At 61.3% G+C, this 57671-nt stretch carries 50 protein-coding genes and 1 pseudogene (2 of these 51 cut by a window edge); 22 read left to right on the forward strand and 29 right to left on the reverse strand.

The window, feature by feature from the left end:
- From AX768_RS20710 to AX768_RS20725, 4 genes are all read left to right on the forward strand, one after another.
- Window positions 1–678: the 3' portion of a LysR substrate-binding domain-containing protein gene (locus tag AX768_RS20710; protein ID WP_062001902.1), read on the forward strand. Its footprint begins 228 nt before the window's first position; 678 of the gene's 906 nt are visible here — the last part of the coding sequence; its start codon lies off the left edge, out of view; its stop codon occupies window positions 676–678.
- Window positions 679–1093: 415 nt separating this feature from the next.
- A complete protein-coding gene (locus tag AX768_RS20715) occupies window positions 1094–3427 on the forward strand; it encodes a two-partner secretion domain-containing protein (protein WP_062002374.1) in 2334 nt (777 codons plus the stop codon).
- 131 nt (window positions 3428–3558) lie between these two features.
- Window positions 3559–4518, forward strand: a complete 960-nt coding sequence (locus AX768_RS20720; RefSeq protein WP_231941440.1) for a LysR family transcriptional regulator — start codon at window positions 3559–3561, stop codon at window positions 4516–4518.
- A 174-nt stretch (window positions 4519–4692) separates the two neighbouring features.
- Entirely contained in the window at window positions 4693–5445 is a 753-nt protein-coding gene (locus tag AX768_RS20725; protein WP_062001903.1) for an SDR family oxidoreductase, read from the forward strand.
- A 185-nt stretch (window positions 5446–5630) separates the two neighbouring features.
- Here the strand turns inward: AX768_RS20725 and AX768_RS20730 are convergent, their stop codons facing one another.
- A complete protein-coding gene (locus AX768_RS20730) occupies window positions 5631–6515 on the reverse strand; it encodes a LysR family transcriptional regulator (protein WP_062001904.1) in 885 nt (294 codons plus the stop codon).
- A 127-nt stretch (window positions 6516–6642) separates the two neighbouring features.
- Between AX768_RS20730 and argC the strand changes: the two genes are divergently transcribed.
- The 3 genes from argC to AX768_RS20745 all read left to right on the forward strand — a co-directional run bounded on the left by argC (window position 6643) and on the right by AX768_RS20745 (window position 10672).
- The gene (gene argC / locus AX768_RS20735) at window positions 6643–7572 is read left to right on the forward strand and encodes an N-acetyl-gamma-glutamyl-phosphate reductase (protein WP_062001905.1); all 930 of its coding nucleotides are present in this window, start codon (window positions 6643–6645) and stop codon (window positions 7570–7572) included.
- A gap of 312 nt (window positions 7573–7884) precedes the next feature.
- A complete protein-coding gene (locus tag AX768_RS20740) occupies window positions 7885–8925 on the forward strand; it encodes an ABC transporter substrate-binding protein (protein WP_060857907.1) in 1041 nt (346 codons plus the stop codon).
- A 73-nt stretch (window positions 8926–8998) separates the two neighbouring features.
- Window positions 8999–10672, forward strand: coding sequence for a GMC family oxidoreductase (locus AX768_RS20745; protein ID WP_062001906.1), 1674 nt, complete (start codon window positions 8999–9001; stop codon window positions 10670–10672).
- Window positions 10673–10682: 10 nt separating this feature from the next.
- Here AX768_RS20745 and AX768_RS20750 read toward each other — a convergent pair whose 3' ends face one another.
- The 6 genes and pseudogenes from AX768_RS20750 to AX768_RS20775 form a co-directional block, all read right to left on the reverse strand.
- On the reverse strand, window positions 10683–12110 hold the full coding sequence (locus AX768_RS20750; protein ID WP_062001907.1) for an aldehyde dehydrogenase family protein: 1428 nt from the start codon (window positions 12108–12110) through the stop codon (window positions 10683–10685).
- A gap of 25 nt (window positions 12111–12135) precedes the next feature.
- Window positions 12136–12927: an ABC transporter permease gene (locus AX768_RS20755; protein WP_062001908.1), complete on the reverse strand. Its 792-nt coding sequence runs from the start codon at window positions 12925–12927 to the stop codon at window positions 12136–12138.
- A complete protein-coding gene (locus tag AX768_RS20760; RefSeq protein ID WP_062001909.1) occupies window positions 12924–13832 on the reverse strand; it encodes an ABC transporter permease in 909 nt (302 codons plus the stop codon). The genes AX768_RS20755 and AX768_RS20760 overlap by 4 nt, the downstream gene beginning before the upstream one ends.
- A complete protein-coding gene (locus tag AX768_RS20765) occupies window positions 13829–15145 on the reverse strand; it encodes an NAD(P)/FAD-dependent oxidoreductase (protein ID WP_172811996.1) in 1317 nt (438 codons plus the stop codon). The genes AX768_RS20760 and AX768_RS20765 overlap by 4 nt, the downstream gene beginning before the upstream one ends.
- Window positions 15142–15852, reverse strand: coding sequence for an HAD-IA family hydrolase (locus AX768_RS20770; RefSeq protein ID WP_062001910.1), 711 nt, complete (start codon window positions 15850–15852; stop codon window positions 15142–15144). The genes AX768_RS20765 and AX768_RS20770 overlap by 4 nt, the downstream gene beginning before the upstream one ends.
- Window positions 15853–15917: 65 nt before the next feature.
- Window positions 15918–16993 (reverse strand): annotated as a pseudogene (locus AX768_RS20775) (ABC transporter ATP-binding protein).
- A 124-nt stretch (window positions 16994–17117) separates the two neighbouring features.
- On the opposite strand from AX768_RS20775, the gene AX768_RS20780 reads away from it, so the two are divergent.
- Window positions 17118–18089: a LysR family transcriptional regulator gene (locus AX768_RS20780; protein ID WP_062001911.1), complete on the forward strand. Its 972-nt coding sequence runs from the start codon at window positions 17118–17120 to the stop codon at window positions 18087–18089.
- Here the strand turns inward: AX768_RS20780 and AX768_RS20785 are convergent.
- The 11 genes from AX768_RS20785 to AX768_RS20835 form a co-directional block, all read right to left on the reverse strand.
- Entirely contained in the window at window positions 18061–18444 is a 384-nt protein-coding gene (locus AX768_RS20785) for a helix-turn-helix domain-containing protein (RefSeq protein ID WP_062001912.1), read from the reverse strand. The two genes, AX768_RS20780 and AX768_RS20785, sit on opposite strands and share 29 nt — an antisense overlap.
- Window positions 18441–19616 carry an NAD(P)/FAD-dependent oxidoreductase gene (locus tag AX768_RS20790; RefSeq protein WP_062001913.1) on the reverse strand — a complete coding sequence of 392 codons (1176 nt, stop codon included), beginning with the start codon at window positions 19614–19616 and terminating at the stop codon, window positions 18441–18443. Before AX768_RS20790 ends, AX768_RS20785 begins: the two co-directional genes overlap by 4 nt.
- Window positions 19613–20995: an FAD/NAD(P)-dependent oxidoreductase gene (locus AX768_RS20795; protein WP_062001914.1), complete on the reverse strand. Its 1383-nt coding sequence runs from the start codon at window positions 20993–20995 to the stop codon at window positions 19613–19615. Before AX768_RS20795 ends, AX768_RS20790 begins: the two co-directional genes overlap by 4 nt.
- Window positions 20980–21294, reverse strand: coding sequence for a (2Fe-2S)-binding protein (locus AX768_RS20800; RefSeq protein WP_062001915.1), 315 nt, complete (start codon window positions 21292–21294; stop codon window positions 20980–20982). Before AX768_RS20800 ends, AX768_RS20795 begins: the two co-directional genes overlap by 16 nt.
- The gene (locus AX768_RS20805) at window positions 21291–23120 is read right to left on the reverse strand and encodes an ABC transporter ATP-binding protein (RefSeq protein WP_062002377.1); all 1830 of its coding nucleotides are present in this window, start codon (window positions 23118–23120) and stop codon (window positions 21291–21293) included. Before AX768_RS20805 ends, AX768_RS20800 begins: the two co-directional genes overlap by 4 nt.
- 65 nt (window positions 23121–23185) lie before the next feature.
- Window positions 23186–24148 (reverse strand): ABC transporter permease, encoded by a 963-nt coding sequence (locus tag AX768_RS20810; protein ID WP_062001916.1) that lies wholly within the window; start codon window positions 24146–24148, stop codon window positions 23186–23188.
- Window positions 24145–25101 carry an ABC transporter permease gene (locus AX768_RS20815; protein ID WP_062001917.1) on the reverse strand — a complete coding sequence of 319 codons (957 nt, stop codon included), beginning with the start codon at window positions 25099–25101 and terminating at the stop codon, window positions 24145–24147. The genes AX768_RS20810 and AX768_RS20815 overlap by 4 nt, the downstream gene beginning before the upstream one ends.
- A gap of 103 nt (window positions 25102–25204) precedes the next feature.
- Entirely contained in the window at window positions 25205–26827 is a 1623-nt protein-coding gene (locus AX768_RS20820; RefSeq protein WP_062001918.1) for an ABC transporter substrate-binding protein, read from the reverse strand.
- Between the two features lie 67 nt (window positions 26828–26894).
- Window positions 26895–28172: an NAD(P)/FAD-dependent oxidoreductase gene (locus AX768_RS20825; RefSeq protein WP_062001919.1), complete on the reverse strand. Its 1278-nt coding sequence runs from the start codon at window positions 28170–28172 to the stop codon at window positions 26895–26897.
- Window positions 28173–28193: 21 nt separating this feature from the next.
- A complete protein-coding gene (locus AX768_RS20830; protein WP_062002378.1) occupies window positions 28194–28862 on the reverse strand; it encodes a haloacid dehalogenase type II in 669 nt (222 codons plus the stop codon).
- Window positions 28863–29117: 255 nt separating this feature from the next.
- Window positions 29118–30581 carry an aldehyde dehydrogenase family protein gene (locus tag AX768_RS20835; RefSeq protein ID WP_062001920.1) on the reverse strand — a complete coding sequence of 488 codons (1464 nt, stop codon included), beginning with the start codon at window positions 30579–30581 and terminating at the stop codon, window positions 29118–29120.
- 259 nt (window positions 30582–30840) lie between these two features.
- Here AX768_RS20835 and AX768_RS20840 point away from each other — a divergent pair, with 259 nt between their 5' ends.
- The 7 genes from AX768_RS20840 (at window position 30841) to AX768_RS20870 (ending at window position 37780) form a co-directional block, all read left to right on the forward strand.
- Window positions 30841–31707, forward strand: a complete 867-nt coding sequence (locus AX768_RS20840) for a GNAT family N-acetyltransferase (protein ID WP_062001921.1) — start codon at window positions 30841–30843, stop codon at window positions 31705–31707.
- A gap of 6 nt (window positions 31708–31713) precedes the next feature.
- Window positions 31714–32640 carry a 2-hydroxyacid dehydrogenase gene (locus AX768_RS20845; protein ID WP_062001922.1) on the forward strand — a complete coding sequence of 309 codons (927 nt, stop codon included), beginning with the start codon at window positions 31714–31716 and terminating at the stop codon, window positions 32638–32640.
- 212 nt (window positions 32641–32852) lie between these two features.
- Complete coding sequence (locus AX768_RS20850) at window positions 32853–34247, forward strand: aspartate aminotransferase family protein (protein ID WP_062001923.1); 1395 nt, start codon at window positions 32853–32855, stop codon at window positions 34245–34247.
- An 83-nt stretch (window positions 34248–34330) separates the two neighbouring features.
- Complete coding sequence (locus AX768_RS20855) at window positions 34331–34828, forward strand: Lrp/AsnC family transcriptional regulator (protein ID WP_062001924.1); 498 nt, start codon at window positions 34331–34333, stop codon at window positions 34826–34828.
- 111 nt (window positions 34829–34939) lie between these two features.
- Window positions 34940–36412, forward strand: coding sequence for an NAD-dependent succinate-semialdehyde dehydrogenase (locus AX768_RS20860; protein WP_062002379.1), 1473 nt, complete (start codon window positions 34940–34942; stop codon window positions 36410–36412).
- Entirely contained in the window at window positions 36409–37386 is a 978-nt protein-coding gene (locus tag AX768_RS20865) for a M14 family metallopeptidase (protein ID WP_062001925.1), read from the forward strand. Before AX768_RS20860 ends, AX768_RS20865 begins: the two co-directional genes overlap by 4 nt.
- 49 nt (window positions 37387–37435) lie before the next feature.
- Entirely contained in the window at window positions 37436–37780 is a 345-nt protein-coding gene (locus tag AX768_RS20870) for a cupin domain-containing protein (protein ID WP_062001926.1), read from the forward strand.
- A 109-nt stretch (window positions 37781–37889) separates the two neighbouring features.
- Here the strand turns inward: AX768_RS20870 and katG are convergent, their stop codons facing one another.
- Window positions 37890–40160 carry a catalase/peroxidase HPI gene (gene katG, locus AX768_RS20875; RefSeq protein WP_062001927.1) on the reverse strand — a complete coding sequence of 757 codons (2271 nt, stop codon included), beginning with the start codon at window positions 40158–40160 and terminating at the stop codon, window positions 37890–37892.
- 695 nt (window positions 40161–40855) lie between these two features.
- On the opposite strand from katG, the gene AX768_RS20880 reads away from it, so the two are divergent.
- The gene (locus tag AX768_RS20880) at window positions 40856–41134 is read left to right on the forward strand and encodes a hypothetical protein (protein WP_062001928.1); all 279 of its coding nucleotides are present in this window, start codon (window positions 40856–40858) and stop codon (window positions 41132–41134) included.
- Between the two features lie 194 nt (window positions 41135–41328).
- On the opposite strand, the gene AX768_RS20885 is transcribed toward AX768_RS20880, so the two are convergent.
- Window positions 41329–43008 (reverse strand): ABC-F family ATP-binding cassette domain-containing protein, encoded by a 1680-nt coding sequence (locus tag AX768_RS20885; protein ID WP_062001929.1) that lies wholly within the window; start codon window positions 43006–43008, stop codon window positions 41329–41331.
- Between the two features lie 424 nt (window positions 43009–43432).
- Window positions 43433–43780 carry a winged helix-turn-helix transcriptional regulator gene (locus tag AX768_RS20890; protein WP_231941549.1) on the reverse strand — a complete coding sequence of 116 codons (348 nt, stop codon included), beginning with the start codon at window positions 43778–43780 and terminating at the stop codon, window positions 43433–43435.
- Window positions 43781–44034: 254 nt separating this feature from the next.
- Here AX768_RS20890 and AX768_RS20895 point away from each other — a divergent pair, with 254 nt between their 5' ends.
- From AX768_RS20895 to AX768_RS20905, 3 genes are all read left to right on the forward strand, one after another.
- Complete coding sequence (locus AX768_RS20895) at window positions 44035–44604, forward strand: cysteine hydrolase family protein (RefSeq protein ID WP_062001931.1); 570 nt, start codon at window positions 44035–44037, stop codon at window positions 44602–44604.
- A gap of 378 nt (window positions 44605–44982) precedes the next feature.
- Entirely contained in the window at window positions 44983–45351 is a 369-nt protein-coding gene (locus AX768_RS32130) for a VOC family protein (RefSeq protein ID WP_082778971.1), read from the forward strand.
- Between the two features lie 137 nt (window positions 45352–45488).
- Window positions 45489–46964 (forward strand): esterase-like activity of phytase family protein, encoded by a 1476-nt coding sequence (locus AX768_RS20905; RefSeq protein ID WP_062001933.1) that lies wholly within the window; start codon window positions 45489–45491, stop codon window positions 46962–46964.
- Between the two features lie 182 nt (window positions 46965–47146).
- Here AX768_RS20905 and AX768_RS20910 read toward each other — a convergent pair whose 3' ends face one another.
- The 3 genes from AX768_RS20910 to AX768_RS20920 form a co-directional block, all read right to left on the reverse strand.
- Window positions 47147–48127: an aldo/keto reductase gene (locus AX768_RS20910; protein WP_062001934.1), complete on the reverse strand. Its 981-nt coding sequence runs from the start codon at window positions 48125–48127 to the stop codon at window positions 47147–47149.
- A gap of 244 nt (window positions 48128–48371) precedes the next feature.
- Entirely contained in the window at window positions 48372–49817 is a 1446-nt protein-coding gene (locus AX768_RS20915) for a DEAD/DEAH box helicase (protein WP_062001935.1), read from the reverse strand.
- 71 nt (window positions 49818–49888) lie between these two features.
- Window positions 49889–50716, reverse strand: a complete 828-nt coding sequence (locus AX768_RS20920; RefSeq protein WP_231941441.1) for an SDR family oxidoreductase — start codon at window positions 50714–50716, stop codon at window positions 49889–49891.
- Between AX768_RS20920 and AX768_RS20925 the strand changes: the two genes are divergently transcribed.
- Window positions 50702–51652 carry a LysR family transcriptional regulator gene (locus AX768_RS20925; protein WP_062001937.1) on the forward strand — a complete coding sequence of 317 codons (951 nt, stop codon included), beginning with the start codon at window positions 50702–50704 and terminating at the stop codon, window positions 51650–51652. The two genes, AX768_RS20920 and AX768_RS20925, sit on opposite strands and share 15 nt — an antisense overlap.
- A gap of 190 nt (window positions 51653–51842) precedes the next feature.
- Here AX768_RS20925 and AX768_RS20930 read toward each other — a convergent pair whose 3' ends face one another.
- The 4 genes from AX768_RS20930 to AX768_RS33525 form a co-directional block, all read right to left on the reverse strand.
- A complete protein-coding gene (locus AX768_RS20930; RefSeq protein ID WP_062002380.1) occupies window positions 51843–52739 on the reverse strand; it encodes a SphA family protein in 897 nt (298 codons plus the stop codon).
- Window positions 52740–53014: 275 nt separating this feature from the next.
- The gene (locus AX768_RS20935; RefSeq protein WP_062001938.1) at window positions 53015–53494 is read right to left on the reverse strand and encodes a DMT family transporter; all 480 of its coding nucleotides are present in this window, start codon (window positions 53492–53494) and stop codon (window positions 53015–53017) included.
- A gap of 22 nt (window positions 53495–53516) precedes the next feature.
- Window positions 53517–54104 carry an amidohydrolase family protein gene (locus AX768_RS33520; RefSeq protein ID WP_231941443.1) on the reverse strand — a complete coding sequence of 196 codons (588 nt, stop codon included), beginning with the start codon at window positions 54102–54104 and terminating at the stop codon, window positions 53517–53519.
- On the reverse strand, window positions 54101–54934 hold the full coding sequence (locus AX768_RS33525) for an amidohydrolase family protein (RefSeq protein ID WP_197672663.1): 834 nt from the start codon (window positions 54932–54934) through the stop codon (window positions 54101–54103). The genes AX768_RS33520 and AX768_RS33525 overlap by 4 nt, the downstream gene beginning before the upstream one ends.
- Before the next feature lie 193 nt (window positions 54935–55127).
- Between AX768_RS33525 and AX768_RS20945 the strand changes: the two genes are divergently transcribed.
- Both AX768_RS20945 and AX768_RS20950 read left to right on the forward strand, forming a co-directional pair.
- The gene (locus AX768_RS20945) at window positions 55128–56105 is read left to right on the forward strand and encodes a LysR family transcriptional regulator (protein WP_082778972.1); all 978 of its coding nucleotides are present in this window, start codon (window positions 55128–55130) and stop codon (window positions 56103–56105) included.
- A 498-nt stretch (window positions 56106–56603) separates the two neighbouring features.
- Complete coding sequence (locus AX768_RS20950; protein ID WP_062002381.1) at window positions 56604–57464, forward strand: pirin family protein; 861 nt, start codon at window positions 56604–56606, stop codon at window positions 57462–57464.
- An 11-nt stretch (window positions 57465–57475) separates the two neighbouring features.
- Here AX768_RS20950 and AX768_RS20955 read toward each other — a convergent pair whose 3' ends face one another.
- A protein-coding gene (locus AX768_RS20955; protein ID WP_062001939.1) for a sensor domain-containing diguanylate cyclase crosses the window boundary here: on the reverse strand, window positions 57476–57671 show its 3' end. It continues 1085 nt past the right edge of the window; 196 of the gene's 1281 nt are visible here — the last part of the coding sequence; the start codon falls outside the window, past its right edge; the stop codon is at window positions 57476–57478.

Here is a 57671-nt window from a genome sequence, read left to right on the forward strand (position 1 = left end):
TTCGACCACATAGCGGATGCTGCGGAGCGCTATGGAAAGAGCCGGCATCTGAAGGTCATCCGGGTGAGCGCATCGGCCACGGTCGCAATGCGCTGGCTGATACCCCAATTGCCGTCGTTCGCTGAGCGCTGCCCGGATGTAGACGTGCGCGTGTCGACCGTCATGTCCACGGAAGCGGCGCTAAGAGGCAGTTTCGATATGGCCATACGACGGGAAGTACCGAGCAGTGGCCAGTATCAGACGTGGCCACTTTTCCGGGAGTCGAATACAGTCATTGCGAGTCCCGCGCTGATTTTGCGATCAGGCGTCAAGACCGTTGAACAATTGAGCAATGAAACCTGGTTGACAAGCGAAACCCGTCCGGGCGACTGGGAAGCATGGGTCAAAGCCGCGGGATGCCCCACGCTTCGAGCCAATCGCACGTTAAGGTTCGATCATTTTTTTGTGACGCTGCAAGCCGTGTCCGACGCATTAGGTTTCGGCATCGGACCATTTCCAACGCTCGAGGCCGATTGTGCAAGCGGCCGGCTGCAGACGCCGTTTCCTGAACTGTGGTCGTTAGGGTCTACTTACTACGCGTTGATCTCGCATGACGCTGACAAACCGATTCATATGCGGGCGTTCATCGACTGGCTGCAATCAGTTAGTGCGGACATCGAAACATCGCCTGGTTCTTAAGGCGCGAACCGCTCGGGCGGTGAATTGGAATGTGAAATGTTGAGCGGGTGTTCTGAGCATGCGACCGGCGCACAGCCCGCTTGACAAGGCGCCGGCGAGCACCCATGCATGCACAAATACCGGTTTGCCTTCCGAACGCGCTGCTATGATTAGATGTACTGTGCGGTACAGCGGCTTTCACGCCTTCCCTGGTCGCAACAACCTGCGTTCCGCGCATCGGCTTTCCACGAAACACGTTTCGGGAGCGGTCATGTTGCGTCAATCATCCAGACTGGCAAGCGAGTCGCCATTGACATCACGCAAGAGGCTGCCCTTCACATTGGGGTTTGCCGGCGCACCGCTTGCCGCGTATCGGTCCCGGCATTTCACGCGGACGCTTGCACTACCGGTGCCGCTCGCGATCGCCATGTGGTGCATGCCGGTAGCCCACGCGGCCGGACCGCTGCCGCAGAATGGCAGCTTTGTCCAAGGCCAGGGCGCGATCAGCGGCGGCCCCGGTTCGCTCACGATCAACCAGTCCTCGTCCCGTGGCGTGATCGATTGGCACAGCTTCTCGATCGGCACAGGCAACACGGTCACCTTTGACAATGGCTCGGGCACGACACTCAATCGGGTGACCGGCGGCTCGCCTTCGGCAATTCTCGGGAATCTGAAGGCAACGGGCAGCGTGTATCTGGTCAACCCTCAAGGCATTCTGGTCGGTCGGACGGGCGTAATTAGCACGGGCGGTCGATTCGTGGCTTCAACACTCGATCTGTCCGATACCGCATTCATGAATGGCGGGACGCTCGTGCTCGCGGGGTCATCGAATGGGCAGGTGGTGAATCTTGGCAAGATCAGTTCCAGTGGCGGCGATATCTTTCTTATCGCGCACGATGCCGTAGTGAACGGAGGTTCGGTCAGCGCACCGAACGGCACAGCCGAATACGTCGTGGGAAAGCAAGTGGTGCTTTACGAGTCGTCGAGCAGCCGCCAGGTATTCGTGCAGATCAGCAGCAAAGGCACGGTAGTTGATCGCGGTATCACGCAGGCCGCGCAGATCAACCTCGAAGCAGCAGACGGCAATATCTATGCGCTTGCCGGGAGTGGCTCGCGCATCCGCGCGACTGGCACGGCGATGCGCGACGGCCACATCTGGCTGGTTGCCGACAATGGTCACGTCACGCAGCAGGGAACGATAGCGGCAACAAACGTCGATGGTAGCGGCGGCACCGTGGATACACTCGCCAACACGCTCGCGTTGCAAAGCGGCGCGGCAGTGCAAGCGGGACTTTGGAACGTATCGACGCCGAATTTCACCGTCGATAGCGCCACGGCCGGCGCTTTCATGCGCAGCCTGAACGCCGGAACGTCCGTCGATGCCATTGCGACCGGCACCAATGGCGCAAGCGGCGACCTGACCGTTGGTTCAAATCTGGAGTGGCAAGGGCCGGCGTCGTTATCGCTCGGGGCTTTTCGCAACGTGACGATTGCGCCGGCGACGACACTTAAAAACACCGGCAGCGGCAACCTGAGCTTGCGCGCGGACGCGGCGGGCATCGACAACGCCGGCAGCGTGGCCAACCAGGGCATGGTCGACTGGTCGAGCAGCACTGGTTTCGTAAGGTCGTTCTATGACATGAATGGCAGCTACAGCCCTGGCACCATCCTCGCCAACAGCGCGTGGAAAGCCGGTCCGTACAGCGGTTTGTTGACGCAGGTTACCGCCTACAAGCTTGTCAATTCACTTGGCGACCTGAGAAGTGTTGCCAGCGATCTGGCCGGCAACTACGCGTTGGGAAAGGATATCGACGCCAGTGCGACGAGCGACGGCTCCTACGTTCCGCTCGGCGACATCAACACGCCGTTTACCGGGCAATTCGATGGGCAAAGCAAGACGGTGAGTTCGCTGACCCTTGGGCGGCTGGTGGCTGGCGACCCGGCTAGCGACGGCCCGGGGGCAATGGGCATGTTCGGCGTCATTGGCGAGAAGGGGGTGGTGCGCGACCTGAGCGTGAACGGCAATGGCCATCTGGGTCCCTCCGTGAGGGCCTATGTCGGGCTGCTCGCGGGCGCCAACTACGGAACGGTCGTCCGCGACAGCGCATCGGGCAACCTCAATATTGGCGACGCGGGACCTGCGCAACCGACGAACGTCGATGAAACGACTGCCGGCGGACTCGTGGGCGGCAATTTCGGCACCATCCTGCGCTCGTCGAGCGCGGTCGTCGCTACCACAGGCGGTATGCTCGGCGGTCTCGTCGGCGAAAACGTGGGCGCAATCATTCAGTCGTACTCCACTGGTGCACTAACGTCGTTGGGCTATACGAACGAAGGCGCAGGTGGCCTTGTCGGCTACAACCTGGGATCGATCACGCAGTCGTATTCGACAAGCCCTACCCTGCTTCAGGGCTACTGCCGCGGGAGCGCCGGCACGCCATGTGGCGGCGCGGGACTTGTCGTCGTCAACGAAGGGGCCATCAGCCAGTCGTTTGCGACGGGCCTCGTCACGCAGCCGTTCTATCAGCCTATAGGGATTGCAAGGACGAATCTCGGCACGATCACAAACGACGTCTACTGGAACAAAGACACGACGGCAGCTACGGTTGGCACCGTGTATGGCACGCCCATACCGGCATCCAGCGGGCTCACGACCGCTCAGATGAGCATGCCTGCATCGTTTGTGTCTTATGACTTCGGTCCTGCAGGCGTATGGGCGATGCCTGGTGGAGCGACGCATCCGGTCCTGCGCTGGCAGACCGGCCAATGACGTTACCGCCCCGCGCCGTTGCGATGGCTCCGACGCGGGAGCGGCAGGCAAAACTTCACGACAATTTCTTTCTCGGACGTCATTGACATTCCGGTTTACGCTATGCCTTCCCGCTCAAGTTGCTGAGGCCCGTGTTGGACGAACTCCGCGCATTATCCATATTCATTCGAACAGCCGAATGCGGTAGTTTTAATAAGGCCGCACACGCGCATGGCGTGACGCCTCAAGCCGTCAGCAAAACCGTTCGGCAACTCGAACAACATCTTGGCGTGCGACTCTTTCATCGGACCACGCGCCGAAGCTCGCTTACCGAAGAAGGATCGCGATTGCTGGAATCCGTCCGCGAAAGCATGGATGGATTGCGCACCGCGATGGATCGCGTCAAGGACGCGGCGCACGAGAACGAAGGACTTATCCGCATCAGCGCGGGCGGTGCGGTAGGCCGCAGAGTCCTGATTCCCCTGCTTGCTGCATTCAGCAAGATCTACCCGGGCGTCACCTTCGATCTCGTACTTGAAGATCGCGCAACGGACGTGGTCGCCGACCGGATCGATCTTGGCTTCAAGGCCGGCAATGCGCCTACTGCGCAGGTTGTGTCGCGTCGCCTTTTCGCGGTTCAGTTGCTCGCTTGTGCTGCGCCTGCGTATCTCAAGGACCATCCGACGCCGACACGGATTGATGATCTGTCCGGTCATCGGTGTATCGGATACCGGCAGCCTGGCACGGGACACCCAATGCCATGGGAATTTGAGGTGCATTCGGAAACCATTTCGAAAGCGATGCCCTACGCCGTTTGCTGCAGCGACCCGGAAGCCGAGATGCAGGCCGTACTGGCAGGCATGGGTATTGGTCAGATCGACAGCATCAACGCGACGCCGTTTCTGGTTTCAGGCGAGCTTGTCCCCTTGCTGGTCCGCTACACGAGTGCGCGTATGGGCCTGTATCTCTACTACGCGCAGCGCGCCGATATGCCAGGCCGTGTACGTCGCTTCATCGACTTTACAGTCGAGCGGCTGCAAAGCAGTCAGACATTCAGCGTTCCTGTTCCCGAGTTACAAGCAATGGCAAAGCGCCGGAGAACAGGAAACTGAAGTTGCGAGCGGCACGCCTGCCGCGTGCGGTACGGCGGCGTCGCTGATTCGTATCGCACCCTTCACACCATCATCAACTTTTGGTTGTGAATCAAACACTTTCGCGCTCTCTACTGCAGACGAGCCGCACTGCTCACAATAGCCTCACATTCTCAAACGAACAGGGGCCCGACAATGAATACCGTATCTCTCGTGACCGGCGGCAGCCGTGGTCTTGGCCGGAGTGCCGCGCTGAATATTGCCCGCAAAGGTGGTGATGTCGTCCTCACGTATCTCGGCAATCGCGAAGCGGCTGACGCCACCGTTGCAGACATCGCCGCGCTCGGTCGCAAAGCAATCGCCCTCCAGCTCGACACAGGAAAAGTCGCAGACTTCACAGGTTTCGCAAATCGACTTCGCGAAACACTGCGGACCTGGCAACGCGATAGCTTCGATCATCTGGTGAACAACGCGGGACATGGCGAGGTCGCATCAATCGAAGAAACCACCGAGGCGCAGTTCGATAACCTCGTCGACGTGCATTTCAAGGGCGTCTTTTTTCTCACTCAAACGCTTCTCCCATTGCTCGCGGACGGCGGCCGTATAGTGAACCTCTCGACGGGACTGACGCGAGTTTCGGCGCCCGGCTGGTCCGCCTACGCGGCTGTAAAGGGCGCGGTTGAAATCCTGACTGTCTACATGGCAAGAGAACTGGGCTCGCGCAGAATTGCCGTCAACGTAGTCGCTCCCGGTGCGATTGAAACTGATTTCTTCGGCGGTGCCGTGCGCGATACACCGGAGTTCAATAAGTTTTTCGCGGGCATGACCGCGCTCGGCCGCGTGGGCGTGCCGGATGACGTGGGACCGATGATTGCAAGCTTGCTCGACAACGACAACCGCTGGGTGAATGCACAGCGAATCGAAGTCTCGGGTGGCCAAGGCATCTGAACGTCGCGTTGACCATCGGGTGGGCGCCCCCGGGTCTCGTGCGAGCCATCCGATGGCAAGGCTATTTTGTTCTGCCGGGTCGGCGCATCCAATTGCGGCGCGGCTATTTATGGACGCAAGGGTTGCTTGCTTACTGCCGTCCAGCTTGCTCGAGAACCAGTGCCGAGGCGGCAAATGGCGTTTTCCTACGCCAATCGGAGACTCCACAACACACCGAGTACGTGTTGCGTGGAACGTTCGACGTATCCCGCACGATGTGCAACGCCGAGGCGACGCCACAACGCAGGGCGCAGCGCATGCATGGCAATGCGCCGGTCGGGCAAAGGCGTAGTGGCTTCATGAGGCAATAGCGCTGCACCGTAACCCGCCGCGACCAGGCTCTTGATTGCGTCGTTGTAGTTGAGCTGGATGCGTGGCGCAGGGTGGTGACCGCCGGTCGCAAACCACTCCGCAGTCAGACGCGAGAGACGCGTGGTGGAGTCGTTGAGAATGAGCGGCTGAGCCGCGAGCCACTTGGGCGTGATGCGAGCCGGACATTGCCAATGTGCCGGCACGAAGGCCATGACGGGGTCGCGACGCCAAGGCTTTATTGTGAGCCCCGCAATCGGGGGTTGAGGCAGAGCAACCAGCCCGACATCCAGCGTTCCGTCCGCTAGTCGGGACAGCGTTTCATGCGATGTGAGCACTGCAACTTGAATGTCTATAGCCGGATGGTGCTGACGCAGCACCTCGAGCGCTTGCGGCAACAGGTGCGCGATTGCGCCGGTCGACGCACCGAGCCGCACGCGCCCTTCGAGCCCGTCTACCTGGCGGTGAACGTCGTCCAGCGCCTGTTCCGCGTCGGCCAGCAGTCGACGCGCGCGCGCGACCAACATCTCGCCTATTGCCGACGGTCGAACATGTCCGCGCTTGCGTGACAGGAGCGGAGCCCCGATGCGGTTTTCCAGTTCAGCGATGTGCAGGCTGACCGTTGGCGGCGCCAGGTGCAGCGCACGCGCCGCGTCCGCGAATGAGCCACGGTCGACAATGGCGACCAGAGTGCGCAAGCGGTCCAGGCTGATCTCTCGCATGTCAGGGTCCTGATTCAGAAAAACTGAATTTAAGCGTTGTGAAATTCAACTTTCACTATTCTAGCGGTGCGCAGAAGATAGGGGTTCGTTTTATTTGTCATGACCCAGTCACCGGAGTATTCCGCGCATGAGCTCACCCCTCGTTTTCGTCGACGGCGACCAAGGCACCACCGGATTGCAGATCCACGAACGGCTTCGCGATCGAAGCGACCTGAAGCTATTTACGCTTCCCGCTGCGCAACGCAAGGATTCGAAGCGTCGCGCCGAAGCCATCAACGCCTGCGACATCGCTATCCTCTGCCTGCCCGATGTCGCCGCGCGCGAGGCGGTGGACGCCATTGTCAATCCCGCCGTCAGAGTTATCGACGCAAGTTCCGCCCACCGCACACAACCGGGCTGGACATACGGATTTCCGGAGATGACTGCGGGACAGGCGGAACGCATTGCAAACGCACGCCGGGTCACCAACCCGGGTTGCTATCCGACCGGTGCGATTGGCCTGCTGCGTCCCCTGCTGCAGGCCGGGCTCATACCAGACAACTATCCGGTCTGCATTCACGCGGTGTCCGGCTACTCGGGACGTGGACGCGCCGGCGTGGAGGAGCACGAGGGGCCGGGCGCCGTCAACGCGCCTTCTTACCAGGTCTATGGTTTGGAACTCGCGCATAAGCACCCCCCGGAGATCCGGCAGCACGCCGGACTCGCGCAGCGTCCGATCTTCGTCCCTGCGTATGGTGCGTTCCGGCAGGGCATCGTGCTGACGGTGCCCCTGGATGTACGGCTGCTGGCACCCGACGTAGACGGCGCCACATTACACGCGTGCCTCACACGCCACTATTGCGGGGCGACGCACGTGCATGTCTTGCCGCTGCAGGAATCAAGCGCCTTGAACCACCTGGATCCGCAATTGCTGAACGGTACGGACGACATGCGCTTGAGCGTATTTTCCAACACGGCGCACGGGCATGTGTTGCTATCCGCGGTTTTCGATAATCTCGGCAAAGGTGCCTCCGGCGCTGCGGTTCAGAACCTGAACCTGATGCTCACGCAGCAATAGTGGCCGCTGGCTTACGCGGGTCCTGGCAGTCGAATGTCTCAAACTGGCCGCCGAGCGTCCGCTCACCGCTGTTGCGCTGACTGAGCGGCGACCAGCCTTGACCCTTCCCACGTCACAAACAAAGCCGCCTTCATAACCTCATGTAATAGCCCCTCAAACAATTCCGGCGTTGCCACGCCCATAACGGCGCCCTATATTTTTCCTCAGCGCGGGCAGGACCGGCCGACTAGAGTCCGGCCACCGTGTCACGCTTGATCATTACATCGAACACTCCGCGCAACTGCCCTTCCAATGACCCCAGGACCGACGTCGATGAAAAATCTGCCGCTACGCCCCGTCGCATTGTTTCTGTCGATATTTCTCGCCTCCAGCGTCCCGGCACTTGCCGCCGGTCAGATCACATTTGTCTCGCAGGGCGGCAGCTACCAGGAAGCGCAGACCAAGGCGATTCTCGACCCCGCCGCGAAGCTGCTCGGCATCACAGTGAACCAGGACAGCATCCCCGACGCATGGCCGGCGGTCAAAGCCCAGGGCGCAACCGGCAAGCCAATCTGGGACGTGATCGATACCCCCACCGCGAACTGTCTGCGCGGCGGCCGGGAAGGTCTTCTGGAGAAGCTCGACTTCTCGAAGATCCCGAACGCCGCTGCCATGCCCGAGCAATACCGCACGCCCTATTCTGTTGCCTACGAGTTTTATTCGACGGTGATCGGCTACAACAAGAAGTCACTGAAGAAGGTCCCGCAGAGCTGGGCGGATTTCTGGAATGTGAAGGCGTTCCCCGGCACGCGCGCATTGCGCAATGATCCGCAAACCGTTCTCGAGGCGGCACTGCTCGCCGACGGCGTCCCGCGCAACAAGCTCTATCCGCTCGACGTGGACCGCGCGTTCAAGAAGCTCGATCAGATCAAGCCGGACATAACGGTCTGGTGGACGTCCGGCGGCCAGTCGGCGCAGTTGCTGCACGACGGCGAAGTCGATATGGAAATGATCTGGAACGGTCGCGCAAGCGCCGTGCAAAAGGACAATCCCGACGTCGCCTTCACGTATAACGACGGCATCCTGCAGAACACGCAGTTGTGCATTCTCAAGAACGCGCCGAATTTGCCGACCGCGATCCAGTTTTTGAACACCGCCATGTCCCCGGACCTGCAGGCCAACCTGCCGTTGTATATCGACTATGGTCCGGGCAATCCGGCTGCGTTCAAGACCGGCAAGATCACCGCGAAGCGTGCGGCCGAGCTGCCCAGCTCGCCCGAGAACGCAGCGAAGCAGGCGCTGATGTCGGAAGACTGGTGGGCCTCGGAGCCGGGCATCCAGGCGAAGGCGCGCTGGCTGAAATTCATGCAATGACGTCCGTAGGTCCGGATTCTCTCGCGCCCGTGTTCCAGGGCGCGTTCGCCTTTCTCCACCCACCACATACCTCGTGATCGACACTCTGATACTTGGCGGCGGGTCGGCCGGCTGCGTGCTGGCCGCGCGTCTTTCCGAAGATGCCGGCAGACAGGTGATGCTCGTCGAAGCCGGTCGCGATATATCCGCGGCGACCATGCCCGCCGAAGTGCGAAGCCGCTACCCGGGGCGCGCCTATCTCGACACCGACAACCTTTGGAAGCGTCTTTCGGCGCGCATGAGCACGCCCGCTTCGCCTCGCCGATACGAACAGGCGCGACTCCTCGGCGGCGGTTCCGCGATCAACGCGTTGATGGCCAATCGCGGCGCACCTGCGGACTATGATGAATGGGAATCGCTCGGTGCCAGCGGATGGAACTGGGCGGCATGCCTGCCGGCTTTTCGCAAGCTCGAAACAGACACCGATTTCACGGGTGAACTACACGGTACAAATGGACCGGTTCGCATCAGGCGTACTGAGCGCGCTCGGATTTCGCCGTTCGTGCGCGCGGTGCTGAAGGTGCTCGACCGTTCGGGATACCCGAATCGCGACGATCAGAATGGCCCCTGGGAAGATGGCTCCTTCATCGGTTCGATTGCGGTCAGCGAGCAAGGCGAGCGCATTCCTACATCAGTTTGCTACCTGACCGATCAAGTTCGCCAACGCCCGAATCTTTCAATCAGGACAGACACAAGCGTTGATCGCATTCTCTTTGACGGCACGCGCGCAACCGGCGCGCTGCTGGGTTCCGGCGAAGTCATCCAGGCACGCAATGTAATCGTCTGCGCAGGTGCGATCCACAGCCCGGCGATGCTGCTGCGCAGCGGCATAGGCCCCGCGGACGACCTTCGGGCGCTGGGTATAAAAGTGATCGCGGACCGTCCGGGCGTCGGCGGCAACCTGATGGAACATCCGTCGATCGCCGTATCCGCGTTCCTCAAAAAGTCCGCGCGCACCCTGTTTCCGGAAGAACATCATGAACAGGCGATCGTACGGTTTTCCTCAGGATTACCCGACACGGTTCCCGGCGACATGCACGGCGCGATCCTTTCCCGCTCAGGCTGGCACTCGATCGGGTATCGACTGGGAACGCTTTTTTTCTGGGTCAACAAGTCGTACTCGCGCGGACGGGTGACACTGGTTTCATTGGATGCGCGGGATGAGCCCAAAGTCGAATTCAACATGCTGTCGGACGCGCGTGATCGTGACCGGCTCAAGCTCGCGATTCGCTTTGGCGCGACCGCACTGAGCGATCCGGCGATGATCAAGTGGGCCGGTGCGCTTTTTCCATCGAGTTATTCCCCCCGTGTGGCGAGGGTGGCAGTGCCCGGCGTATGGAACGCCTTGCAGCGCGGCGCATTGAGCGTGCTGCTGGATGTTGCGGGGCCCTGGCGCGCGAGGCTGATCAGGACGCTCGTCACGCAAGGCGTAACGCTTGAGACGCTGCTTGGAGACGACCGGGCAATGACAGAATTCGTCACGCGCTCGGTCGGTGGCACGTGGCATCCATCGGGTACGTGCCGGATGGGCGCGCCTGACGATCCGCATGCCGTCACCGGCTCAAGCGGCCTCGTCTATGGCGTCGAGAACCTGCGGGTCTGCGATGCATCGCTGATGCCGTCCATTCCCTGCGCAAATACCAACATTCCGACCATCATGATTGCCGAGCGCATCGCGGAAATGATCCGCTCGGAACCGGCTCGATGAAGCATCGTGATCACGCTGCGTATCCCACGATGCCCTTCACTTCAAGAAACGCCTCAAGTCCCCACTCGCCATACTCGCGGCCGTTGCCCGATTGCCTGAAACCGCCGAACGGTGCGCCCGCGTCCCAAGCCGGGTAGTTGATATGCACGCTCCCCGCGCGCAGACGGCGCGCGACACGTCGCGCATGCTCGCGGTCACCTGACTGCACATAAGCCGCGAGACCGAAGACGCTGTCGTTTGCCATCGCAATGGCATGCTCTTCGTCGTCGTAGGGGAGTATCGACAGAACGGGGCCGAAGATTTCATCGCGGGCAATGGTCATGTCGGGCCGCACGCCCGCGAAGACGGTGGGACGCACGTAATAGCCATGCGCCAATCCTTCGGGACGCCTGGTGCCGCCCGTGACAAGGTCCGCACCTTCGTCGATACCCTGCTGGATCAGCCGTTGAATGCGGTCGAATTGCACCGCGCTCACGACCGGACCAAGCGTCGTGCGTGCATCGTCAGCGGCGCCGACGACGTGCTTTTGCGCCGCCTCGCGCGCTATCGTCACCGCTTCGGCATGACGCGCGGCCGGCACGAACATGCGCGTGGGCGCGTTGCACGACTGTCCGCTGTTGCCAAAGCACGCGTTGACGCCGGATGTGACCGCGGCGGTAAGTTCGGCATCGTCGAGGATGATATTGGCGGACTTGCCGCCCAGTTCCTGGTGCACGCGCTTGACCGTAGGCGCAGCGAGCCGTGCAATCTCGATACCCGCGCGAGTCGAACCGGTGAACGACACCATGTCCACGTCGGGATGACTGCACAGCGCGGCGCCGGCGAGCGGACCGTCACCGTTGACGAGGTTGAACACCCCGGGAGGTACGCCTGCGGCGTCGAGCACCTCAGCAAACAGGAGCGCATTGAGCGGAGACACTTCGCTTGGTTTGAGCACCATCGTGCAACCGGCCGCAATCGCAGGCGCGACCTTGCAGACAATCTGGTTGATCGGCCAGTTCCATGGCGTGATCAACGCGGCCACGCCTATCGGCTCGTGCGTGATCAGCGTCGTGCCTTTCATGCGCTGCCAGACAAACGCCTCGCATGTGCGGATCAGTTCCTTCAGATGGCGCGTGCCGAGTCCCGCTTGCCAGCCATGCGCAAGCGCGCGCGGCGCGCCGATTTCGCGTGAAATGACGAGCGCCATTTCTTCGTAGCGGTCCGCATAGCCGGCCAAGATCTTGCGGATCAGCGCAAGCCGCTCGTCGGGCGATGTCGCCGCAAACGAGGCGAACGCATGACGGGCCGCGGCCACCGCGCGGTCGATATCGGCCGGTGTTGCCATGGCGATCTCAGCGAATGGCTCCTCCGTGCACGGATCGATCACGCCAAGCCGGGTCGACCCAAGCGGTTCCACCCACTCGCCGCCGATATAAAACTGCAACGCGTGATTCATCGAAATGACCTCTTGGTTAATGCGTTCAAACACGCGCGGCCGACTTCCGGCTCACCACCACGATCATCACGAGGCATAACGTGATCGCCGTCAGCATGGTGCTGATCGCGGCAATGGTCGGATCGATTTCGTCGCGCAGCGTGACGAACATGCGGCGCGTCAGCGTCTGGTTGGCGCCTCCTGAAACGAACAGCGCCACTACGGTTTCATCGAGCGCCTGAATGAAGACGAACACCGCACCCGAGATCACGCTCGAGCGGATCTGCGGCAGCGTGACCGTCATGAAGCTGCGAAACCGGTTCATGCCGAGACTGCGCGCCACCATTTCCTGCGTGGGATCGAAAGTGCGAAGATCGGCGCCGACCGCGATCAGGACATACGGCAGCCCGAGCATGGTATCGGCGAGGATCAGGCCGCCAAGTGTATTCACGTAACCGGCCTGCGAGTACACGAAGAAAACCCCGACCGCCACGATGATGATCGGCACCATCAACGGCAGCATCAGCAAGGTCCGCATGTACCGCATGAACCGGTGCGTCCCGTTCTGGATGGCGTAGGCGGCAGCCACGCCCAATGGCGTGGCCAGCAGCGACGCGCACACAGAAGCAATCAGCGTGGTGCGGGCCGCGTCTATCCACGCGGAATTGCCGAAGAACGTGTGATACCAGCGCAGGGAATATCCGGGCGGCGGGAAGGTCATGAAGCGGGTGTCGGAGAACGACAGCGGCACGACGATCAGGATGGGCACCATCAGGAAGACGAGGATCACGACCACTCCGGCTGCCAGCGCCACGCGTGCGAAAGAGAGCCGGTTCATTTTGCCCCCAATGTCTTTTCGAGCGGCACTACGCGGCTCGCTGCATAAAAGATGGCGAACACGCAGACCAGCAGGACCACGCTGACTGCACTCGCCGCGCCCCAGCTGTTATAGATCTCCACATTGCGGCTCACGACCATGGACACCATCACCGACTTGCCGCCGCCCATGAGTTCGGGCGTGATATAGAAGCCGAGGCACAGGATGAAAACGAGCGTCACGCCCGCGATCACGCCGCTCATGGACAACGGCAGGAACACCCGCAGGAAAACGTGCAGTGGCGATCCGCCGAGGCTCGCGCCGGCATGCGAGAGGTTTGCGGGGATCTTCTGCATCGCGGAATAGAGCGGCAGCACCATGAACGGCAGCAGGATGTGCACCATGGCGATTACTGTACCGATCTGGTTGTAGCCGAGTTGCAGCGGGTGGTCGGTCAGGCCGCTTGCCATCAGCAGCTTATTGACCACTCCGGTGCGCTGCAGCAAGACGAGCCACGCGTAGGTGCGCACGAGCACGCTGGTCCAGAACGGCAGGATCACCATGCCGAGGATCAGCGTGCTGAATCTGGGCGAGACGGACGCGGCGAGATAAGCAACCGGATAACCCAGCAACAATGTAATGACCGTCACGATGAAGCTGAGCTTGAACGTCAGCAGGAAGGTGTCGAGATACACGCCGGTGAACACCCGCTCGTAATTCGCGAGCGTGAAGCCGTGGTTCCAGATCGACTGCCACGACAGCCACACGAGCGGCACCACCAGCAGCAACACGATCACGACGAGCGCGGGCGTCATCAGCAGCCACATCGTCCGGTCTTCGCGACGCTGGTATTGCCGAAAGGGATCGGAGCGCGCGATGACGGTCGTGCCCTGCCCTGAAAGAATCCGGTTGGCGATTGACATCATGCCCCTACGGCGTCGAGGAACTGGTACCACGCAGCGACGAGGCGAACCCCCGGCGCGCGCAACGAATGAAACGGCACGGGATCGAGCCCGGCTGAAGCCAGCAGCGACAACTCCGGCCGCTCGCCCAGCGCGAGCGCCGCCGCATGCTGACCCAGCAGGCTCGCCATTGCAATGCCTGCTCCGTTATAGCCCAGACAAAAAGTCGTGACGTCGTCGCTGCGTCCTACATGCGGCAACGAATTGAAAGTCATGCCTACATATCCCGACCACTGATACTCCACCGGCACGTCCGCGAGTTCCGGAAACAGCCCGGCCATGGCGCGCTGCAGTGCGTCGAAACCCGTGGTCTGCCCTTCCTTGCCAAACGCGTCGCGGCCACCGAACAACATGCGGCCATCGACCTTGCGGAACCACTTCATCATGCGTCGGGTTTCCGTATAACTCCGGCAATTCGCCATCAAGCGGGCATCGAGTTCGGGAGACAGACGGGCTGTCGCTATCATCGCGCTGCGAAACGGCACGAGTTCGCGCTGATAGTCCGATGTCGCAGGCGTCAGGTTCGAGTATGCGTTCGTCCCGACAATCACCTGCTTTGCCCGCACGGTTGCATTCGGCGTACGCAGGATCGCGCCCGCACCGCCGTCCAGGCGATGCATGTCCAGCACAGGGGTATTCTCATGAATTGCGACGTTGCGTTGCGTCAGCCCGTCGGCCATGCCACGAACATAGTGAAGCGGAAGAATCGTGCCGGCGTCGGCACTCAGCACACTGCCGACAAACGCTTTGGAGCCGGTCTCGTGCTGCGTCTCGGCACGCGACAGCACGGACATGGAGGTGTCGCCAAGTTGCGTGCGCACCCAGTCGGCCTCCGCGCGGATGCCTTGCAATGCACGGTCGGTATGGGCGCACCGCAGGCTTCCGGTATGTTCGAAGCGCGCGTTTTCGAGCTTGAATTCATCGATTAACCTTTCCACCATGCGCACGCCGTCATGCGCGAGTCGGTGCATCGTGCGTGCGGCTTCGAGTCCGTGCATGCGCTCGATGGCCGGAAACGACAAGCGAAACTTCGACGACACTACGCCGCCATTACGCCCGCTTGCCCCCCAGCCGACCGGATTGGCGTCGAGCACGACCGCCCGCACGCCGCGTTCATGCAACGCATGCGCCGCCGACAAACCCGAATACCCCGCGCCGATAATTGCGACATCGGTGTCGATATCGCTTGCAAGCGGGGCGCGCGGCACGGGTTCCGGACCCGCCATGGCCCGCCATAACGATGGCGCAAGCGGCCGTGCCGGCGGCGTGTTCATCATGCTGCGCGCGCTTCTGCTTCGACCGCGTCCGCGAGCGCGCCAAGCGTCGCGAACGTGAAGGTCGGCGTTGTCACGGCATCGGGCGTGGGCGTTGCGCCGAATCCTTTTTGTCCCTGACGCCGCTCGATCCAGCATGTCGAATAACCAAGTTCGGTCGCGACGCCGATATCGTGATACTGGCTTTGCGCCGTATGCAGGATCTCGCCGAACTTGTAGCCGAACGCGGCTTGCCGGCCGCGGTTGTAGGCGAAGAATTGCGGATTCGGTTTTGCGACGCCCGTCTCGTCACAGCAGACCGTATCGTCGAACGGATCGCCGAGCGTGTGTGCGTACGACGACAGTGCGACGCGGTCCGCATTGGTCATCGCGACGAGCCGGAAGTGCTTGCGCAAGCGCTTCAATGCTGCGACCGAATCCTCGAATGCGGGCCAGTCGAGCACGTCGCGCTGGAACGCGGCAGCGGTCTGATCGTCCGAGGGCAGGCCGAGTTCATTCGCAAGCGACTGGTAGACCTTCGACATCGCCTTGCTCGAACGGCCTGGAAAAGCCGCACGGCCACGCATGTACGGCTCGAAGATCTGGTCGTCGGTGAGGTCGCGGGCCGCGTCGCCACCGAGACGCCTCACGGAAGCCAGCACGCCCCGCTCGAAGTCGATCAGCGTTCCCACCACATCAAACGTCAACACCTTGAAGTCCGTCAGTTTCATTTCGTAATCCTCTATAGTTCGTCAAATAACACGCGTTGAGCCTGCGCAATACGCGTTGGAAAGATTCAGCCAGGCACGACGATGGTGTCCTGCGGATCGAGCACGACCGTCATTTGCGCGCCCGCAGCCGGGATGCGCTGACGTGCGTCATGACTGCCGGGTTGACGCAGGCTGATGGCCGTGCCGTCGGCAAGCGTTGCGAACACGCGCAGGCTTTCGCCCTGATACAGCACTTCAGTGACGCGACAGACAAGCCGGTTCACGCCGGGGTGGTTCAGCGCGGTATCGATGACGAGTTTTTCCGTTTGCACCGCAAGCAGGAGCGTGTCGCCATGCGGCAGCGGATGTGCCGTGCGCAACAGCGTGTTGCCGAGCATCACGGCGTCTTCTCCTGCACGCGTGACGGGCAACATGGACGCCTCGCCGATGAAACTCGCGACGAAAGCGTCGCAAGGCCGGTCGTAGAGACGCTCGGGGTGTCGATCTGCACCAGTTTGCCGTTGCGCATCACGGCGACGCGGTCGCTCATGGTCAGCGCTTCACGCTGGTCGTGTGTTACGTAGACGATGGTCGCCTCGAGTTTCGTGTGCAGGCGCCGCAGTTCGATCTGCATGGTTTCGCGCAATTGCTTGTCGAGCGCCGAGAGTGGTTCGTCCATCAGGATCAGTTGCGGCTCGAACACCATGGCGCGCGCGAGCGCGACGCGCTGGCGCTGCCCGCCCGACAACTGGCTGATGCCGCGGCTCTCGTATCCGCCGAGTTCCACCATGGCAAGTGCGTCGGCCACCTTGCGGGCCCATCCGGCCTTTGGCTGACGTCGTGCGCGCAACGGAAACGCGACGTTCTCGCCGACGCTCATATGCGGAAACAGCGCGTAGTTCTGAAACACGATGCCGATGTCACGCTTGTGCGGCGGCGCGAATGTAATGTCGCGATCGCCGACCCAGACCGAGCCGGAACTCGGCTGGACGAAGCCGCCGAGAATGCCGAGCAAGGTGGTCTTGCCGGAACCCGACGGCCCGAGCAACGAGACGAATTCGCCGGGCGCGATATCGAGCGAAACGTCGTCGAGTGCGACAACCGGGCCGTAGCGCTTTGCAGCCGACCGGATCGATACTCCTGCTTTCGCCCTTGCATCCATGCTGGTTTCTCTCGTTGGTATTCATGCCGGAACATGGGTTTTCATGCATCGGTGAAATCAAATATACGGCGCGTTTTTATTGGCGGCAATTCCCGAATTGTTGGATCAGGCATAACATGAGGTCATGCCCAATCTACGCAAGAAACTGCCGAGCGCCAACGCGCTGTTTGTTTTCGAGGCCGCGGCGCGCTGTGGAAACTTCACGCGCGCCGCACAGGAACTGTATGTGAGCCAGCCGGCAGTCAGCCGGATGCTGGCGCGCATGGAGGACCATCTCGGCGTGCAGTTGTTCGAGCGGGCGCGCGGCGGTATCGAACTGACGGAAAACGGCCGCATTTTGTACGGGAAGATATCGGAGGGGTTCAACGGTATCGAGGGGGCGATTCGCGAGATCGAAGCGCGTTCGACCGGTGTGGAATCCGTGACGCTCTCGGTTTCCACGGCCTTTACCACGCACTGGCTGATGCCGCGAATGAACCGGCTCAACAAGGCGTTTCCGTCGGTGGACCTGCGATTCCAGTTGATTTCGGGGCGTATTGGCGGTCCGCTGATCGACGTGGACCTCGGCATGCGGTTCGTGACTCAGGACGAGATCGATGAAAACAGCGTCCTCGTCATGCCCGAACTCCTGCTGCCGGTGTGCAACCAGCGCTATCACGATCAACGGTTAATTAATTCAGCAGGCGAGCACGAAGACACGGTGATCGTCATGGACGACGAAGAGCGCGGCTGGCACGACCGCTTTGCAGCGTTCGCCGGACATCGGCGGCGCGCAGCGCATATGCTCAGTTTCAACGATTACGCCATCGTGGTTCAAGCCGCGCTGCTCGGTCAGGGCGTGGCGCTCGGCTGGCTGAACGTGGTGTCGCACTGGATTGCGCAAGGCGCGTTGATGCCGGCGGAGCAGGAACTGATTGCAACGCACCGCCGCTGCTGTCTGGTTTCGCCGCCCAACCGGCCACTGCGGCCGATCGTGAAATCGGTGCGCGACTGGATCATCGAAGAGACACGCTCGGACATGCGCACGGTCGAGATCGCATATCCCGGTCTTGGCGTGCGCAATGCGCTCAAAAGCGCGGGGCTGGTGCTGAATTGACGAGGGCGCTGTGCTCGTGCGTGGTGGCCTTGCCGCGCGCTCGCTTCAGGAACGCGGTCGGCGTCATGCCGCAAAACTGCTTGAAGTGTCGCGCAAGATGGCTTTGGTCGAAGAAACCGACTTCAGCCGCGACCATGGAGCCGGGCACGCCTGCCAGCAGCAGCATCTGCGCGCGCTCGATTCGCAAGCCGCACAGGTACCGGTAAGGCGACGACCCAAACTGTTGCCGGAATACCGTAACGAATCGCGGCACGCTCAACGCCGACAATTCGGCAAGCTGCGCGAGCGTCACGGGTTCATCGAAATGCGCTTCTATGAAAGCGCGCGCTTCACTGAGCGCTACGGTGGATTTCATGGCGGCGCCACTGCGGGTTGCATGATGGATTCGGCAGCGAACCGCCGCACGGAAAAGGGATCGAGCGCAATGGGTGTACTGCCTGTATCGATGAGTTCAGCCAGCGTCTCGCCGACGCCCGGGCCAATCTGGAAACCCGATCCGCAAAAACCGAACGCGTAGAAAAGACCGTCCACTTTCGAACTCGGACCGATCACCGGTTCGCCGTCGGGCAGATACCCCTCCACGCCGCTCCATACGCGAATCACGTTGAGTGCGCCCAGCGCCGGCACCATGCGGCGAAACTGCTTCATCTGGCGCACGGTGTTTTCGGGCAGCACGCTGGCGCGCCGCGTGGCGGCGTCGGCGCGACCGGGAGGACCGCCGCCCAGGATGATGTTGCCGCGCGGAATCTGCCTGAAATAAACGCTTTCTTCCTTGATCGATGTATAGACGCCCATCGACGCCTTGAAGACGTAAGGCACCGGCTCGGTCACCGCCATCTGCGGGCCGCTCGCCCGAATGGGCACGGGCTCTCCAAACTGCCCGCTGAGCTTGCTCGCCCACGCGCCCGCACAGATCACGACCTGCGCCGCACGGTACACGGTTCCGTTCGCGCTTTCCACGCGGAATGTATCGCCGTCCTTATCGACGCGAACGATCTCCGTATTCTCGACAATCAACGCGCCGAGACGCGCCGCCGCACGGCCGAACGTCGGTGCGGCAAGTCGTGGATTGGCATGACCGTCGAGTGGAGAAATGGACGCGGACAGCACCTCGCGGCCGAGAAACGGAAAGCGCCTGAACACGGCTTCGCCGTGCAACACTTCGAGATCGAGCCCGTATTCGCGCGCCTCCTGCGCGTAGCGGTCGAAATACTCGGCATCATGTGCGTGATAGCAGACCCGCGTATGGCTCGACGGCAGGAATTCGACGTCCTCGCCAAGCAGTTCACGCGCGTTCTGCCAGGTCCTGAGCGCACGGCTGGCCATGGCGAGTTGTGGCAGCGCGCGGCCTTGCCTTCGAATGCCGCCGAAATTTACGCCGCTCGCCTGCTGTCCCGTAAGACCGCGTTCGAGCAGGATCACCGAACGATTGCGACGCCGCAAGAAGAACGCTGTACTCGTGCCCATGATGCCGCCGCCGATCACGATCACATCGGCGCGGGTGGCAGATTGACTCAACGCGGTCATTCGCCGGGCTCCTCGACGAGCGCCATTGGCAGCGGCTTGACCGGCGCCTGGCCACGCAGCCGTCCGACTGACGACAACGGCACCGAAGCTGCTGCCGCAATCACTTCGGCGCCCGCATGCGCGCAGTATCGTCCCTGGCAACGCCCCATGCCGACACGCGAGAACGCTTTCGCCCTGTTGGCTTCCTTCGCGCCCGTCTCGCGCACCACGCGGCGCAACTCGCCGGCGGTGACCGCTTCGCATCGGCAGACAATGGTTTCGTCGGGCATCGATGCCACGAGACGCGACGGCCATGGAAACGCAACGCGCAGGCCATTGGCAAATCGACTGAAGCGGGCTAGCTCGGTCTTGTGCTTCGACATCGATTCGGCCATCCCTTCCGGCTGCATGCCGGCGGCTTTCAGCACGGCCAGCGCGGCAATGCGTCCGCTGCATTCGGCGGCATTCGCGCCGCGCACGCGGGCGCCGTCGCCTGCAATATAAATCCCATCGATACTGCTGCGACCTTCGTCATCGATCGCGACGAGCCATTGCTGCGCGGCTTCGTCGAAGCGCATTTCGCAACCGGCGAGATCCGCAAGCTGGGTTTCGGGCCGAAGGTGATAGCCGAGCGCCACGGCGTCGCACTTGATATCGACGGGCACGCCGCTTTGCGATGCAGCGCGCACACCCGAGACGCCGATTTCCGGCGTGCCGGTAATTTCCATCGGCCGCACGCCGCGATAGATCCTGACGCCCGCGCGCCGCAGCACCGAGATCAGCGCGATACCGTTTTTCAGCGCACCGGGAATGGCCAGGAGCTTCGGCAAGGCGCGAAGACGCTGGGCAAACGTGGACGTGTCCAGCACCGCCATGACGCCTGCGCCCGCTTTCACGTATTGCGCCGCGACCAAATACAACAGCGGGCCGGTACCCATGAACACGACGCGCGCACCGATTGCGCAGCCTTGCGATTTCAGTGCGACCTGCGCGCCGCCGAGACTGTAGGTGCCTGCGAGCTGCCAGCCTTTTACCGGCAGCAGGCGATCCGTTGCGCCGCTGCAGATGATGAGCGCATCGAACTCCATGGTCCGGTATTGCGCGTCACTCACGAGATGCACCGTGCCTGGTGTGATGTTCCAGACGAGCGTGTGGGGCAGATAGTCGATCTTGCCCTTGAGCGCATCGAAGTCCAGATGCAACGACTGCGCATGCGCGGCCTCCGTGCCATAGAGCGTTGCATATGAACGGGTGAAGCCGTCGGGCTGCCGCCTGTAGATCTGGCCGCCGTCCTTCGCGCCTTCGTCGATCACGGTGGGGCGAAGCCCGCCCGACACCAGTTCCTGCGCCGCACGCACGCCTGCGGGCCCCGTGCCGATCACGATCACACGCGCGGCCATACGCCCTCCTCGTGCGACCCGAGTCGGGTCACGATCGACATGCCCGGCTGCGCCACCGTACTGCATGCGCGCAGCCGCTCGCCGCCCGCCGTCCACACCCAGCAGTCCTGGCATGCTCCCATCAGGCAGAATCCCGCGCGCCGGCCATCGCCGAATTCGGAATCCCGCAGTGACTTCACGCTGGTCAGCAACGCGACCATCAGCGTGTCTCCGACCGCGGCCTGGCGTTCCACGCCGTCGACGGTGATCGTGAAAGTTTTGCGCCCGGTCTCGGCCAGCCGCACGAAACGTCCGCTCATGCTGCGACGGTCTCCGTGGTTTGCATGCGGTTGAGTTCGGCGAGCGAGTGATGACAGAGAATCTCAGCGCCCGACGGCAGCTTCTTCATGGAAGGCGGCGTGGCGTTGCACATTCCGTCGATACGAACCCCGCAGCGCCCGCGAAAACTGCACAGCTCTGCAATATCCTCGCTCGGACCCATTGCAGGCAGCACGGTCTCGCCGATCTCGCGGCGCGCATCGAGCCAGCCCGGCTGCAACGCGGGCACCGAGCCGACCAGCAATTCCGTGTACGGGTGGTACGGAGGCGCCGCGAGCACGTCGCGCTGGCCCGCTTCCACGCGATGACCCGCATACAGCACGATCACTTCGTCGCAGATGGAACGCACGGTCGAAATATCGTGGCTGATGAACATCAGCGACACACCAAGCTCACGGCGCAACTCCGCGAGCAAGTCCAGGATGGCCGCGCCGACCACGGTGTCGAGGGCAGAGGTGACTTCGTCGCAGAGAATCAACGACGGTTTCGCCGCGAGCGCGCGTGCGAGGTTGATCCGCTGCTTTTGTCCACCCGAGAGGGCCGCGGGCGTGCGCCCGGCAATCGACGCCGGCAGCTTCACCAGGTCGAGCAGTTCCAGCATGCGCTTGCGCGCGTCCGACCCGCGCAGCTTGTGATAGAAATTGAGCGGACGTCCGAGAATGTCGGCAATCGTATGGCTCGGGTTCAATGCGGTATCGGCGTTCTGGAACACGATTTGAATCTGCCGGTACTGCTCTGCCGTGCGTTGCGACAATTGAGCGGGCAGCGGCTTGCCGTCGAAGAACACTTCGCCGCGCGCCCGGCCGACAAGTCCCGCGACCACGCGCGCAAGCGTCGTCTTGCCGGAACCCGATTCGCCGATGACGCCAAGCGCGCTGCCGCGTCCAATGGACAGGCCGACGTCGTCCAGCACGCGCACCGCAGGCACGCCGAACCGGTCGACACGGCCATATCCCGCCGAAAGTGCGCGAATCTCGAGCAACGGACCCTTCAGCGACTCCGCACGAGTGCGCACGATTGCTTCGGGTTCGGGCCTGCGCGTGGCCGCGAGCAATTGCCGCGTGTAGGCATCGGCGGGAGCGTCGAGGACTTGCGCCACCAGCCCGTTCTCCTTCACGCAGCCGCCGTTGAGCACGACGATCCGGTCGGCCATCTGCGCGACGACCGCAAGATCGTGCGACACGTAGATTGCCGTCGTTCCGAGCTCACGGATCACTTTCTTGAAGGCCGCCAGCACTTCGATCTGCGTTGTCACGTCGAGCGCGGTGGTGGGTTCGTCGAACACCACTACTTGCGGGTCCGTGATCAGCGCCATTGCGGCCATCACGCGCTGCAACTGTCCGCCCGAGACCTGATGCGGATAGCGCTCGCCAATCGTATCCGGCTCCGGCAACGCGAGGGAGCGGAACAAGCCGACTGCTTTCGCACGCGCCGCATCGCGCGACATGAGCTTGTGCAGCAGCGCCGGTTCCGTGACCTGATCCATGATGGTGCGCGCCGGATTGAAACCCGCCGACGCGCTCTGCGCAACGTACGCTACCGTGCGGGCACGCAGCGCGCGCCGGCCTTTCACGTCGAGCGAGAGCACATCGAACTCGCCCACTCGCACGGAGCCGCTGCTGATCGAACATCCTGCGCGCGCATAGCCGAGGAGCGCCAGCGCGATTGTCGTCTTGCCCGACCCCGACTCGCCAATCAGCGCCAGCACTTCGCCGCGCCTGACCGTGAAGTCCACGCCCTTCACGATCTCGACCACCGGATCGGGCGCCGCGCCCGCAACCACGCGCAAGCCCCTGACCTCGATCATGCTGCTGCCCGTATCGGCTTCGGGGTTCGTATAAGTGGACGTATGAGTGGCCGTATAAGTTGACATCACGCACCTCCTTGCGCACGCGAGCCTCGGCGGCGCAGGTTGTCGATGAACAAATTCACGCCGATCGTGAGCGTCGCGATGGCAATGGCCGGCATCAGCACGGCGAGCGAGCCGTCCGCGAGGCCGCCGATGTTTTCGCGCACGAGCGACCCCCAGTCGGCATTGGGCGGCTGCACGCCAAGACCGAGGAAACTCAGTCCGCTCAAAAGCAGCACGATGAACACGAAGCGCAAGCCGAAGTCGGCGAGCATGGGATGAATCATGTTGGGCAACACTTCGCGGCGCGCAATATAGAAGAGGCCCTCGCCGCGCGCCCGGGCGACCTGCACGTATTCAAGCGTCATCAGGTTCACCGCGAGCGAGCGCGAGATCCGGAACGCGCCGGGAATGTAGGCGAGCGCGGCGACGCCGGTCAGCATCGGAATAGACGAACCGAACGCCGCGATCACGACCAGCGCGAGCACCTTGCTCGGAATCGAGATGAGCGCATCGAAGAGACGGCTCATGATTTCATCCGGCCATCGGCCTGACACCGCCGCGAGCAGGCCGAAGAACGTGCCGATCACGCTCGCGAGCAGCGCGGCCATCAACGCGAGGCCGACCGTATAGCGCGTGCCGTAGAGAATCCGGCTGAGCATGTCGCGGCCGAGGTAATCGGTGCCCAGCGGAAAGGCGCGGCTCGACGGCCCGAACACGTCGACCGAAGACAGCGCGCCGGCCTTGTAAGGCGCGATCAGCGGTCCAATGAATGCAATGATCATCCAGAACAGCACGATCACGAGGCCGATAAGACCCAGCACCGAGAAGCGCCGCAGGAGCCGCTTGAAGAGGCCTTGCCTCTTAGGGGCGATTTCCACGATGGGCGCGCCCGGCGTGACCGGTATGCCTGTCGCGTCGACCGCCGGATCGCTGTAAAGCTCGGTGCCGGCATGCGGCAGAGGGGGATGGGCAGGTCGGTTCATCGTTGACGCAGCCTCGGGTTGGAGACGATTTGAGCCAGATCGGCAATCAGCACGAGCGCCAGGTAAGCCGCGCAAAAAACCATTACGCAGCCCTGGACGAGCGGCATGTCGCGGTTGGTGACGGCATCGACCATCAGGCTCGCGAGGCCGGGATAATTAAAGATCGATTCCACGATCACCACGCCGCCGAAGAGATACGAGAGGCTCAGCGCCACGGCGTTGGCAATCGGACCAATGGTATTGGGCAACACGTGGCGAAGCACGACACGCATGGGCGACGCACCCTTGAGGATCGCCATCTCGACATACGAGCTATTGAGCTGGTCGAGCACGGCGGCGCGCGTCATCCGCGACATCTGCGCCACGATCACGCAGCACAGCGTCATCACGGGCATGGCATAGATGCGCAGCAAACCGCCGAACGACGACACTTCCGACAAGTAGGACAACGCCGGCAGCCAGCGCAGCTTCACCGCGAAGACCAGCACTGCGATGGTCGCAATCAGGAACTCCGGCACCGCGACGGTGGAAAGCGTCAGCACGTTGAGCACGCGGTCGAGCAGCGAGCCGCGGAACATCGCCGATGAAATCCCGATCAGCAAGGCTACCGGCACGGACACGATCGTCGTGAGTCCCGCCAGCACGAGCGAGTTAGGCAGGCGCGTGGCGATCATCTGGCTGACCGGCAAGCTGTTCGACATCGACGTACCGAAATTGCCCGAAACAATTTGATAGAGCCACTCGAAGTAGCGTTGCAGCGCAGGCTGGTCGAGACCAAGCTGATGCCGCAGCGCCGTCACGGCTTGCGGTGTCGCGGCCTGCCCGAGTGCCTGCTGCGCGGCGTCGCCGGGAAGCAGGCCCGTGATGGCAAACACGACCGCCGACACGAGCAGCAACGTGAGCAGCGCAATGCCGAGGCGCGCGGCGATGAGTCTTTGCGCGTGAGCTTGCATGGATTCGCCTCCTTCGTTGAGACCGCGCGCTCGCAGTACGCGGCGCGCGCAACACCTGATACCTGGCCGAACGGCCTGACAACGGCTAGCCGACGGCCCGCGCTCAGCTCGTGAGCCAGACATGCTCCGCGAACGCGAAACCCATCAGGCCTGCGAGCGGAATCGATCCGAGTCCCTGCAGCTTGCTCGTGTAGGCATCGAGCGAACTCTGGAACATCGGAATGCCGATGCCGCCTGTTTCATGCACCAGCACCTGCATGTCGCCGTAGATCTTCTTGCGCTTCGCGTCGTCGGGTTCACCGCGCGCCGCCACCAGCATCTGGTCGAATTTCGGGCTCTTCCAGTTGGCTTCGTTCCACGGCGCGTCCGACTTGAAGAACTGTGTGAACAGCACGTCTGCGCTCGGACGCGCGTTCACGCTGCCAAAGCCGAGCGGATGCTTCATCCAGTGATTCGACCAGTAACCGTCGGATGGAACCCGCGTCACCTGGAGGTTCAAGCCCGCTGCCGGCGCGACCTGTTGCATGAGCGTCGCCATCTCGACCGAACCTTCGGCCGCCGGGGAAGCAAAGATCTGGATCGGATCGCTGCCGAGCTTCGCCTTCTTGAAATAGAACTTGGCCTTCTCCGGGTCGTAGGGACGCTGGGGAATGCCCGCCATGTAGTACTTGTTCGTCGGGTCGATTGGCTGGTCGTTCGCAATCGTGCCGAAGCCGCGAAACACCGCGCGTTTGATCTGCTCGCGATCCAGTAGATAGAACATACCCCGACGAAAATCGTCGTTGCCGGTTATTCCGCCTTCGTCGCGCACGATCAGGTCGGTGTACTGGCCCGTTTTCGTTTCCAGCACCTTGAAGCCCGGAGAGGTCTTGATGCGCTCGGTCGAGCGCGGACTGACCGCGTTGATCAGTTGGACATCGCCGGAAAGCAAGGCATTCACGCGGGCGGATTCGTCGCCAATACCGATCAGTTCGATCTCGTCCAGATGCGGCAGGCCCGGTTTCCAGTATTTTTCGTTCTTTACACCGACCGTGCGCACGCCGGGCGAGAAATCCTTCACCTTGTAAGGACCCGTGCCGATCGCCGTCTTGAAGTCGGTCGTGCCGTCCTTGATGATGAGGAAATGCGAGTCCGCGAGGATCACCGGCAGATCGGCGTTCGCGCCTTCCAGCGTGATCGTGACTTCGTTCGCACCTGTCGCTTTTACTTCCTTGAACTGGTCCGCGAGCGTCTTGGCCTTCGATGCCGTCGCCGGGTCCTTGTGACGCATCAGCGAATAGACCACGTCAGCGGGTGCGAGCGACTTTCCATCGTGGAACTGGACGCCAGTGCGCAACTTGACGATCCATACCGTCGCGTCCTTGGTGTCCAGCGATTCGGCGAGCCCCATCGTCGCGCCAAGATGGGAGTCGAGTTCAGTCAGGCCGTTGTAGAACATGTTCGCGCGAACGTAGTCCGTGCCGAGCGCGCCCTTCGCGGGGTCGAGGGTGTCGGCCGCGGACGCCGACTGCGTCGCCACCCGTATCTTGCCGCCTTGTTGCGGCTTGGCTGCAGCCTGCGCCTGAGCTGCGCTGCTGGCAGTGAGAAGCCCTGCGCCGGTAAGCGTCGCCATGCCCGCCGCGGCCATTGCCCGCAAGACGTCGCGCCGCGACGCACCGCGCCGGGTCAGGTTCTCGAGTTCGGATGCGAGCGCGGCATTGGCATGTTCCATGTGTTGCTTGTTCATTCGAACTTCTCCGCGAGAGTGTCTGGAATACAGCGTATTGGGGGAAACAGCGGGGTGCCCTGCGGGCTCAGACGAACACGTCCTTGATGCGGTAATACGTGCCAACGAGCGGCAGGAACCAGGGTTTGCCGGTGTGGCCTGGAATGGCCGGCCACTCGAACTCGCGCCATGGATTTGCGCTCTCGCGGCCATCGATCACATCAGCCATGACCTGGCCCATGTGCGTCGACATCTGCGTGCCGTGGCCGCTGTAACCCATGGAGAAATAAATGCCTTCGTGCTGACCTGCGCGGGGCAGGCGGTCAGCGGTGATATCGACAAGACCGCCCCAGCAGTAATCAATGCGCGCCTGCGCCAGCGCCGGGAACATCGCGGCAAGGTTTTGCTGCAGGATCCGCCCGCTCTTCGCGTCCGATGGCCGTTCCGACGCCGTGAAACGCGCGCGTCCACCGAACAACAAGCGCGAATCCGGTGTCACGCGAAAGTAGTTGTGCATCAGCCGCGTGGTCGTATAGGCGCGGCGATTCGGAAACACCTCGGCTATCAAGTGCGCCGGCAACGGCTCCGTCACCACGATGAACGATCCAACCGGCGCGAGCCTGCGCCTGTACCAGTTGAACGGCCCCTGTCGTGAAGGCCCCGTAGCCACGAGCACCTGTTTTGCCCTGATCTCACCCCGCGCCGACACGATCCGGTAGGCGCCCTCGCCGTCCTTTTCGATCACGCTCACGCCCGCGTTTTCATAAAGCTTCGCGCCGTATCGCGCGGCGGCATCCGCCAAACCGACAGTGAACCGGCCCATGTGCATCTGGCCACCATGACGCTGCAGCAACGCGCCGTGGAAACTGTCCGACTGGATCTCGGAGCGAATCTGATCGCGTCCGATGATCTCGATGTTCATATCGACTTCGCGCCGGATGACTTCGGCGGTCTTTTCCAGATGCGAGAAGTGATGCGGTTTCGAGGCCAGCTTGAGCTTGCCCGACGGCAGGTAATCGCAATCGATGTTTTCTTCGCGTATCAGCCGCTCGACCGTATCGACGGCGCTCGCATAAGCGCGGTAGCAGGCGCGGGCCTTGACCACGCCAAGCTGCTCGACCAGCGCCGCGAAATCCTGCGCGACACCGGTGTTCACCTGTCCGCCGTTGCGCCCTGATGCACCGCCGCCAATGCGCCCTGCTTCCAGCACCGCCACCGAAGCGCCGCGCTTGCCGAGCGCGAGCGCGGCCGACAGACCGGTGAAGCCCCCACCGATCACGGCGACATCGACACGGCCGTCGAGCGGACCCGCGCTTGCCGATCGCAGCGGCGGCGAGGTATCGAGCCAGTAGGAGTCGAGCTTCATCGATGCGATCCTCAAGACCTTTTACAGGCCCAGTTGCGTGGCGAGATCCGGGATGTCCTTGACTTCGGTGTACTGGTAGTAAGGCGTCGACGGCTCGTGGCCTCGGTTCACGAACGCCTTGTGCTTCACGCCCATGTCGTGCGCGGTCATCAGGTCGTAGCGCAAGCTCGACGACACGTGCAGCACGTCTTCGGGGTTGCAGCCGAGCTGCTTGAACATGTACTCGAAGCCCGGCATGCGCGGCTTGTACGACTGCGCCTGCTCGGCTGTGAACACGGCGTGAAACGGCGCGCCGAGCTTGTCGACGTTGCTCTGGATCTGGTCGTTCGACGCGTTCGAGAGAATGACGAGCTTGTACTTCTTCGCGAGGCGCGACAGGCCTTCGGGAACATCCGGATGCGGACCCCAGGTCGGCACGGCGGTGTAGAACGCTTCAGCCTTGGCTTCGTCGAACGCCACGTTCATGCGCTCGCATGCACGTCTGAACGCATTCACGATCACATCGCGATATGGCTTCCACGCGCCCAGCACTTCGTCCCGCCGATACCCGGAAAAGAACGCAATCAAGCGATCCATGTCTTCGCCCTTGAGCACGTCGCCGTACATTTCACGGGTCATGTCGGCCAGATGAAACTTGGTCAGGGTGCCGTAGCAATCGAAGGTGATGTATTTGGGTTCGAAGTCGATCATGTTCATGGTCCTGTCGTGAAAATTAACTAAGTGGTGAATTCAGCGGACCGCGCGGTCCATCTCCAGCGTTGCGCTCCGGTGCTGCCCTGATAAGAATTTAACCAGCGCAAAAACATAGATGTTTCTTCATTCGGGCGCGCCAAAAATACAAAGATGCGTTTTTGAGGTATTGCGACAGCAGAGTCTGCGGCGTTGTTTCGAAAGACTGCCTCGGCATCGGGCTTCACCCGCGGACACCGGGCCTTGCGTCTCGCGTTACTGGCGCAGATCGATCAGCACGCTCTTGAAGCGCAGATTGGCTTCGTAAGCCTGGCGTCCGAGATCCTTGCCGATCCCCGAGCGCTTGTAGCCGCCGGTCGGGATCATGAAATCCGCGCTCCGGCCATAACGGTTCACCCACACCGTGCCCGCTTCCAGACCCCGCACGAAGCGCAGCGCACGGCCGAGGTCCGCCGTGTGCACGCCGGCGGCGAGACCATATTCGGGGTGCTGCGCAAGTTCCAGCGCCTCGGCTTCCGTGTCGAATGTCTGCAGCGTCAGCACCGGACCGAAGATTTCCTCGCGCACGGCTTCCGACGACGGCGTGACATCCGTGAGCAAGGTTGGCCGATAAGACGCGCCTTCGCGCGTCCCGCCGCATTGAAGCGTGGCGCCCGCAGCAACCGTGCGTCCGACAATCGATTCGATGCGCGCCGTCTGCGGTTCCGAGATGATCGGCGCGAGCGTCGTGCCGGCGCTCCAGGTGTGACCCGCCTTCAGCTCGGAGAAAACTTTCTGGATCCGCTCGGCAAGCGGTTCGGCAAGCGCGCGCTCGACCAGCAGGCGCGAGCCCGCAACGCAGACCTGCCCCGCATTGCCCGAGATCGCACCCGCAATCCGGCGCGCGACATCGTCGAGATGGGGGGCATCGGCAAACACGATCTGCGGGCTCTTGCCGCCGAGTTCCAGCGTCACGGGCTTGGTGCCCGACCCGGCGCACGCGGCCATGATCGCTGCCCCGGTCCGCGTGGAACCCGTGAACGTGACCTTCGATATCTTCGGGTGCCGCACGAGCGCGTCCCCGGTCGTGCGGCCGTCGCCCTGGACCACATTGAAAATTCCCTTCGGAACGCCCGCCAGCACAGCCAGCTCGGCCAGGCGAAGCACCGAGAACGGCGTCATCTCCGAGGGTTTCAGCACGACCGCGTTGCCCGCCGCGAGCGCCGGCGCGATCTTCCACGACGCCATCACGAGCGGAAAATTCCACGGCGCAATGGCGCCGATCACGCCGTACGGTTCGGCGATGGTCATGCCGAGATGATCGTGATCTGTCGCCGCCACATCGCCGCCGAGCTTGTCGGCGAATTCCGCGTAGAACCGGATGCCCTCTGCGGTGAACGGGACGTCCCAGTTGCTGGCGTCGCGGATCGGGCGGGTCGAGCCGAGGGATTCGAGTGGCGCGAGCGTTTCCACGTCCGCTGCGACCAGGTCGGCGAAGCGACGCAGGATCTTGGCCCGCTCGCGCGGCGCCATGCTGGCCCAGCCACTCGTCCTGAAAGCACGCCATGCGTCTTCCACGGCACGGTCGATCATGGCTGCATCGGCCACCGGCACCGACGCGTACATCACGCCGTCCGAGGGCCGTGCGACGTCGATCCGGCGCCCGCCTTCGTCCACATAGTCGCCGCCTATGAAATGCCCGGTGCGCACGGCAACGCGGGCGGGATCGAACTGGTCCATTGCAATATCCTCGAGAAAGAAGGGTCTCTGGAATCACTTCAATCGTAGTGCCGCCAGCACCGCACATCTCACCGACAAAAATCCGCGTTCAGCACAAACCACGCGTTATGAGGACGCAGACCGTGCAATTTGCATCGAAAGTGCCTGGTTGCGTCCTGCTTGCGTTCGCAAAGGACGCGACGAAAAGATCGTCCTATTCACGCGCCGTGACGAATGCCAGAGTAAGCGCGTGTAGTCCGAAGCCATTCACGGAGGCCATGTGTCCGACCAAGTTGCATATAGACCTTTCACAGACGAAGATATTGCCGCCGCGCATGCCCTCACGGTCGAGCTGAAATGGCCGCATCGCGCGGAAGACTGGCAGTTCGTGGCGCAGGCCGGCGCCGGGTTCGTTGCCATTGAAGCCGGAGAGGTCGTGGGCACGGCGTTGTACTGGACATATGGCGACGACCGGGCATCGCTTGGCATGGTGATCGTGTCGCCGGCGCGGCAAGGTCTCGGGATCGGGCGCAAGCTCATGGAAAGCGTGCTCGAAGCACTCGAAGGCCGCGTGACGTTTTTGCACGCCACGCTCGCCGGCCAGCCGCTTTACGAGAAACTTGGCTTTCGCGCGGTCGGGACGCTCGACCAGCATCAGGGAACGGCGTTCCAGCCGCCGCTGATGGCGTTGCCGTCGGGGGAAAGGCTGCGGCCGCTGGGTACGAACGATACCGCCCGTCTCATAGATCTGGCGTCCCGCGCATGCGGGCTCGACCGCACGCAGACATTGCCGGCGCTGCTCGCAAACGCCGACGGCATCGGTCTCGACCGCGACGGCGAACTGATCGGCTTCTCGCTATTTCGCCGGTTCGGACGCGGTTTCGCTATCGGCCCGGTGGTCGCGCCCGGTTCCGATCCCGTGCGCGCGAAGGCATTGATCAGCCATTGGCTGTCGTTGAACGAGGGCATGTTCATTCGTATCGATACACCCGCCGAATGTGGCCTGACCGAATGGCTCGACGGCCTCGGACTGCCGCGCGTAGATAGCGTGATGAAAATGGTGCTGAACGCGCCCGCCGCGACCGGTCGCGACAACCCGGACGACGATTGCCGCCAGTTCGCGATCATCAATCAGGCAATGCTGTAACTCCCCATGGCCTTCCTCTACAAAGCCGATCCCGTTCGGGGCGCCCAGTGGGGCGCGCTCTTCGCGCAGCAAGCGCCGGACATTGCGTTTCATCTATGGCCCGATGTCGGCGATCCGGCGGCGATCAGATACCTGGCCGCGTGGCAGCCGCCCGACAATCCGCTGGAAGCCCTGCCCAACCTCGAGGTCATCTTCTCGGTGGGCGCGGGCGTCGATCAGTTCGATCTCTCGCGCGTGCCTGAGCATATTCCCGTGGTGCGCATGATCGAGCCGGGCATCGCGCAAGGCATGGTCGAATATGTCACGCAAGCCGTGCTGACGATTCATCGCGACGTTGCGGCTTACGCCGCGCAGCAGGCCCGGCAGGAGTGGAAGGCACGGCACGTCCGGCCGGCATCGTCGAGGCGAATCGGTGTCCTGGGTCTTGGCATGCTCGGGACAGCCGTCCTCGAGCGGCTGCGGCTGTTCGGCTTCGATTGCGCGGGCTGGAGCCGCTCCGGCGGACAGATCGAGGGCGTGCAATGTCATGCAGGCGCCGCCGCACTCGATGCATTCCTTGCCCGCACGGATATCCTCGTCTGCCTGCTGCCGCTCACGCAGGAAACCCAAGGCATGCTCGACGCAGCACTTTTCAACAAGCTGCCGCGAGGGGCATCGCTGATCCAAACCGGCCGCGGCCCGCACCTGAACCAGGAAGATCTGCTCGCCGCACTAGAGAGCGGCCAGCTCGACACCGCGATCCTCGATGTGACCGACCCCGAGCCGCTTCCCGCCGGTCATGCGCTATGGACGCACCCGCGCGTGCGGATCACGCCGCACATTGCCAGCGCGACGCGTCCCGAAGGCGCGGTCGAGACCGTCCTCGAGAATTTGCGGCGCCACGAACGAGGCCTGCCGCTGATCGGGCAGGTCGATCGCAGCCGGGGTTATTGACCGGCCAGACAGCTCGCCTAAGACAGTTCACCAAGACAGCTCACCAAGCGCACCTCAAACGCACCTCGAAGGCCCGCGCCGCAGAATATGCTGCGCAGAGCTTGCAAAACGCGACATCCGCGTGCTTTGGGGAATTTTTTAACGCGTCAGGCAATGGCTGTCCATGAGTAATATTGGAGCAGTCAACAGCCCATCCAGCGTCCGAGAAAACCATGTCGATCAAATCGCTCATTGAAGCCGACCGCAAGCATCTGATTCATCCGGTCATCAACTACCGCGCACATGAAGCCCGCGGCGTCACCGTGCTCGAGTCCGCAAAGGGTGCCTACCTGCGCGATGCCGACGGCAACGAACTGCTCGACTGCTTCTCCGGCCTCTGGTGCGTGAACGTTGGCTACGGACAGGAAAGTATCGTCAAGGTGGCGACCGAACAGATGAGCCGCCTGCCCTACGCCACGAGCTACTTTCACTTCGGCTCGGCCCCTGCGATCGAACTGGCGCAGAAGCTGGTCGAAGTGTCGCCGGAATCCCTGCAGCATGTGTATTTCACGCTCGGCGGCTCGGATGCAGTCGATTCCGCAATCCGTTTCATCACACATTACTTCAACGCAACCGGCAGGCCGGCCAAGAAGCACATCATTGCACTGCATCGCGGGTACCACGGGTCGTCTTCTGTCGGCGCGGGCCTGACGGCGTTGCCCGCGTTTCATCGCAACTTCGACCTGCCGCTGCCGACCCAGCATCATCTTCCTTCGCCCTATGCGTACCGCAACGATTTCCCCGATGACGCCGCGCTGATCGCCGCATCCGTCGCCGCGCTCGAAGCCAAGGTTGCCGAGATCGGCGCCGACAACGTAGCCGCGTTTTTCTGCGAGCCGATCCAGGGATCGGGCGGCGTGATCGTGCCGCCGGCCGGCTGGCTGAAAGCCATGCGCGAAGCGTGCCGCAAGCTCGATATCCTCTTTGTCGCCGATGAAGTCATCACCGGTTTCGGCCGCACCGGCCCGCTGTTCGCGTGCCAGGCCGAGGACGTGCAACCGGACCTGATGACCGTTGCAAAGGGCCTGACCTCAGGCTATGCGCCAATGGGCGCCGTGCTGATGTCCGACGCCGTGTATCAGGGAATCGCCGACGGCGACGCGAGCGCGATCGTCGGACATGGACACACGTATTCCGCGCATCCGGTGAGCGCGGCGATCGGTCTGGAAGTGCTGCGCCTGTATCACGAAGGCGGCGTGCTCGCGAACGGCGTGGCGCATGGTCCGCGTTTCGCGGCGGGCCTCGACGCGCTGCTCGATCATCCGCTCGTGGGCGACTCGCGCCATCGCGGGTTGCTTGGCGCACTGGAACTCGTCTCCGATAAAACCACGCGACAAGGTTTCGATGCATCGCTGAAACTCTCGGAACGGATTGCTGCCGCGGCATACAAAAACCGGCTTGTCTTCCGGGCTTTCGGCGACAACATTCTCGGCTTTGCGCCCGCATTGAGCTTCACGGACAGCGATTTCGACCAGATGTTCGAGCGCCTTGCAAAGACACTCGACGACGTGCTCAATGAAGCCGATGTGCGCGCCGCATTGAAGACCCAACCAGCGGTCACAGCCTGATGGCGGAACCGTTTTGCCGCAAATCTGCGTGATAAGATCGTCTCGCTTCTCACGACAATCTTCCCGCCGGAGCCACACCCATCATGAGCAGCGACTGCAAACTCGACCGCATAGACTTGCGCATTCTTACGCAGTTGCAAAAGAAAGGCCGCATAACGAACGTCGAGCTTGCGGACGCTGTGGGGCTTTCGTCCAGCCCCTGCCTCATCCGGGTAAAGAGGCTGGAAAAAGCGGGGTATATCGTCGGTTACGGCGCGCAGATCCAGCTCGAAAAGCTCGGCGACGTGCAGATCGTGTTCACTGAAGTGACGCTGGCGGATCATCGCCGGGAAGACTTCATCAAGTTCGTGGACGCCATTCGCGACGTGGATGAAATCGTGGAATGTCATCTTGCAAGCGGCGGCTACGATTACCTGCTCAAGTTCGTCACCCGCAGCGTCAGCCACTATCAAAGCATCATCGAAGGTTTGCTCGAACGCAATATCGGTATCGAAAAATACTTCAGCTTCGTGATCATCAAATCGCCGTTCGTCAAGACCCATTACCCGCTCGAATCCCTGTTTTCGCAGAACCACGACTGATATTCGTCGACCGGTTGCATCGACAAGATGCAGGCAACGCTATTCACCCCGAACATTACCGATGCCGGCCACGCGCACGACTGCGCGGGCCGCGCGAATCCGGAGGGAAACATGAACCGCCAATACGAACTGAAAGAATTGATCCAGTCGGGTAACTTTGTCGATGGCAAATGGCTCGAGGCCGCCGATCACGCCCGCTTCAGCGTCTCGAACCCGGCTACAGGCGAATCCATTGCACAAGTCGCCGACAGCGGTCCCGCCGACGCGCGCGCCGCAACCGATGCCGCCGCACGCGCGCTGCCCGCGTGGCGCGACCGGCTGCCAAAGGAACGTTCAGTGATCCTCCACAAATGGGCCGCTTTGATCATGGCGAACCAGGATTCGCTTGGCGCACTGATCTCGCTTGAACAGGGCAAGCCGCTCGCCGAAGGCAAAGGCGAAGTCGCTTATGGCGCGTCTTATGTGAGCTGGTTCGCCGACGAAGCCACGCGCATTTACGGCGACATCATTCCGCAGCAGCAACGCGGCAAGCGCATGACGGCGATCCGCGAACCCATTGGCGTGGTCGCCGCCATCACACCATGGAATTTCCCGCTTGCAATGATCGCGCGCAAGATTGCGCCGGCACTCGCGGCCGGTTGCACCGTCGTCGCAAAACCCGCCGAAGATACACCGCTGACGGCCTCGGCACTGGTACTGCTTGCGCACGAAGCCGGCGTGCCCGCGGGCGCGCTGAACCTGATCACGGCATCGCGCGAACATGCGATCGCCGCCGTCGCGGACTGGCTGGAAGACCCGCGCGTGCGCAAGATCACCTTCACGGGCTCGACACCGGTTGGCAAATATCTGGCGCGCGAATCCGCCGGCACGCTCAAGAAACTGTCGCTGGAACTTGGCGGCAACGCGCCGTTCATCGTCTTCGATGACGCCGATCTCGAGGCAGCCGTCGACGGCATGCTGGTATCGAAATTTCGCAACGGCGGCCAGACCTGCGTCTGCCCGAACCGCGTCTACGTGCAAGCCGGCGTGTATGAACGATTCGGCGAGATGCTGAGCCGTCGCGTCGCCGCGCTCAAGGTTGCGCCCGCGACCGACGCGGCCGCCCAGATCGGCCCGATGATCAACGCGCGCGCGCTCGACAAGATCGCACGTCACGTGGATGACGCCGTCGAGCACGGCGCCCGTGTGCTTGCGGGCGGCAGACAGTTGGCGGAGCTCGGTCCGAATTACTACGCCCCCACCGTACTCGCCGACGCCAACCACGACATGCTCCTGTGCCGTGAAGAAACCTTCGGACCGGTCGTCGCCATGTTCAAGTTCGAGACCGAGGAAGAAGCGATTCTTGCCGCCAACGATACCCCCTTCGGGCTTGCATCGTATTTCTATAGCGAAAGCCCGAAGCGTATCGACCGCGTTTCGCGCGCGCTCGAAACCGGCATTGTCGGTGTGAACGAAGGCGCGCTGGCGAGCGAAGCCGCGCCGTTCGGCGGCGTCAAGGAATCGGGCTATGGCCGCGAAGGATCCAAATATGGTCTCGACGATTATTTGTCGATCAAGTACATCTGCCAGGGGAATCTTGCATGAGCGCCGCCGCCAACTATCCAATCGAAGTCACGTTCCCCGTTCTCTCGCCGCACGAGGCGTCGGCTTGCGGCGTGCCGTATGTGCATACGTTCGATTCCGGCATGGCCGGGCCGCACGTGATGATCAACGCGCTGACGCATGGCAATGAAGTCTGCGGCGCGATCGTGGTGGATGCGTTGCTGCGCGCCGGGCTGCGCCCGCGTCGCGGCCGCCTGACGCTTGCTTTTGCGAACATCGCGGCCTACGAACGCTTCGATCCGGAAATGCCCGACGCCGCCCGTTTTGTCGACCAGGACTTCAATCGCGTCTGGACGGAGGCCGTGCTCGACAATACTGCGCGCACGTCGAGCGAACTCGCACGCGCCCGCGAAATGCGCCCGGTCATCGACACTGTCGACTTGCTGCTCGACTTGCATTCAATGCACGAGAAGAGCCGGCCGCTGATCGTTTCGGGGCCGCTGGAAAAAGGCATCGAACTTGCGCTTGCAATCGGGACGCCGGCCACCGTGATCGTGGATGAAGGTCATCCCCAGGGCCGCAGGATGCGTGACTACGGCGCATTCGGCGACGCCGGCAGCGCGAAGAACGCATTGTTGATTGAATGCGGTCAGCACTGGGAAGCGAGCGCGGTAACGGTCGCCCGCGATACCACCGCGCGTTTCCTGCAGCACTCAGGTGTGGTCGACGAAAGTGACCTTCCAGAGGGCTGGCTCCAGCCGTCGCCAAGCGAGATGAATGTGGTTCGCGTGACGCAGCCCGTCGTCGCCGACAGCATGGATTTTCGCTTTGCGAATGCGTACACCGGGCTCGAAGTGTTTCCGAAGGCAGGCAGCGTGATTGCGTGGTCCAACGGACAACCCGTCCTTACGCCGTACGACGATTGCGTACTTGTCATGCCGTCGCTCAGGCAATTGCTTCCGGGTGTGACCGTGGTGCGGCTCGGCAAGATCGAGCGAACCGTCAGTCCGGTTTGATTCCTTACGTTTCAATCAATTGCGGCAGAACGAATTCAGAGGGGCATCAGTGAAGGTCCAGCAGATCAAACAAAGCGTCAATGCCAAAGGCCTCGAAGACTGGGGAACTGCAGGTTTGCCGGGCACCGCGCCCATACAGGTTTCCGGTTTGCAGACGGTAATCAAAGGCAGTGAAGCCATCGACACCGGCATTTTCGAATGTTCGGCGGGCACCTACAGGCGCTCGGTCAAGCAAGCGGAGGTCATGCACTTTCTCGCCGGCCGCGGACGTTTCACGGCAGACGGCGAAGACACCATCCACTTTGCCAGCGGCGACACCCTGTTCTTCGAAGCCAACACAGAGGGTCTGTGGGAAGTCGAAGAAGCGATGCGCAAGGTGTACGTTATTTTTTGATCAAGGTCGTCGAACTACGGGGAGGCAGACGACGCTTGCAGGCCTGCTCCGGCAAACCAGTACGGCTCCGGTAAATCCAGGAGCCGTACTGCCTGCCTTCAGTCAAGGATCAACCGGCAGTAACAACATCGAATCGGTCCAGGTTCATCACCTTGACCCATGCACCGATGAAATCGTGAACGAACTTCTCGTTCCCATCTTCGCTTGCATACACTTCGGCCAGCGCTCGCAGTTGAGCGTGCGCGCCGAATACCAGATCGATGCGGCTGCCCGTCCATTTCACCTCGCCGCTCTTGCGATCCCGTCCTTCGAACACATCACGATCTGCTGCTAGCGCCTTCCATTCCGTGTCCATGCTGAGCAAGTTGCGAAAGAAGTCATTGGTGAGCGTTTCCGGACGATCAGTGAACACGCCATGCTTGCTCTTGCCAGCATTCACGTTCAGAACGCGCAAGCCGCCAATCAGCGCAGTCATTTCAGGTGCTGTCAGCGTGAGCAACTGCGCACGATCGATCAACAGCGCTTCGGCCGGAACGCCAAACTTCGCTTTCTCGTAGTTGCGAAAACCATCGGCGAGCGGTTCCAAAGCCGATACCGAGATCACATCGGTCTTCTCTTGCGAAGCGTCCATACGACCTGGTGTAAAAGGCACGCTGACCTCGCGTCCCGCGCCCTTCGCCGCCTGTTCGATGCCCACACTGCCGCCCAGCACGATCAGGTCCGCTATCGACACCTTCTTGCCGCCGGTGGCCGCACCGTTGAAGCCGCTCTGAATGCCTTCGAGAATCTGCAGGACCTTTGCCAGTTCAGCGGGCTGATTGACCGCCCAGTCCTTCTGCGGAGCCAGCCGGATGCGCGCGCCATTCGCGCCGCCGCGCTTGTCCGAGCCACGAAATGTCGACGCCGATGCCCACGCAGTCGAGACAAGCTGCGACACGGAAAGCCCCGATGCCGCGATTTTTTCCTTTAGAGAAGCAATGTCCTGCTCGTCGATCAAAGTGTGATCGACTGCCGGGATTGGGTCTTGCCAGATCAGCTCTTCGCCAGGGACTTCCGGCCCGAGGTACCGGAGCCGCGGACCCATGTCGCGGTGCGTCAATTTAAACCACGCGTGCGCGAAGGCATCGGCAAGCTGGTCGGGATTTTGCAGGAAATTGCGCGAAATCTTTTCGTATTCCGGGTCGAAGCGCAGCGCCAGGTCGGTAGTGAGCATGGTGGGCGCCAACTTCTTCGACGGATCATGCGCGTGGGGAATCGTCGCATCCGCGCCCTTCGCAACCCATTGATTTGCGCCGGCGGGACTCTTGGTCAGCTCCCATTCATGACCAAACAGATTCTCGAAAAACCCGTTGCCCCACTGGGTAGGCGTGCTGGTCCAGGTCACCTCCAGACCGCTCGTGATCGTGTCGCCGCCCTTTCCGGTGCCAAACTTGTTCTTCCAGCCAAGGCCCTGGTTTTCGAGTTCGGCGGCCTCGGGTTCGGGACCGACATTGTCGGCAGGACCTGCGCCGTGCGTCTTGCCGAACGTATGTCCGCCTGCGATCAGCGCGACGGTTTCCTCGTCGTTCATCGCCATGCGTGCAAACGTCTCGCGGATATCATGCGCGGCCGCAAGTGGATCAGGATTGCCGTCCGGCCCTTCAGGATTGACGTAAATCAAACCCATTTGCACTGCGCCGAGTGGATTCTCGAGAATGCGGTCGTTGTCGGTACGGCTCTTTTCCTCGCCGTGCTTTTGTTCGTCTGCCACGAGCACGCCGCCATCCTTGTCATTGCCTGCCGCGCCCTTGCCATAGCGGACATCGCCGCCAAGCCACGTCTTTTCATTTCCCCAGTAAACATCCTGGTCCGGTTCCCATGTGTCCTCGCGGCCACCCGCAAATCCGAGAGTCTTGAAGCCCATGGTTTCAAGCGCAACATTGCCGGTCAGGATCAACAAGTCCGCCCAGGAAATCTTCTGACCGTACTTCTGCTTGATTGGCCAAAGCAGACGCCGGGCCTTGTCGAGGCTGACGTTGTCGGGCCAACTGTTGAGCGGCGCGAACCGCTGCTGGCCTCGCCCGGCTCCGCCCCGGCCGTCGGCGATGCGATAGGTACCTGCGCTATGCCACGCCATGCGAATGAACAATGGGCCATAGTGACCAAAGTCCGCCGGCCACCAGTCCTGCGAATCCGTCATCAATGCGGCGAGATCCTTCTTCACCGCGGATAGATCAAGGCTTTTGAACGCCTCGGCGTAATCGAAGTCCTTACCGAGAGGATTTGCTTTCCCCGAGTGCTGGCTGAGCAAGTCCAGCCGCAGTTGCTTCGGCCACCAGTCGCGGTTCGTTGTGCCGCCGCCGGCTGCGTGGTTGATTGGGCACTTTGCTTCGGTTGACATGCCTTACCTCCTATAGGGATTTGCCCGGCAGGTGTTCGGCTTCGCGTCCGGCATGGAAATCAAATTGCCGGATAGTTGCGTAATAGCGTTCAAAATCTGCTTGCCCGGCATTTATGGGGTTTCTACGATTGAATACATGACAAGTACGGTTTTGTTCAGCGACGCAATCCGCCTCGCTGGCCCGGTTGCGGGTTGCCGGACTGCTTGCCACAGCCGAAAATATACGATACCGCAATGAATAAAAGAATGTATTTACTGCAATGGCTTTGATAATCGATGGCTATCGCTCGCAACGCGTCCCAAACTGGTTCCTTACAACTCACGCGCACGAAGCAGGAACCCAGTCGTGCTGCAATGAACCGACATACGATCGTGCCTGGCCCCACGAGATGTCATGTTGATATTGATAAGGAATCCAGAATGTTTTTTTCACTGTAAGCTGGCAAACGACTTGAGTGCGGGCCCTCAGGACCCGAGTCAAGGACCCGAGTCAAAGGTTTCCCGGATCGTCGTGTCCTTGTTCCTTCAGTTGGATTAAGAGTCGGTCGCGCTGCGGTGTCCTGGAACGTTGGGACGACGATCCGTGATTTGGCTTCGTTGATTTAGTTATCAAGCAGGACCAGATCGCAAACAATCGGCACGCTGCTTGCTATCAGAGCCCACATCTTTAAAAATCTTATTCTTGGAGCCCGGTCATGGACATGGGTTGTGTGGCCTTTCAGGCGCATCTGGCAACGTTGCTTCGAAGCATGCCTCGTTGTACGACGGCGGAACTCAACGAGCGCACTGTCGTATTTTGGGACGGTCAATGGGCGAAGGGCGCTGAGATCGGCGACGACGGGAGCGGGTTCCTGCACGCCAAGTTTGACCTCGACGAGCGTACCTGCAATCGGCTGCACGCCGATCTGGTCGCCTGGCTGGAAGCTCCGCGATACGGATCACGCTCAGAGCTTGAAGCGTGGATCTTCGACTAGGCTCTCTGCAGATGAAAGCCGCGGGCCGTATCATTCTTTAACGCTTTAGAGCGCATGCCTACAAGCATGCTTTACAAAGCGGGTCGATACTTTTGACACTGCCACAACAGTGACCATCGCATCCTAAACATAGGAAGAAACCCCTCATCACCGGCAGGGCAGCTCAAGCCATGCGGAACCGCCCAGCATTCAACTCAGGCGATGACCTTCTGCTCCCCGGCAGTCTGCTCGCGCATGCGACGCGCTTCGTCGCGCAGGAACTGCTGGTAATCGTCCAGATCGCCGTCAAACGGCTCGACGCCACCCTTGGTGACGAGCCAGAACTCGTCACATACTGCGCGCAGCAGGGACCGGTCGTGACTGACCAGCAGCACCGTGCCTTCGAATTCGTTGAGTGCCATGCCCAGCGCTTCGCGTGTGGCCAGGTCGAGGTGGTTGGTAGGTTCGTCGAGCAGCAGGAGGTTGGGACGCTGCCACACGATCATGCACAACACGAGCCGCGCCTTTTCGCCGCCGCTCATCGTGCCGACTGCCTGATGGACCATGTCGCCGCTGAAGCTGAAGGTGCCGAGGAAGGTGCGAAGCGATTGTTCGGTGCCACTCTGGCCAGGGGCACGCATGTTGGCCGGCGTGTCCTTGGCGAGGCGGATCATGTGTTCCAGCGGCGTGTCGAGAGGACGCAGCACGTCGAGCTCCTGCTGAGCGAAGTACCCGATGTTCAGGCCCTTGCCTTCGCTGATTTCGCCCGCAATAGGCGCCAGTTCGTGCGCCACCGTTTTCACCAGCGTGGACTTGCCCTGGCCGTTGGCACCGAGAATGCCGATGCGCTGCCCGGCCAGCACGGACCGGTTGATGCCCCGCACGATGACCGTCGGCGGCGTGCCCGGCGCTGCGTCGCTTGGCGCCGGATAGCCGAAGCTTGCGTCCAGCATCGACAACAGCGGGTTCGGGACGTTGAGCGGCTCCTTGAACTCGAAGGTGAACTCCGCATCGGCAAGCACGGGGGCGATCTTTTCCATGCGTTCGAGCGCCTTGACCCGGCTCTGCGCCTGCTTCGCCTTCGAGGCCGTGGCCTTGAAACGGTCGATGAATTTCTGCAGGTGGGCGATCTTGTCCGCCTGCTTGGCCATCGAGGCCTGCTGCAGCAACATCTGCTCGGCGCGCATCTCTTCGAACTTGCTGTAATTGCCGCCATAACGCACGAGCTTGGCGTTGTCGACGTGCACCGTCACCTGCGTCACCGCGTCAAGGAATTCGCGATCGTGGCTGATCACGACCATGGTTCCCTGGTAGCGCTTGAGCCACGCTTCCAGCCAGACCAGCGCGTCGAGGTCGAGGTGATTGGTCGGTTCGTCGAGCAGCAGCAAGTCGGACGGGCACATGAGCGCGCGTGCCAGTTGCAGTCGCATGCGCCAGCCGCCGGAGAAACTGTTGACCGGCTGGCTAAGCTGCGCAGCACTGAAGCCCAAGCCCTGGATCAGCGCTTCGGCCCGTGCGGGGGCATCGTGTGCGCCAGCATCGTGCAGCTCCATGTAGGCGTGCGCCATGCGCATGCCATCGTCGCTCGCCTCGGCGGCCGCCACTTCGGCCTGCGCGGCCAGCAGCACAGTGTCACCGTCGACTACGAAGTCCGTCGCACTCTGCTCGGTCTCCGGCATCTCCTGCGCGACCTGGCCCATCTTCCACGTAGCAGGAATCGAGAACTCGCCGCCGTCTTCGTGCAGCGTGCCGTTGAGAAGGCCGAAGAATGACGACTTGCCGGCACCATTGCGGCCGACAAGGCCAATCTTTTCGCCGGGAGTGAAGGTGACGGACGCGCTGTCGAGTACGACATTGACGCCGCGGCGCAGGGTGACATTACGGACGGAAATCATAAGGAGTTACTTCGAAGAGGACACGCATGATAGCCGACCGACGTACAGGGCGGTCTCTTTTCTGGCGGTACGAGTGAAGAGCCGCTTGCGTTTTGCGGCGCCTGCCGGCCACAAAGCAAGGTGGGCACTGGCGCAATGGGCGTTTCGGCTGCGGGGCCACGAACGAACGGTCGGCGCGCTCCACAACGGTCATTTACGTGTAAAGAGCAGGGATTAATAAGTGCACGACCATCCGAGCGGTGCTAGCTATCGGGGAGAGGGTTCGATCACTGTTGCGGCTGCGGGTTGTTGAAGGGGCGCAATGTAGTCGGCGGTTCCTTCAATCCTGTGGACGTCGAGGAGGACTCGAAGCGCTGAAGGTGTCGTAGCCGGTGGTGTGTGCACATCGTTCGTGCGACGTGACAGGTCGTGCTTGCCGTACTGCTCACTCCTTGCTCTCAGGAAAGAGGCATCCGCCTTCACGGACCAGCGCTTTTACCTCCTCGCTCACTTCCTTGGGGTTTCGATTCAATCGAGCGATGAACTCCTTGCAGCGTCGCACGTACGGTTTCGAATCGTGCTTCGCACTCCAAATGACTATGTTGAACACGATGGGAATGAGGTCCAGCCCCTTCTCTGTCAGCTTGTAGAAGTCACGGCGCCTGTTGTCGGGGCTGGGCGCCCGCGAGAGAATTCCTTGCTCCTCAAGAAAGGCAAGGCGGGAAGCAAGGACATTGGCCGCGTTTATATACAATTCTTCCCGTATGCTGCGCACGGACTGCGTGGTCGGAATTAGCTCTACATTCAGCAATCAATCAGTATTAGAAGGCTGTCAGTAAATCCGACAAGCGGAACCCCCTCGTCGAAGTGGGCCGCAATCAGGGAGGAACCGACACCTGATTGGCCAAACAGCGGTGCGGGCGGGTGACGCCTCGTGGCCGAACCAGGCCGATCAGACAACGAGAACCCGGCTCGCGACCAACGTGCAGTAAAGTCCGAATAGGATCGGATCGCACCACGACAACAACCGCTTACGCCGAATTCAAAATGACTGCCTTACAACGCCCGGCCGGTGCCCTCCTCTTGCTGGTGGATCTTCAGAAAGCAATAGACCACCCAAGCTGGGGGCAGAGAAACAATCCGCTTGCGGAAGTTCAGATTGCACGTTTGCTTCAGCACTGGCGGAGTAACGGCTGGCCGGTATGGCACATTCGGCACGACTCCACCGAACCTGGCTCGCATTATCGACCCGGGCAGAGCGGGCATGACTTCAAGCCTGAGGCCACTCCCGTCGCCGGCGAGCCGGTGATCCCGAAATCGACCAACAATGCGTTTCTAGGTACAAATTTGGAAGCGCGGCTTCGCGCTCAAGACCATGACACGCTAGTGGTAGCTGGCGTCATCACCAATAATTCTGTAGAGGCGACGGTTCGCATGGCCGGCAACCTAGGCTTCACAACCTACCTCGTAGCCGATGGCTGCTTTACGTTTGATCGAAGGGATTGGAATGGCACCTTGAGAAGCGCGGACGACGTACACGCGATGTCGCTTGCCAATCTCGACCCGGAATACTGCACCGTGATCACTGCCGGGATGTTGCTGGATACGGACAAGTGAGTTGAATCACTGTCACATTCGTCGCATTCGAAGCGAACGAATCCGTCATCGATTGAAACCGCACACGACACGATGATGCCGTCGTTCGCGCAATCATGGTTGTAATCAAACCAGGAGACACCCGAGAACATCAGTTTCAGCCGGGCGGGAGGTTGTCCGACCTGACTGTCGTTCGCAGGGTCAATGCGGCTTGGTCGCCGAGACCACAACGCATACCTTCGTTCCTTTAGACGAACCGACCGGCACTGATCTCGACTGATGCAACACCGGATCGTGCAGATGATGCGTTTCGCTCAGGAATCCGAGAGTTGCAGACTCGGAGTCGACTTCCTTCACCGTCAGACATATGAGCCGAAACGGTCGGTCGTGAAAGACTGATTGCAGTCAGCCAATCGCCCCGACTTCATCGCCTTGCAGGTGCGCGACCTCGTTGCGTCCCGCAAGTTCTACGTCGAAACTTTCGGTTTTGAAGCCTCGACGCACTGTCCTCCTGGAGCGATCATTTTCAAGACCGACCCCGTCCGGTTGGCGCTGCGAGAGCCCCTGCACGCGCTTCCCGAAGCGGGGCCACTTGGTGTTGGCATGGTGCTCTGGATCGCCTGCACCGACACTGATGCGCTGCACGACCTCGTTGCAGAGCGGGGCGGTGTGATCCAGAGCCCGCTTGCCGACGGCCCCTTCGGCCGCTTCTTTGTCGCCGGCGATCCGGATGCCTACGCGATCACCTTTCATACGGCGCGGAACTGACCGCAGTCCACGCAATCGATGCGTCAATCCGTTTGCTGGACCGACACCCGTCTTTTTTTCTCCTGCCACAAACTTTTCATTTACCAAATATAAGCTTTACGTTTTCCAGCAGCTCGACAAAAAAAGGAGACGGGGCGATGTTCAACAAGAAGACGTGTGTGGGACTGACTTTGACATTGGCGCTTGGTGCCTGCGGCGGCGATGATGCGCCCGAGAGTTCCGCCAGCACTCAGCAAGGTACCCAGCTTTTCAGCCAATCCATTGCTCCGTATTCAAGTTGGGGTAACGTGCCCATCGTCGGCACGGGCTACGGCTCGGCATTGACGCCCGCCCCCAACCGGGCCGGCTATTTCTACGGCATGACAGATCGCGGTCCCAACGTCACCGCGCCCGACGGCACCAACAAGATCGAGCCGGATCTGGCATTCCAACCGGCAATCGCCCTGTTTCAACTCGTCAACGGCAAGGCTGACGTTTCCAGGGTCATCGGTCTTTCACTGGCTGACGGCACGCCCATGAATGGCCGCGTCAATCCCGAGGCAACCACTGCCGAGATCATCTACGACTTGAACGGCAACGCGCTGCCCCCAAGCGTGGCCGGGCTCGATCCCGAAGGCCTCGTGGCCATGCCCGACGGCACCTTCTGGGTCTCCGACGAGTATGGTCCCTATATTGTTCACTTCGACGCGAACGGCAAGGAGATCTCCCGGCTCAACCCCTACTCCACCGCCTCGTCGGGCAACAACCTGCCGCTGCCCGGCGAACTGAAGAAACGCAAGCCGAACAAGGGCATGGAAGGTCTCACCCTCACGCCTGACGGCAAGTACCTCGTTGGCATCATGCAGTCACCGTTGGACAAGAATGGCGCGGCAGCGGTCGCCTCCGGCAAGGGTGCAATCACACGCGTCGTCAAAGTCTCCCTAGCCGACCCGATAACCGACGTGCACGAATATTTGTATTCCCTGCACACCAACGGCGCAGGCAATCCCGAGGGTCAGGCCGTGAGCGAGATCACGGCGCTCACAGACGGCACGTTCATCGTTGACGAGCGGGACGGTAACTTCGAGGGCACCAGCGACGGCACGGCGAGCGGCAAGGCCAGGGCCGACAAGAACCTGTGGAAGCTCGATCTGAGCCAGGCCACTGATGTCGGCCCGAAATCCCCTCTTATAGGCACCACCATCGCCGGCGGAGCGGTAATCTACAATTCGACCAATGGCCTCACGGTGGGTGGCAAGACCATCGAAGACCTTGCGGGCACGGTTGACGCGCCTGCCGCTGTGCAAGCGCTGAGCAAGGCCGGCATCACAGTCGGCACCGAGGCAATGTTCCTCAACTATGCCGCGCTCTTCACTGCCATCGATCCGAAAGGCATGTACTTTGGCCACGACAAGGTCGAGGGGGTGGCGATCGATCCGGCGGATCCGACCAAGATCTACCTGTCGAACGACTCGGACTTCGGCATCACGGACGAGCCGAGCACGGTATCAATGGCCACGGCCTCGAACCCCTTCCCGCCCAGCGAGAAGTTCCTGCCAGATGGCAAGACCCAGGACTTCGGCGAGATCGTCAAGATCGACATGACGCAAGTGCCTGCCAAGTTCAAGCAGTAAGCCGGCAAGCATCGTCTTCGCGGCCGGCCAATCAGCGATTCAGGGCTTGCTACAACCAGGAAGTCCTGAATCGAGCGTTTCGTGGACTTCAGCCGCGTCCCTGATGAAATCCTTGGTCAGCTCAGCATCCTGCAAGCTGCTGAGAGGCGCAGCGAGCCGATAGCAAGCGCTAGCAGGACTGCCTATTTGAAACCCGTCACCGCATGCGGCACATAGCGCTCTTCGAGCAGTTGGATTTCGTCCGTAGTCAATTTAAGCGAGACGGCCGCGACCGCATCGCTCAGATGGTGCAGCTTGGTCGCGCCGACAATTGGCGCCGTGACCGGTTTCTTCTGCAGCACCCACGCAAGCGCGACCTGCGCCCGCGGCACACCTCGCTTCGTCGCAATCTCGCTCACCCGTTCGACGATCTGACGGTCTGCCTCTTCGGTCGCGGCATAGAGGGTGCGGCCGAATTCGTCGGTCTCCGAGCGTGCGCTGCTGCTGTTCCAGTCACGCGTCAGACGGCCCCGTGCGAGCGGGCTCCACGGTATCACGCCGATACCTTCGCTTTCGCACAGCGGCAACATCTCGCGTTCTTCTTCCCGATACAGCAGGTTCACGTAGTTCTGCATCGTTACAAAGCGGGTCCAGCCATGGCGTTCGGAGACATGCAGTGCTTTGGAAAATTGCCACGCATACATGGTCGAGGCGCCGATATAACGCGCCTTGCCAGCTTTGACGACATCGTGCAAAGCCTCCATTGTTTCTTCGATCGGCGTGGTGTCATCCCAGCGGTGGATCTGATACAGATCGACGTAGTCAGTGCCGAGGCGCCTCAGGCTCGCGTCGATTTCCGCCATGATCGCCTTGCGCGACAACCCCGCGCCGTTCGGTCCCGGACGCATCCGGCCGTGGACCTTAGTGGCGAGCACGATCTCGTCGCGGCTTGCGAAATCCTTGAGGACGCGGCCCACGATCTCTTCGCTGGTGCCGTCCGAATAGACGTTAGCCGTATCGAAGAAGTTGATGCCGAGATCAAGCGCTTGTTTGATGAAAGGGCGTGCAGCGTCGTTGTCAAGCGACCATGGATGCGGGCCGCGGTCAGGCACACCATAGCTCATGCAGCCAAGGCACAAACGTGACACATCGAGACCTGTGCGGCCAAGTTTCACATATTCCATTGTGCAACTCCTGTCGAAAGTGCCGAATGGTTCTGGCAAAAAACTCAGGTTAGCCTTTGCATTTGGCGAGGCAAATAGGGGATGCGATATGAAGCATAAACTTATACTTCAGATCTGAAGCGGCAGTTCGCGACGAGCCGATCAGATGAAGGTTTCGTGTGAGCAGCGGACACATTCGCCAGAGACGACCTCGCTCGCGCAAATGCCATCCGGTTCCAACGCTGGAGTCAATTATCCTCTCACATCAGGGTTGGCGTTTGCCGCGGCCACCGGCGGGTTTGCCAGCGGACTCATGTGAACCCGCAACCGGCTTGCTGACGGCTTTGCCGCGTGGCTTTTGCACGTTGAACGGGTTAGCGCCGGAGAGGCTAGTGTTGTCACTCCCGGTCACAGCGCGTTGAACCCGAGGCTTGCGATCGTTTCTGCCACCTTGCGGTCGCGGCTTTTTGCTGAGCACCGGCACGACGGCCGCCACAGCTTGCGGCAATTTCGGCTTTTTAGGTTTTTTGGGTTTCTTGATGATCTGTCCCGTCGCGCTGGTTTGCGGCACGCGGTGTTCGGCTTCGAAACCCGGCTCTTCTTCACGGCGCAGCGTTTGCCGGATCAGCGCTTCAATCGCGGCCAGTTGCGGCGCTTCGTCGGCGCATACAAGGGAGACTGCCATACCGCTTGCGCCCGCGCGACCGGTACGGCCGATACGGTGCACATAGTCTTGAGCCACGATCGGCAGATCGACGTTGATCACCAGCGGCAGGTCGTCGATATCCAGCCCGCGCGCAGCTACGTCGGTGGCTACCAGCATCTGTACTTCGCCCGTCTTGAAGCGCTCGAGCGCACGCAGGCGAGCGGGTTGCGGTTTATCGCCGTGGATGGTGTCGATCGAATAACCCGCTTCGTCCAGCATGGCCGCCAGGTAATCCACGCCATTGCGGGTTTTGACGAACACCAGTGCGTGCTCCCAGTTGTTCTGGGCCACAAGGTGCATGAAGAGCTCAGGCTTGTTCTTTTTATCGACCGGCACCACCCATTGCTTGATCTTGCTGGCCGTGGCATTGGGCGCGCCGACACTGATGTTGACCGGGCTGCGAAGGATGGCGGCGGCCATGGCGCGGATATCATCGGTAAAGGTAGCGGAGAACAGCAGGGTCTGGCGCCGAGCGGGCAAGGCAGCGAAGACGGCGTTGAGTTCGCGCGCAAAGCCCAGATCCAGCATGCGGTCGGCTTCATCCAGCACGAGCGTTTGTATCTGGTCAAACTGCACTGCGTTCTGGCGATTCAGATCCAGCAAACGGCCGGGCGTGGCGACAAGCACATCCACGCCTTTGCGTAACGTCATCATCTGCGGATTGATACTCACACCGCCGTATGCGGCAAGAAATCGTAAGTCGAGGCCGTGGCCGTAATCGATAAAGCTTTGCAGCACTTGTTCAGCCAGTTCGCGCGTGGGCACCAGCACCAGAACACGCGCGCGGTTGCTGGACACCGCGGGGCCGTGTTGCACCAGTTGTTGCAACAGCGGCAACGCAAAACCCGCCGTTTTGCCAGTGCCGGTCTGTGCCGCAGCCATCACGTCCTTGCCGCTGAGCACAGCGGGAATCGCCTGGGCCTGCACTGGCGTGGGTGTCTGGTAATGGAGGTCCTTCACATTACGCAGCAAGGGATCAATCAGGCCAAGCGAGGCAAAAGACATTGGCGAATTCCGGGATAAAGCCGCAATTCTAGCGTTATCGCCTGGTGGCGCGGCGCACGATCAAATGGTCATCACCACGGAATCTGCTCCTGATCGAAGTAGAACCGTCCTGAGATGCCCGACGGGTTGCGGGTTGCCAACCAGACAACACCGGCCGCCGCCTGTTCCACGTGGCGATACCCGGAATGGTTGTTGAAGTCGGTGGCGGTGTAGCCCGGATCGATGGCATCGACACGAATCCCAAAAGACGCAAACTCTTTTGCAAAAGCCACGGTAATTGCGTTAAGTGCCGACTTGGAACTGTTGTAACCGAGAATGTTGACCCCATAGAACTGGTTATCCGGATCTGACAGCCAGCCTAGCGAGCCAAGTCCGCTGCTCACCATGACGACGACGCCGTGGCCGGCGGCTTTTAGCAGTGGCAAAAACGCCTGGGTCACACGGACTGGACCAAACACATTGGTCTCGTACACGGCACGAATGTCGCTGATTGGCTGCTGGCTTGGCGTCGTGTGCGCCATTCCTGAAATACCGGCGTTGTTGATCAGCACATCCAGCCTTCCGTCCTCGTCTTGCACATGCGCAGCAGCAGCCAGCACACTGTCGTCCTGGGTCACATCGATAGAAAGAAACCGAACGTCATGACCCTGCGCTACCAGCGATTCCGCCGCTGCTGTGCCGCGTGCGATATCGCGGCACCCGAGCCAGATCCGGTGGCCCAGATGACCTAGTTGTCGAGCCGTTTCGTAACCAATGCTCTTGTTAGCACCAGTAATCAGGATTGTTTTGCTTGTCATCTTTTGATCCTCAGGAAAGTCTGGAATCACTTTAGGTCCGTTCGCCGGGTTTTGATAACTCGCCCGGAACCGAATAGACTGATCGCCATGCCGAACAATCATGACGAATCCAGTCTGGATCTACTGTCGATTTTCCTGGCCGTACTGGAGGCCGGCGGCTTCAGGGCCGCGGCTCGCCGGCTCGGCTTGTCCTCGTCGACAGTCAGCGAAAGGATCGTGCAGCTGGAAACCCAGTTGGGTGTACCGCTGCTGATTCGCACCACACGCAGCGTCACGCCGACAGAAACGGGGCGCGCGCTCGCCGCCCGAATTTCGCCACTACTGGCAGAAACGCGCGCAGCGTTGCACGACGCGGCAAGCTCCCAGCGCGAGGTACGGGGCCTTCTCAAGATCAACGTGACGGGCGCGGTGATGGTCGACATCTTGCCGCCCATCATCGACCGGTTCCTGCAAAGACATCCTGAGGTCCGCGTGGAAATCATGGTGGACGACCGGCTCGTCGATATTGTGGCGGCCGGTTGCGATGCCGGGATTCGTTACGGCGAGCATTTGGCGCAGGACACTATCGCTGTGCCGATCGGACCCCGTCAGCAGCGAATCGCATGGGCCGCGGCACCCTCATATCTCGCAGCGCGCGGCGCCCCGCAACATCCGGACGACCTACTGGATCACGAGTGCATACGGCTGCGTTTCTCAAGTGGTGCCCTCGTCGCGTGGCAATTCGAGCGCGGCGACGAAACCGTAAGAGTCGATCCGCCTGGACGGCTCATCGTCGGCGTGGATGGCGTTTGGGCAGCAATCGGTCTCGCTTGTGGCGGACGAGGCATCATCGGCACGTTCGAAAACTGGCTGGCTCCATGCCTGCAAAGCGGCGAGTTGCAACCTGTCTTACATGATTGGTGGACTGAGTTCGAAGGTCCTCAGTTGTATTTTTCGAGCAGATTCACGTCCGCCCCGCTACGAGCGTTAATTGAACTGGTCAAGGAAGAACGGATAGCTTCCGGTAGTTCAACGCGTCGCGGCGAACATCGCAACTGAGTCATGCTGCGCATCGAGATGGCCGAGTGCCGGAACGCCTGACCGCGAATCGGGCGACCTGCCGGATGCTCATTGGCTCGACCTCCTTGGGGCAAATTGTGCAGCGCTGCTAGCGCACATGATACCCCCGTGCAGCCTTGGAAAGCGCTGGCGTCTGGCGCGATTCATCTGCCAGCGTGTCCGTTCCGCTTCAAAACGGCACGACGAGCTTTGCCCAGATGCTCGTGCCCTCTGTACGATTGCGCGCGGCAAACTCCTTCAGGACCTTGAGGTCGACGCCGACCTTGCTGAACTGATAATGCGCTGCCGGACCTATGGCGGCTACGCGGCCGCGATACCCGTCTCCATCGACAGGCCGGCCGTGCTGGTAGTCGTCTGTTGTTTGGTTCACGTAGTACCCGTTGACGCCGAGACGCAGGTCTTTCGTCACCGCATGACTCACCGAATAATCGAAGTGAAAAATCTGCCCCGACCGGTAGTCAGTATCCGCGTTGCGCACGTTGAACGTGTAGGTGATTTTTGCTGACACTTCGATCCCGTTTGCAGGCAGATAGGTGAATGCGACAATCGGGCGGACCGAGTAGTAGTTGCCGCCGATGTTCAGGCCGCGTGCCATGTCATAGCCGCCAACGGGCAGCACAATGTCAACCGCGAGCAGCGGGTGGAACGCGCCAAACTCCCAGCCTATAGTCGAGCCTAGCGTGATGTCGCCCACGCCGTTGCGATGGTCCTTGCCAGACGCCGAACTACTCTGTAGCGATGCAACATCGCCAATGGCAAAAGCGCCTGCCCTGCCACCCGCGAATTTCAGGTTCGACATATAGAAGAGCCGTGCCGCTAGCACCTCGGCCGAGAAGTTGAAGCCCGGGATCGAAGAATTACCATGGCTGTCATTGAACCGGCTCGCGTGATAGTAGTTGGTGTAAAGCACGCCATACCAGCCCGGCCGAGGCAACATGCCCGCAAAGAACCCCTCCGAGCCCTGCCCGATGTTGTCGCCGCCGCCTTCGGTCGCGAAAGCAAGCGTCGAGAATGCCGCGGCAAGCGTGACCAGACCGGCGAGAATGCGTTTCTTGAGCGTTGTCATGCGTGTCATTGCCAAACAGCAGTCTTCACTGAAAGATTTTTATATTCATTAGGATTACGATGTTATATAACCCCTCTACACCATGCGAGATCAACCGGGACACGCCCGCACGCTGTGGCTTCAAACCATCTTTACGCCGAGCGGAGGAAAGCGTCCGCCGGAATGCCAAGTGCTTCTTCGAAGATCATGCTGCGCCGCGTGTATCGGGTGCCGCTGTCGGGATGCTGATTGTGTTTCATTGGATACATCCGTATGGAATTGGGGCGGATGCGCATTTAGCTGTGTTTCGTCAGCGCCTGCACCAGCGAGTTGCCAAAGAGTGTCAGGCTGACTCCTGTCAGCATGACCAGCCCTCCCGCAAGCTTGACAGTTGATACCTGACGGGTCATGACGCCGACCAGTCCGAAGTGGTCGATCGCGAGCGATGAAAGCAATTGCCCGGCAATCACCAGCGCCAGCATGTTTGCGAGACCAATCCGTGGCGCGAGCAGTACCGTGCAGAAGATGGCGGCCGCGCCAAGCAGACCGCCGCTGAAGCGCCAGATCGGTTGCGAAGGCAGGCTTGCGACGGCTGCAAGAAGCCCTCCCTTGCTCACGGCGATCGCCGCGAGTGCCACGGTGCCAATCGAAAACGACACAAGGGCCGCTGCCACCACGTTCCCGCCAAGGCCGCCTGCGAGTTGGCTGTTGACCGCCGCCTGAACCGAAATGGCCGAGCCGGCACAAAATGCAATGAGCAGGAAAATCAGGTTCATGTCATACCCATTTCATTTGGTCTCAGGCCTGCGCGACTTTCGGTGACGCGTCCGCGAACAGGTCCGGGACGTACCCGACGCCGGCGAACAGATGCGCACGGGAAGCTTCCGTTGCCTGCTTGAGCGCAGGGAAATCCAGTCCGAGCAGTTTGCCGCCCGACTTCCGGACCCGGCCGCCCACGATCACCGTGTCCACATTGCTGCGCTCCGCAGCGTGAACGATGGTGCCAATGGCATTGTTCGACGGATACAGGTTCAGGTCGTCGGCGCGGATCAGCACGATGTCAGCCTTCTTTCCCGGGCGCAGAGATCCCGTTTTTGCGTCCAGGCCTGCCACGCGTGCACCGTTTATGGTTGCGGTCTCGAGGATGCTGCGTACCGACACGGCCGCGGGTGCCGTCTCGTCACCCTTGAAACGACGATTCTGTGCATGCGCACGCTGCATGAAGTAAGCGGCGCGCATTTCGGCAAACATGTCTCCGCCGTATGAAGCCTCAACGTCGATACTGATCGCCGGCGCAATGCCATGGTCGATCGCGCGCTGGTACACACACAGGCCTTCCTCCAGACCGTACTGCGCATCCGAGCGAGGACAGACGTCGACATTCACGCCAGCCTCACGCAGGTTTCCCATTGCTCGTCGGAGAGGCCCGTGCAGTGATTGAAAATGTTGTCCGGCCCGAGAAGCCCTTCTTCCTGGAGACCCGGCAGCAGCTTGCCCATGTCTTCGCCAAGGAACTCGGTGATGATGCGCAGGCCCACCGCCCGCGCCGCTGCCCATGTTTCGCGGTCCCACTGCGACATCATGGCCATCGTGACCAGCCGGTCGTCCGAATCGAGGCGCTCCCGTTTCAGCCGCCCGAGGTCTTGCGGCCAGTGCTGGGCCCATTCGCCTGCGAGCGGTTTGCCCGGCGCGTACACCGCGCGGATGCCGGCGTCTTCGAGTGCATCGACTGAGGCATCCGAGTGCGCCGGGCCTCGGGCGTTGTGCGAATTGTCGACCATGGTGGTGATGCCGGAGTCGATCGCGCCCAGTGCCGTAATGAGGTTGCCAACATACATGTCTTCCGGACGGTAGTGCGTCGCGAACGAGAAGTGCGTCGATCGCAGATAGTCCATCAGGGTCGGCGAGTTCGGGTCGATACGGCGCAACTGACCTTCCCACGCATGACGATGCGAGTCGACAAAACCAGGCATGACAATCATGTCGGTGGCGTCGATGATTTCAGCCCCGTCGGCGTCGATCGAGGGTGCAATCGCGGCAATTCGGTCGCCTTCGATGAGGAGGTCACCGCGCGTGAGATCGCCCACTTCCTTGTCCATGCTGACGATCGATCCGCCCTTGATAAGGATCCGTTGCCGGGCGTCGACCGGTTCGAGCGGCCTAGTGATAGAGCGAAGGTGTTCCCAGGTGGCCGGTGGGTAATTATCGAGTGACATTGTTCGGTTCCAGCGAATGATTGGGAAAGTTGCCCGTCGCAGGACGGGCGAGGAGATTCAGCTGAGGCCCCGGCGCCACGTTTCAGGCGTTGGTGTTCGCATGCCCCATTTGCAATGGACTCGAATGTAGTTGCGCGCATCGCCCATAACAATCACCTATAATTTTCACACTCTGTGAAGCTGGAGATACATAATGAGAGGAAGCGATTTTGCCGATGTCCGGGCCTTTGTATCGGTCGCCGAACAGGGTTCGTTTGCCCGCGCTGCCGGACAATTGGCGGTGTCACCTTCTGCACTGAGTCAGACCATTCGCGGTTTTGAGGAACGGCTCGGCGTGCGGCTCTTCAATCGCACGACGCGCAGCACCAGCCTGACAGAAGCCGGCGCCCGGCTGCTCGCGCGCATGCAGCCACTTCTCGCCGAATTTGATGCGGCACTCGAAGATGCGGCCAAGAACCAGGAGAAACCGTCGGGTACGCTGCGCGTATGCGCGCCGCAAATGGCGATCATTCACCTGCTGCAGCCCATGCTCGGTGTGTTTCAACAGCGGTATCCCGACGTCGTGCTTGACCTGACGAGCGACGAGAGCCTTGGGGATATCGTTGCGCGCGGCTTTGACGCGGGTATCCGCCTTGGAGAGCACGTCGACCAGGACATGGTTGCGGTACGCGTGGGTCCCGACTTGCGCCAGATTACGGTTGCTTCCCCTGAGTATCTGGAAAAGCATGGTGTGCCGCACACGCCTCACGATCTGCACGATCATCGGTGCATCAACTGGCGCCGCGCCGGGCAGACCAGTGTCTACGACTGGGAATTTGCCAAGGACGGACAGTGGTTCGATGTGTCCGTCAAAGGCACTTTGATTGTCAACGACTGTGCGGTTGCGCTTCAGGCAGCAACGGACGGACTGGGCATCACGGTGTGGACGGAAGACTGGATGGGACCTCAATTGAGGTCAGGGCGTCTCGTACCCTTGCTGCAAGAGTGGTCTCCGTTTTTCCAGGGGTTCTACCTCTATCACCCGAGCCGCACTCGCATGCCCGCAGCACTGCGCGCATTCATCGACGTGGTCAAAGGCGTCTCGATGGGAACAGGCGCCACACGCTCGCAACTTCCCGAGATGCTCGCACCCGGACTGCCGTCCGACGGCCAACGAGTCGAAGCGGCCTGATTGCTTGATTCGAAAATCGTCGACTGATTCGATTACGGGACCGCCCGGCTCCATTCGCATTGGGAACCTGTAGACGAAGCGGACGCACTTTTCTGTTTGTTCAGGCGAACGGCAGTCAAGCCGGCAAACAGTCCGTCAGTGAATTCGTTACCCAGATGAAGTGCGTTGGTCTAAGCACCGATCATGCTCAGCAGCTGTTCCAGCAATTCGACTCATCTGCGGACGGAGTCGTGTCCATGGACGAGTGTGCATTTGGGGACGTCATGAAACCGAATGTGAGAGACGCAATTCCTGACGGATCTCATTCGCCGCGCGGCGCTCGCCGAGGGCTAACGCGCAGCAGCGAAATTCAATCGTTCCAAAAATAGAACAATACTCGTCGATATTGCCCGCTACCCGAGCCTCGCACACACGGGTAGCATGCGTCGGTTGATCAACGTTCTCGTCCAACGTGTGCTTGATCTGGATCTCGCCACGGACGCTGCAAGGAGCCATCGAATGCCCAGCCGTACGCTGAAAGCGATCCATCGCGCGCATCGCGATGATATCGCCGACCTGACCACCCGCCGTCCTCTGCCGGGGCCGGCACTGCCGCATCTGAATCCCTTCCTCTTCCTGAATCACCACGGCCCGCAGAAGTACGCACCGCACAATGGCGGATTGCCGTTTGGGCCACATCCGCATCGCGGATTCGAAACGGTGACTTTCGTGCTCGACGGTAGCCTTGCGCATTCGGATACCGGTGGACACGAGAGTGTCATCGACGCCGGCGGCGTCCAGTGGATGACCGCTGGCAGTGGCCTTATCCATGCGGAACTCTCGCCGCGTTCGTTCAAGGAGCATGGTGGCCAGCTTGAAATCCTGCAGCTATGGCTGAACCTGCCGGCGCGCCTCAAGATGACGTTGCCTCGCTACGTCGGCTTGCAGGAGAACGATATCCCCGTGGTGAGCACGCCTGACGGTGCCGCGCAGGTCCAGTTGATTTCGGGTGAATGGCAAGGCGTGCAAGGACCTGTCGAATCGCTCACGAACACCTTCATGGGCGTCATCCGCATGTCGGCTGGCGGCCGGGTCAGATTCGAGAATGTAGGGAGTCGCCAGATCTTTCTTTACGTGGTTCGCGGCAAGGTTGCGATCGGAGGGCAACAGGTTTCGGCGTTCAACCTGGCTGAACTGCACGACGACGGTGACACGCTCGAGATCACTGCCGCGGACGAATCTATCCTGCTTTCTGGTCATGCGGAAGCGATCGATGAACCCATCGCAGCTCGCGGTCCGTTCGTCATGAACACGCAGGAAGAACTGAATCAGGCTGTAGTCGATTTCCACGCGGGCAAGTTCAACGTACCCGCCGCATAGCTGATGACCGATTACGACTGACCCGCCACCCGGTTTCGGCCGGCCGCTTTCGCCGCATAAAGGGACTTGTCGGCGGCGGCGAGCAGGTCGTGCATCGACGCCAACGCGTGCGATAAAGACGCGCAACCAAGACTCACGGTCACCGCCTGCTCGCCCACGGCGGTATCGATCCGGCTGGCTTCGATGTTGGCCCGGATGCCTTCCGCG

This window comes from Burkholderia sp. PAMC 28687 (assembly GCF_001577465.1).
Classification (GTDB): Bacteria; Pseudomonadota; Gammaproteobacteria; order Burkholderiales; family Burkholderiaceae; genus Caballeronia.

What these genes read in the sequence shown, in the direction of transcription:
- AX768_RS20715 (WP_062002374.1), top strand. Translation starts at nt 1,094, where the DNA reads ATGCCGGTAGCCCACGCGGCCGGACCGCTGCCGCAGAATGGCAGCTTT.
- AX768_RS20725 (WP_062001903.1), top strand. Translation starts at nt 4,693, where the DNA reads ATGAATACCGTATCTCTCGTGACCGGCGGCAGCCGTGGTCTTGGCCGG.
- AX768_RS20730 (WP_062001904.1), bottom strand. Translation starts at nt 6,515, where the DNA reads ATGCGAGAGATCAGCCTGGACCGCTTGCGCACTCTGGTCGCCATTGTC.
- argC (WP_062001905.1), top strand. Translation starts at nt 6,643, where the DNA reads ATGAGCTCACCCCTCGTTTTCGTCGACGGCGACCAAGGCACCACCGGA.
- AX768_RS20740 (WP_060857907.1), top strand. Translation starts at nt 7,885, where the DNA reads ATGAAAAATCTGCCGCTACGCCCCGTCGCATTGTTTCTGTCGATATTT.
- AX768_RS20750 (WP_062001907.1), bottom strand. Translation starts at nt 12,110, where the DNA reads ATGAATCACGCGTTGCAGTTTTATATCGGCGGCGAGTGGGTGGAACCG.
- AX768_RS20755 (WP_062001908.1), bottom strand. Translation starts at nt 12,927, where the DNA reads ATGAACCGGCTCTCTTTCGCACGCGTGGCGCTGGCAGCCGGAGTGGTC.
- AX768_RS20760 (WP_062001909.1), bottom strand. Translation starts at nt 13,832, where the DNA reads ATGATGTCAATCGCCAACCGGATTCTTTCAGGGCAGGGCACGACCGTC.
- AX768_RS20765 (WP_172811996.1), bottom strand. Translation starts at nt 15,145, where the DNA reads ATGATGAACACGCCGCCGGCACGGCCGCTTGCGCCATCGTTATGGCGG.
- AX768_RS20770 (WP_062001910.1), bottom strand. Translation starts at nt 15,852, where the DNA reads ATGAAACTGACGGACTTCAAGGTGTTGACGTTTGATGTGGTGGGAACG.
- AX768_RS20780 (WP_062001911.1), top strand. Translation starts at nt 17,118, where the DNA reads ATGCCCAATCTACGCAAGAAACTGCCGAGCGCCAACGCGCTGTTTGTT.
- AX768_RS20785 (WP_062001912.1), bottom strand. Translation starts at nt 18,444, where the DNA reads ATGAAATCCACCGTAGCGCTCAGTGAAGCGCGCGCTTTCATAGAAGCG.
- AX768_RS20790 (WP_062001913.1), bottom strand. Translation starts at nt 19,616, where the DNA reads ATGACCGCGTTGAGTCAATCTGCCACCCGCGCCGATGTGATCGTGATC.
- AX768_RS20795 (WP_062001914.1), bottom strand. Translation starts at nt 20,995, where the DNA reads ATGGCCGCGCGTGTGATCGTGATCGGCACGGGGCCCGCAGGCGTGCGT.
- AX768_RS20800 (WP_062001915.1), bottom strand. Translation starts at nt 21,294, where the DNA reads ATGAGCGGACGTTTCGTGCGGCTGGCCGAGACCGGGCGCAAAACTTTC.
- AX768_RS20805 (WP_062002377.1), bottom strand. Translation starts at nt 23,120, where the DNA reads ATGATCGAGGTCAGGGGCTTGCGCGTGGTTGCGGGCGCGGCGCCCGAT.
- AX768_RS20810 (WP_062001916.1), bottom strand. Translation starts at nt 24,148, where the DNA reads ATGAACCGACCTGCCCATCCCCCTCTGCCGCATGCCGGCACCGAGCTT.
- AX768_RS20815 (WP_062001917.1), bottom strand. Translation starts at nt 25,101, where the DNA reads ATGCAAGCTCACGCGCAAAGACTCATCGCCGCGCGCCTCGGCATTGCG.
- AX768_RS20820 (WP_062001918.1), bottom strand. Translation starts at nt 26,827, where the DNA reads ATGAACAAGCAACACATGGAACATGCCAATGCCGCGCTCGCATCCGAA.
- AX768_RS20825 (WP_062001919.1), bottom strand. Translation starts at nt 28,172, where the DNA reads ATGAAGCTCGACTCCTACTGGCTCGATACCTCGCCGCCGCTGCGATCG.
- AX768_RS20830 (WP_062002378.1), bottom strand. Translation starts at nt 28,862, where the DNA reads ATGATCGACTTCGAACCCAAATACATCACCTTCGATTGCTACGGCACC.
- AX768_RS20835 (WP_062001920.1), bottom strand. Translation starts at nt 30,581, where the DNA reads ATGGACCAGTTCGATCCCGCCCGCGTTGCCGTGCGCACCGGGCATTTC.
- AX768_RS20845 (WP_062001922.1), top strand. Translation starts at nt 31,714, where the DNA reads ATGGCCTTCCTCTACAAAGCCGATCCCGTTCGGGGCGCCCAGTGGGGC.
- AX768_RS20850 (WP_062001923.1), top strand. Translation starts at nt 32,853, where the DNA reads ATGTCGATCAAATCGCTCATTGAAGCCGACCGCAAGCATCTGATTCAT.
- AX768_RS20855 (WP_062001924.1), top strand. Translation starts at nt 34,331, where the DNA reads ATGAGCAGCGACTGCAAACTCGACCGCATAGACTTGCGCATTCTTACG.
- AX768_RS20860 (WP_062002379.1), top strand. Translation starts at nt 34,940, where the DNA reads ATGAACCGCCAATACGAACTGAAAGAATTGATCCAGTCGGGTAACTTT.
- AX768_RS20865 (WP_062001925.1), top strand. Translation starts at nt 36,409, where the DNA reads ATGAGCGCCGCCGCCAACTATCCAATCGAAGTCACGTTCCCCGTTCTC.
- katG (WP_062001927.1), bottom strand. Translation starts at nt 40,160, where the DNA reads ATGTCAACCGAAGCAAAGTGCCCAATCAACCACGCAGCCGGCGGCGGC.
- AX768_RS20880 (WP_062001928.1), top strand. Translation starts at nt 40,856, where the DNA reads ATGGACATGGGTTGTGTGGCCTTTCAGGCGCATCTGGCAACGTTGCTT.
- AX768_RS20885 (WP_062001929.1), bottom strand. Translation starts at nt 43,008, where the DNA reads ATGATTTCCGTCCGTAATGTCACCCTGCGCCGCGGCGTCAATGTCGTA.
- AX768_RS20895 (WP_062001931.1), top strand. Translation starts at nt 44,035, where the DNA reads ATGACTGCCTTACAACGCCCGGCCGGTGCCCTCCTCTTGCTGGTGGAT.
- AX768_RS20905 (WP_062001933.1), top strand. Translation starts at nt 45,489, where the DNA reads ATGTTCAACAAGAAGACGTGTGTGGGACTGACTTTGACATTGGCGCTT.
- AX768_RS20910 (WP_062001934.1), bottom strand. Translation starts at nt 48,127, where the DNA reads ATGGAATATGTGAAACTTGGCCGCACAGGTCTCGATGTGTCACGTTTG.
- AX768_RS20915 (WP_062001935.1), bottom strand. Translation starts at nt 49,817, where the DNA reads ATGTCTTTTGCCTCGCTTGGCCTGATTGATCCCTTGCTGCGTAATGTG.
- AX768_RS20925 (WP_062001937.1), top strand. Translation starts at nt 50,702, where the DNA reads ATGCCGAACAATCATGACGAATCCAGTCTGGATCTACTGTCGATTTTC.
- AX768_RS20920 (WP_231941441.1), bottom strand. Translation starts at nt 50,716, where the DNA reads ATGATTGTTCGGCATGGCGATCAGTCTATTCGGTTCCGGGCGAGTTAT.
- AX768_RS20930 (WP_062002380.1), bottom strand. Translation starts at nt 52,739, where the DNA reads ATGACAACGCTCAAGAAACGCATTCTCGCCGGTCTGGTCACGCTTGCC.
- AX768_RS20935 (WP_062001938.1), bottom strand. Translation starts at nt 53,494, where the DNA reads ATGAACCTGATTTTCCTGCTCATTGCATTTTGTGCCGGCTCGGCCATT.
- AX768_RS33525 (WP_197672663.1), bottom strand. Translation starts at nt 54,934, where the DNA reads ATGTCACTCGATAATTACCCACCGGCCACCTGGGAACACCTTCGCTCT.
- AX768_RS20945 (WP_082778972.1), top strand. Translation starts at nt 55,128, where the DNA reads ATGAGAGGAAGCGATTTTGCCGATGTCCGGGCCTTTGTATCGGTCGCC.
- AX768_RS20950 (WP_062002381.1), top strand. Translation starts at nt 56,604, where the DNA reads ATGCCCAGCCGTACGCTGAAAGCGATCCATCGCGCGCATCGCGATGAT.